Here is a 57671-nt window from a genome sequence, read left to right as displayed (position 1 = left end):
TAACAGCGATCTTCTATCCACATTTCGTTGGTAATTTCTTGATAACTAAAATCAACCAAATGATATGTGACAATTTTAGAAGGAAAATATAAAACCAGTGCAATCAAAAAAAGGAAAAATAAATAATGCACTAATTTATATATGACAGTTTGACGTTTTTGCATAAAGGTTCTTTTATCTTAATTTTATAGTTATAAAAAATGCGGAACAGTTGTTTAAAAGCCAATTATAGAATAAAAAAACCGCGCAATATTTTTATATCGAATCATAGTAACAAACAACACCTAAATCTGACCGTATAATTTCCATAAAGCCACCAGACAATATTTCAGATGTGTCGTGGAAAAAACTAGGTTTTTCTTTTAATATCAATTTACCATAAAACTTATTTTCAAAATATAAATCGCCATCATCAGTAATGGTAAAATGGTCATCAGGCTGAATAAAACTATCACAAGGACATTCCATTATATATTCCTTTGTATTAGACAGTCGACTACAACCATCAGTTCGCCAATAAAACTCTAATACCTCTTGATAACTTAAATCAAACAGATGATATTTAGTACATTTAATCGGCCAATATAAAATAAGTACAGCTAAGAAGAGAAAAAATAAACGTTGTTTTAATTTAGGTATGTTCAATTTGTCCATATTGTTTAGTAACTTATTCTCAATAAAAGAAAATTTATCACATATAAACATTTATAACCATATTTACTAATAAAATTACTTTTGTGTTGCGCTTGGTACTGCTAAACTAGCTAACATTTTTATTATATTTATATATAAATTATTTTTCAGGATAAATGTATGCGAACCAGTAAATATCTTCTATCTACATTAAAAGAAACGCCAGCAGATGCTGAAGTAATTAGTCATCAATTAATGCTACGTGCCGGTATGATCCGCAAAGTTGCTGCCGGATTGTACACATGGTTGCCCACTGGTTATCGCGTACTAAAAAAAGTGGAAAATATTGTTCGTGAAGAAATGAATAAAGCCGGTGCAATTGAAGTATTAATGCCAGTGGTACAACCTGCCGATATATGGCAAGAAAGTGGCCGCTGGGAACAATATGGCCCTGAATTATTACGTATTAAAGATCGTGGCGATCGTGATTTTGTCTTAGGGCCAACTCATGAAGAAGTGATCACTGACTTACTTCGTAATGAAGTAAGCTCTTATAAGCAATTACCGCTTAATGTATATCAAATTCAAACTAAATTCCGCGACGAAGTCCGCCCTCGTTTTGGTGTGATGCGTTCACGTGAATTTATTATGAAAGATGCATATTCGTTCCACACCTCGCAAGAGTCATTACAAGAGACGTACGATGATATGTATAAGGCATACAGTGCGGTATTTACTCGGGCTGGCTTAAATTTTAGAGCGGTACGTGCTGATACTGGCTCAATTGGTGGTAATTGGTCACATGAATTCCAAGTATTAGCGGATAGTGGCGAAGATGATATCGTCTTTTCAACGGAATCCGATTATGCCGCCAATATTGAAATGGCACAGGCTCAAGCACCAACTCAAACACGCCAAGCGCCAACGAAAGAGATGCAATTGATAGATACGCCTGATGCCAAAACAATTGATGAATTAGTTGCACAATTCAATATACCAGTTGAAAAAACCGTTAAAACGTTAATGGTTAAGGCAACTAAAGAGAGTGGTCACCAACTTGTGGCTCTATTAGTCCGTGGTGATCATACGTTAAACGAAATCAAAGCAGAAAAAATTGATATTGTGGCATCACCACTTGAGTTTGCAACTGAAGATGAAATTCGTGCCTTAGTCAATGCAGGACCTGGCTCTTTAGGGCCGGTCAAGCTCAGTATGCCAACTATAATTGACCGTGATGTCGCAGTAATGAGTGATTTTGCTGCAGGTGCTAATATTGACCATAAACATTACTTTAATATCAATTGGCAACGCGATGTTGCTCTACCTCGTATCGAAGATATTCGTAATGTGGTTGAAGGCGATATTAGTCCTGACGGCAAAGGCACATTGCAAATTAAACGAGGCATTGAAGTTGGGCATATCTTCCAACTTGGGACTAAATATTCAGAAGCCATGAAAGCAACTGTCCAAGGTGAAGATGGTCAAAATCATGTGATGATCATGGGTTGTTATGGTATTGGCGTTAGCCGAATTGTTGCTGCTGCGATTGAACAATGTCATGATGAACGCGGAATTATATGGCCTGAAGCGATTGCACCTTTTACTGTTGTTATTATTCCAATGAATATGCACAAATCAGAAAAAGTACAAGCAACGGCGGAAAAACTTTATGCTGATCTTCAAGCCGCTGGTATCGAAGTATTATTTGATGACCGAAAAGAGCGCCCAGGTGTTATGTTTGCTGATGCTGAATTAATTGGTATTCCACATACTATTGTTATTGGTGATCGTAACCTCGATAATGGTGATGTCGAATATAAACATCGTGCTGGTGGCGATAAAGAGTTGATAAAGGTTAACGATATCGTTGAATTTATCAAACGTCGTCAACAATAAATTTAACAATTAAATTAAAGTTTTACTAATGTATAGAACACAACAATTAATGGCTCACTATTATTTTAAACTGCGCAAAATAACGAACCTTTTCTTGTTGTGTTGTTTAGCTTTTATTATTAGCAGTTGCCAATCTAACATTAATTCCTCACCCTTTCCCAATAATTTTTATCAAGTTTCAAACGATATCTATCGTTCTGAACAACCTAATCTAAAACAGATAGTGCTACTCGATAAAATAGGCATTAAAACTATAATTAATCTGCGATTATGGCATAGTGATCGGGATAAAATTGCTAATACAGGGATTTCTGAGGTTTGGATTAATCTTCGAGCCGGCAATATTACCGATAAAAAAATAATCCAAATTCTTAAAACAATCAAAAACTCACCTAAACCAATATTGATTCATTGTTGGCATGGCAGTGACCGGACTGGTGTAGTTATTGCGATGTATCGCTTAGTCTTTCAAAATTGGAGTAAACGTCAAGTTATTGATGAATTAATGCAACCTGAATTTGGCCATCATTATAATATTTATCCTAATATACAAAACTATATTAAAAATGTTGATGTTGAACAAATTCGCCACGCGGTATTTGATTAACATCATTTTTTAAATTATTAAATCGAGTAAATTAAATAATATAATGGTAATAGCTCAAATTGATAAAAAATTCAAAGTGATATTGTCTTTTTTTTAAGCTAGAATACTAAACTATTAATCTTTTTATGAGTTAAAAGTATGTTAAAAAAAGCAATCGCATTGGTATTATCAACATCACTATTATTGCAAAATGCATCCATTGCCTATGCTGCAGATAATATTAAACTACCTGATATAGGAACAGCAGCCTCATCTACACTAAGTATCGGGCAAGAAAATGAGATGGGTGATTATTATATGCGTTTGTTACGTGGTAGTGCTCCTATCGCCAATGATCCTGTCTTAAATCAATATATTAATGATTTGGGTAAAAAATTGGTGTCTAAATCAGAATCAGTACAAACCCCCTTCCATTTTTATGTGATGAAAAGTAATGTGCTTAATGCCTTTGCTTTTTTTGGTGGAAATGTTGTTATTCATTCTAGATTAATAATGGATACCGACAATGAAAGCCAATTAGCTTCAGTTATGGCTCACGAAATTGGTCACGTTACGCAACGTCATTTAGCGCGTGCGATGGAGGCCCAAAATAAAAATAGCCCTTATGTGTGGGGGGGAGCATTAGGTTCGTTATTATTAACCCTAGCTAATCCAGAAGCTGGTATAGCGGGAATAACAACCACCATGGCAAGTTCAGCTCAAAGTATGATTAGTTTTACTCAATCAAACGAACAAGAAGCGGATAGAGTTGGGCTTAGAACATTAGCTAAAGCAGGATTTGATCCTTATGCTTCTTCCGAATTTTTACAAAAACTAGCGGATGAAAGTCGCTTTAGTAGTAAACCACCGGAAATTTTAATGACTCACCCATTACCTAATAGCCGCTTGTCAGATATCCGTAATCGATCACTGCAATATTCTAAAAAAAATATACCTTCTTCATTAAGCTATTATTTAGCCAAGGCAAGAATAGCAATATTTATGGGGAATAGTAATACCGCTAAACTGTTGATTAATGATTATCGTAAATTGAATAGTGATCAGGGTAAAAAAGCACTGAGCTATGCCATCGCACTAAATTATTACAATAATCAAGATACAGCACGGGCGAAAAATGAATTACAACCGTTATTAGATAATGACCCTGATAATATTTGGTATATTGATTTAATGACAGATATTGATTTAGATAGTAATGATAGTAGTACTGCGATTACTCGTCTGCAAACGGCATTAAAGCGATCACCGGATAGCACAGCCTTACAATTAAACTTAGCTAACGCTTATATAAAAGCTGGCAAATATCAGCAAGCCGTAAGTTTATTACATCGTTATACATTTGATCACAATGATGATACTAATGGTTGGGATCTATTGGTTACCGCTTATGGTGGATTAAAATCAAGAGCTCAAGAAATGAGTGCCACAGCAGAATTAATTGCGCTTAAAGGAAGATTTCCTGATGCAATTCAATTGTTAACTAATGCCAAAACACAAGCTAAAGGTAATCAAACATTAATTTCCAAAATTGATGCAAGAATTAATCAATTAAAACAATTACAAAAACGTTACGCAGTTTATAGCAGAAAATAATCTAAATATTACTCGGCTAATTGCTTAATTAGCATTAGCCGAGAAAACATGATAAAAATAACGGTAATTAATTGGTTAAATGATCAACATTATTATAAAACTTAACTGAAAATTCACCTTCTGGATTATCTTCAGTTTGTTTGTAGTTAACTAGACTAATACTAGTATTTAACACTCGAGGAAAATAATCTTGATCTCGATGTCGACGCCAATCTCCACCATTTAAAACACAAAGTAATATTCGTAACACCGTACCATGTGATACCACTAAAATATTACCTTTATCTTGTGGTGCATTTTTTACAATAACGTTTAATGCCTCTTTCATGCGAGAAAGTATATCAAGGTAGTTTTCACCTTGGTTAATAGAGGCATCAAAGTTCCCTGGATCGGTTAAATAAGTTGTAAATTCGGGGATTTCTTTTTTTAATAAAGGAACATGCTTTCCTTCCCAAATGCCAAAATCCATTTCTCGTAAATTATCAAGCTCAGTGCTAGGTATGACATTGTCATTTTCATGAATAATATAATCTCGAGTTTCCATAGCACGTTGTTGAGGGCTAGAATAAGCTTGTATAAATGGCGTATTTTTTAAATACTTTCCAGTTATTTTGGCCCCTAAAACACCATTTTCAGTCAAAGGCGAATTTTTCGAGCCTTGCATCTGATCTTTAATATTCCATTCGGTTTGTCCGTGTCTAATTAAATATAAATTAAGATCTTTCATTCTTATTAATTACCTTCTCATCTTATCATTGTTGATATTTATCATTTCTAATCTGGGTTAAGCAATTTTGCAATATTTCATCCATTGGCGCATGTAATTGCATCTCTTGCATAGTTTTAGGATGAATAAATTTTACATTAGCTGCATGTAAAAATAGTCTGTTAAGTTTGCTTTTAACTAATAATGCATCAAACTGGTTATCACCATAACGATCATCAAATGCAATCGGATGATTAACATATTGCGTATGTACCCGAATTTGATGAGTTCGTCCGGTTACTGGGCTAGCTTTTATTAAAGTTGCAAAACCAAAGCGTTCTTCTACTTTGAATCGTGTTTCCGATGGTTTGCCTTCGGCATCCACTTTAACTACACGTTCACCACTTTTAAGTACATTTTTTAATAATGGTGCTTGTACAACTTTACATTCAGAAGGCCAATTACCTTTCACTAAAGCTAAATAATTTTTTTGCATCTGTTTCAAACGCAGCTGTTCATGTAGTGCTTTTAATGCCGAGCGTTTTTTAGCAATAAGTAAAACACCGGATGTTTCACGATCGATACGATGCACTAATTCTAAAAATTTGGCTTCTGGTCTTAATGCTCTTAATCCTTCAATCACCCCAAAACTTAAGCCACTACCACCATGTACGGCAATTCCAGATGGTTTATTGATAGCTAAAATCACATCATCTTCATAAATAATTGATTTTTCTAAATCAGCAACTTTATTTAGTTTTTTGGAAATTTCAGGAACCGTTTTTTCTGAAACACGAATCGGTGGAATTCGAACTTCATCGCCGATGACCAATTTATATTCAGGTTTAATACGCTTTTTATTAACGCGCACTTCTCCTTTTCTAAGTATGCGATAAATCATACTTTTAGGTACACCTTTAAGGTAGGTGATTAAAAAGTTATCAATTCGCTGTGTCACATTTTCTTCGGTAATGGTGACAAATGAGACTTGTAATTTTGTTTGTTGAACATTTGAGTCCATAGGAAAAGCTTAATCCACCCTTAATTAATAAAAGTCGTTTAATATTATTTAAAAATAAACTACACTACAGGCTATAAGAATAAAATAGTTTAATTTTAATAATCTATAACATTGAGTTGATTATAGCGGAATATGGAGGAATAAAATAGTATGTTGTCTTTACTCAATCAATACTCTCGAGGTAGATATGCCTGGTTTTTATTATTTCTTTCCACCGCTATTTTTGAATTAACCGCCCTCTATTTTCAATATGGTTTAGGCCTAGCCCCTTGTACTTTATGTATTTATCAACGTTGTGCAATTTATGGAATTATGTTTGGTAGCCTAGTCGGTCTTCTTGCACCAAGTAAACTCATTTTTCGTTTAACCGGTATTTTCATCTGGTTAGTTAGCGCTATTAAAGGTTTCAATCTGGCAACCTTTCATGCTCATTTACAATTTGAACCGAATTTAACTGATACTTGTGCAATCAATGTCCAATTCCCGTCTTGGTTGCCTTTGAATAAATGGTTACCAAGTATGTTTAATGCTTATGGTTCTTGTTCAGAGAAAATTTGGTCATTTTTAACTATTGAAATGTCACAATGGATGATTATTATTTTTTCTGGTTATTTATTGGTCGGTTTAGTAATCCTCTTTAGTCAATTTTTTTCAACTAAAAAAAGGTCAATCTGGAGTAATTAGACTTTTTTCAACTAGCACTTTTTGTTGAGTTTGTTAGAATGTGTGGCAATTTAATTTTACAAATTATCACACATACATGCTTTTGGAATATCATCCCCCCATTGATCCTTGGTTAACTATTTTATATCAAGATGACCATATTGTTGTGGTTAATAAACAACCTGGTATTTTGTCTGTCTCAGGAAATAAACCGCAATTTATCGATAGTATTATTCATCGTTTACAACAAAAATATAGTTATGTTGAATCTGTGCATCGTCTAGACATGGCAACGAGTGGTATTATGGTTGCCGCTTTATCTAAATTAGCGGATCGAGAAATCAAAAAGCAGTTTAGAGAACGTATACCTAAAAAAACTTATATCGCCGTAGTTCATGGTCATCTTGAACATGACAGTGACCAAGTCGAATTACCGTTGATTTGTGATTGGCCTAATCGTCCAAGACAGATGGTAGATCATGATAATGGCAAATATGCATTAACGCATTACCAAGTTATTTGCCGTAATAATGATAATACCACGCGAGTGGCACTATTTCCTTTTACCGGACGATCTCATCAACTCAGAGTACACATGCAAGCAATTGGCCATCCCATTTTAGGCGATAAATTTTATGCTCATCCGGAAGCATTTTCGATGTCAAACCGGCTATTATTACATGCTCAACATCTCACCATAAACCACCCTAAAACAGGTGAAAGTATGACGTTTTGTTGTGACCCTGATTTTTAAAATTTAACTATATTATCAACTTTTAATATTCGATTTGCTAATTACGATATAAACCAAACTTGTTTTATCATGGAGCCAAAAAATGCAAAAAATTGTTTTAGCCACTAATAACCAAGGCAAAGTCAGTGAATTACAAACGCTTTTAGCCGATGCTGGATTTGCTGTTGTCGCCCAAAATACCTTCAATGTTCCTGATGTCGAAGAAACCGGTTTATCATTTATTGAAAATGCTATCTTGAAAGCAAGACATACCGCAAAAGTGACGCAATTACCGGCAATTGCGGATGATTCTGGTTTAGTTGTTGATGCACTTAACGGTCAACCGGGTATCTATTCGGCTCGTTATGCTGGAGAACATGGGAATGATAAAAGTAATAATGAAAAGTTATTGCTTGAATTAAAAGATGTGCCGAAAGAAAAAAGAACAGCATACTTTTATTGTGCACTCGCTTTTATGCAACATGAAAATGATCCAACACCAATCATCTGTCTAGGTAAATGGAATGGATTAATTTTAAATCAACCTCATGGCAATGGTGGTTTTGGTTATGATCCATTATTCTACATTCCTGAACTTAATTGCAGTGCGGCAGAACTAACTAAAGAACATAAAAGTCAAATTTCTCATCGTGGACAAGCTTTAAAACAGTTAATAGCTAAGATAAAAACCGACTATTAGCTAGATTATTGGTTCTTTGCCGACGGTTTCTTTTCATAAATTGCACATGTTGAATTAAACAGGATATACTAGGTGTACCAATTATTTTGGAGTTGATATTGTGATATTGTTTATTGTAAGTGGCCGCTCAGGTTCAGGAAAATCAATTGCATTACGTGCATTAGAAGACATGGGATTTTACTGTGTTGATAATATTCCTGTCGCTTTATTACCACAACTTGCAGAGTCATTAAAAAATAGCAATACACCGGTTGCAGTTAGTATAGATATTCGAAATTTACCGGCTAACTTCAATTTTAACCAAGATATATTTCAGCGGTTACCTTCCTCAGTTACGCCAGAAATAATCTTTTTTGATTGTAGCCGTAATACGCTAATCCAACGTTATAGCGAAACCAGACGAATACATCCGCTGAATAATCAAAAATATTCTTTAGAAGAAGCCATCGATCTTGAAGAAAAATATTTAGAACCATTAAAGTCACATGCCAGTTTGCTGATCAATACAGATAATCTTTCCGTTCATGAATTATCCAATATTCTTCGTTCTCGAATTTTAGGAAAAAAAGAACGGGAATTAACCATGATCTTTGAATCGTTTGGCTTCAAACATGGTTTACCTGTTGATGCTGATTTCGTGTTTGATGTCAGATTTTTACCTAATCCACACTGGGACATCACGTTAAGACCGTTGACAGGCCTAGATGTACCAGTAAAAGACTTTCTATTAAAACATAACGAAGTTACCAATTTCATCTATCAAACCGCTAATTATTTACAACAATGGTTACCGATGTTAGAAAAAAACAACCGTAGCTATTTAACTATTGCCATTGGTTGTACCGGTGGTCAGCACCGTTCAGTTTTTATTGCTGAACAACTAGCCGATTTTTTTAAAGCACAAAATAAACAAGTTCAAATTCGCCATCGAACACTTGAAAAAAAATAGCTACTGCGGTTTGACAAGATTAAGATTAGGTAATTTCTCAAAACGTTTTTTAAATTTTTCAAAAATATATTTAAGAGTTGGTTTATGTTTAGGTGGTAATGGTGTAATTAATTGACTAATTTTAACTAATTCAATATTGCTCGGCAAATTAGCTAATTTTTCCCGCAAAACATTAACTGTCTCAGGATATGGATGGCCAATAGCAATAGCATGACCATTTTTTTGCGCAATTTTCACTGCCAGATCAAACTGTTGACTAATGGCACTCTCTGTTTGCTGAAAATCTAAAAAAACATCACGCTCAACAACGGCGATGTTATAGTCACTTGCCGTGTTTTTTACTTGAGTTTTCCCTATCGTTTTACTATCTAGAAAAAACAATGCATGATGACGCAACGCTTTCATAACCTTATGCATCCCATCGAAATCGGATGTCATTAAGCTGCCCATATGATTATTCACCCCAATTGCATAAGGAACACTCGACACTGCTTCGTCCAATACTCTTTTAACTTCAGCTTCAGTCATATCAGGAAATAAAGTGTCTTTCTCTAAAGATTGTTTACCCATAGGCGCCATAGGTAAGTGAATAATCACCTCATTACCATGTTGATGAGCACGGGTTGCTATCTGTTTAGCATTAGGTGAATGAGGTAAAACCGCGATGGTAATATTGGGTGTAAATGAAATAATTTGCTCTTCATTGTGTTGACGATAACCAAAATCATCAATCACTACGGCAAGTTTTGCAGCAAACACACTGTTTACATTTAACCATAATATCCCTAGGTAAAATAGATGTTTAATCATTTTAACCAACCACTAGGATCTAGTGCTTTGCCATCTCGGCGAATTTCAAAATAAAGTCCAGAGGTATTTTGACCACCACTGGAGCCAACAATAGCAATTGGCTGATCGACTCGAACACTATCACCAACTTCAACTAAAACGCGTTGGTTGTAACCATACAAACTCATATCACCTTTACCATGCTCAAGTGCAACCACAAAACCATAACCTTGCAGCCAACTTGCCAGAATAACTCGTCCGTCGGTAATGGCCTTAACTTGCGATCCATCTTTGGCATTAATTACCAATCCCTTCCAACGAAGTTCACCTTGTAACGGTTCACCGAATTGATGAGCAATAGTGCCATTTATCGGCCAGCGGTATTGATGTTCTGGTTTGCCGATACCACTAATTCGAGCCATTAATGCTCGTTCATCTGCATTAAGTGTATAATTTTTATTTTTCTGTTTCTCTTGAATATTTCTTGCTTGTCTTGCTTCTTCTTCCGCTATTCGACGACTTTCTCTTTCTGCTTCAACAATTTTAGCCTGCAATTTTGCTTCATTTTCTTTAAGCTGGGCTAATTTTTGCTGATTCTTTTCCATTGATGATTCTAAAGAATTGATGGTTTTTTGCCGTTTTTGGTGATTTTTTTCTAACGCTATTTGCTCTTGTTTCTGCTTATTATGTAAGTTTTTCTGAGTGGCTTGTTTTTTTTGTAAAGCATCTTTCTTCTCATTGAGTTGTAATTGGGTTTCATGAAGCTGATTAATTTTTTGTTGTCTGGCTTCATTGATATAACGAAAATAAGTAATTAAGCGTTCATTACGCTCACTTTGTTCGCTAGCGAAGATCAACTTAAAATTGGTATTCTTTCCTAATTTAAATGCACTTTCTAACTGTCTGGATAACTCTTCTTGTTGTTGCTGCTGTTTAATGGTTAGCTCATCAATTTGCTTAATTAAACTAGCTATTTCCTTAGCAAGTTTTTTAAGAGTTAGACCTTTTTTTTCAATCGAGGTGAGTAAATTAGCAATTTCAGTTTCTTGATCTTTAAGATCATTAATCAATTGAGTTCGTTTTTTTGTTTGTTGTGCTAAACGCTTTTCTTGTTCTACAATTGAACGACGTAATGATTCTAATTTTTTATTATCATTAGCATACACCAAGGGCGTATTCATCAATCCAATAAAAAAAATAATCAATAATTTTTGATAAATAGACATGGCCTTTTTATTTATGATTTATTACCAAGCAAGTTAGATAACTTCACTATACCTAGAAATAAGTCAAGATGCAAAATGAAAACTCTCTTAGGTAACTTAATCAATATAAAGTAATTTGACATTTCACAAGCACCAATAAAAAGTATAAAATGTATCACTATTTAATTTGTAGAAAAAATTAATTCAACCACAAAGATAACATCATGCAAAAGTTTAATGTCAAAACCTTTCAGGGTTTAATACTTACGTTACAAGATTATTGGGCTAATCAAGGTTGTACAGTGATTCAGCCATTAGATATGGAAGTCGGTGCAGGAACTTCTCATCCAATGACCTGTTTAAGAGCACTTGGTCCGGAACCAATTAACGCCGCCTACGTTCAACCTTCTCGTCGCCCTACTGATGGTCGCTATGGTGAAAATCCTAATAGGTTACAGCATTATTACCAATTTCAAGTTATCTTAAAGCCATCACCGGACAACATCCAAGAGCTTTACTTAGGTTCATTAAAAGAACTTGGTCTTGATCCAACCGTTAATGATATCCGTTTTGTTGAAGATAATTGGGAAAATCCAACATTAGGTGCCTGGGGATTAGGTTGGGAAGTTTGGTTAAATGGTATGGAAGTCACCCAATTTACCTATTTCCAACAGGTTGGTGGACTTGAATGTAAACCCGTTACTGGTGAGATAACTTATGGTTTAGAACGCCTTGCTATGTATATTCAAGGTGTCGATAGCGTTTATGATCTAATCTGGAGTGATGGCGCCTTTGGTAAAACCACTTATGGTGATGTTTTCCATCAAAACGAAGTTGAACAATCCACCTATAATTTCGAATACGCTAATATTGATTTCTTATTTTATTGTTTTGAACAACATGAAAAAGAAGCCAAAATGTTACTCGAGTTAGAAAAACCACTACCACTACCGGCTTATGAACGTATTTTAAAAGCCGCTCACTGTTTTAATTTACTTGATGCCCGCAAAGCAATTTCGGTAACTGAGCGACAACGTTATATATTGCGTATCAGAACATTAACCAAAATGGTGGCTGAAGCATATTACGCGTCTCGTGAAGCCCTTGGCTTCCCAATGTGCCAAAATTCAAGTTCTAACCAAAATGCATCTAAGTAGGAATTGATATATTATGCAAAAAACATTTCTAGTAGAAATCGGTACTGAAGAGTTACCACCGAAATCACTTCGTACTTTGGCTGAAAGCTTTGCAGCTAATTTTATTGAACAACTTGATAATGCTAACTTGGAGCATGGTGAAGTGCTTTGGTATGCATCACCACGCCGTTTAGCTTTAAAAGTTTTAAATTTGAATGATACGCAACCAGATAGCCAAGTTGTAAAGCGTGGTCCAGCGGTAAGTGCGGCATTTGATGCAAACGGCAATCCAACTAAAGCAGCGGAAGGTTGGGCTCGAGGTTGTGGTATTGATGTCTCTCAAGCGGAGCGCATGCAAACAGATAAAGGCGAATGGTTATCTTATACTCACAATCAAAAAGGTCAGGCTGTCGTTAATTTATTATGTGATATGGTTAAAAACGCCTTAAGCAAACTGCCTATTCCTAAACCTATGCGTTGGGCTGCTCGCCAAGTTGAGTTTATTCGACCAAGTCATACAGTAACCATGTTATATGGCGATGAATTAGTTCCCGGTGTTATTTTGGATATTCAATCAGATCGAATCATTCGCGGACACCGCTTCATGGGCGAGCAAGAATTTACTATTGATAATGCTGACCAATATCCTGAAATTCTTGAACAGCGCGGTAAAGTTATCGCCGACTATAATAAACGAAAATCAATTATTAAACAGCAAGCTGAAACAGCCGCAGCCCAACTCAATGGTAAAGCAGATTTAACTGAAAGCTTACTTGAAGAAGTATCATCATTGGTTGAATGGCCAGTAGTATTGACAGCAAAATTTGAAGAGAGATTTTTGGAGGTTCCAGCTGAGTCATTAGTCTACACCATGAAAGGGGATCAAAAATATTTTCCTGTTTATGATAAACAAGGAAAACTATTACCAAACTTCATTTTTGTTGCCAATATTGAATCAAAAGATCCACAAGTGGTTATTTCGGGTAATGAAAAGGTGGTTCGTCCACGCTTAGCTGATGCCGAATTTTTTTATAAAACAGACTTAAAACAGCGTTTAGCTGATCGCCTTCCACGCCTTGAAACGGTTCTGTTCCAACAACAACTTGGTACAGTTAAAAATAAAGCGCTTCGTATAGAAGCCTTATCAGGCTTTGTTGCGGAAAAAATTGGCGCTGACATTGAACAAGCAAAACGAGCAGGAAAATTAACTAAATGCGATTTAGTTACCAATACGGTATTTGAATTTCCCGAAACACAAGGCATCATAGGTCGCTATATAGCGATTAAAGATGGTGAAACTATTGAAGTCGCCACCGCTATAGAAGAGCAATATAAACCGCGTTTTTCCGGTGATGAACTACCAAGTACCCCTGTTTCTAGTGCAGTATCTATTGCAGAAAAAATGGATACATTGGCCGGTATTTTTGGTATCGGTCAGCACCCTAAAGGTGATAAAGACCCATTTGCTCTTCGACGTGCAGCTATTGGCGTATTACGCATTATTGTTGAAAAAAAATTACCGCTTGATTTGGTTGAGCTAGCAAATTTTGCCGCATCATTATATGGTGATAAATTAACCAACAACAATGTCGTTGAAGACATTGTCAATTTTATGCAAGGTCGATTCCGAGCATGGTATCAAGAAAAAGGATTCGCGATAGATACCATTCAGGCTGTTTTGGCAATCAATCCAACCAAACCCGCAGATTTTGATACTCGTGTTAATGCGGTAACACATTTTAGAACGTTACCTGAAGCATCTTCGTTAGCCGAAGCAAATAAACGCGTATCAAATATTTTGTCTAAAACCGAAAACGCTATCCCTGAAAATATTAACGCTTCATTGCTTGAAGCTGGTGCTGAAGGCGAGCTAGCCATGCAAATAGCAATATTGACAGACAAGTTAGCACCTTACTTTTCTGAAGGTCGATATCAAGATGCCTTAATTGAATTATCATCACTTAAAGCGCCTATTGATACATTTTTTGAAAAAGTAATGGTCATGGTTGATGATGAAAAAATTAAACTAAACCGATTGGCTCTTTTAAAGAAATTACAAAATTTATTTTTGAAAGTTGCCGATATTTCTTTACTACAATCATAACTATTGAATTAAATCTCTATACCGTGGTAATACATGTATTACCACCCATAAGGAAAAACGATGAACTCACAAAATAATTTATCTTTTTTAGTTACTTTAGAACAAACAATTAACTTTATTCGTAATCGCTTTGTGGCAATTGCGATCTCTAGCGTAGTAATTTCATTAGCTAGTTCACTATTAACTTATCTTGTTTTTGATCCAGCAACCATTACAGCAAATATGATATATTATAGAAATGCATATGATATAGTTGGTACAATATTTGGAGTATTACTTCTTTTATTTATTGTATATCTCTTCATTTCATCAGTAATGATTGGCATTATTTATAATTTATCAGCTAGTGAGAAATTTGATCTAAAATTAGTATTACAACGACTATTACCAGCGTTTTTAAATCTTTTAGGTTTTGCCTGTATTTATACTATTATAACAATTGTTATAGCTATTGTGGTTTCTTTAATTTTTGGAATTATCGGTTTTATCTTACCATCACGAGCAGCCTCCCTTTTATTAATATTATCAGGTGCAACAATTGGATTATTTATAAGTGTCATCGCATATTACTTTTGTGCTTCATTAATCCGTCCAAATTCAAAAGGATTTTTTCAAAAATTTGCTGATTGCCATAAGTTAACGGCAACACAATGGAAAGCGCCTTTGTTAATGGTTTTAATTAGTTGGGTTATAAATGTGATACTATTTTTTATTAGTGCAATGCTAGGTGATAATATTGTTGTAATGATTATTTATTCAGTATTATCTACATTTCTTAGTTTCTTTGTATATAGCTTCTTCTTCCGCTTATACAGCGCTTCTAATGTGGTTGAACAACCGAATTTAGATAATAATAATCAAAACAACCAACAAGTTATCTCTTAGTTGGTTTTTTAATGTAGTATATAGTTTAGTTTAATCATATAAATCCCTATTAATAACAATTAGTAGGGATTACTCACTCCTCACCTATAAAATTTTACTATTATGACTCCAGCCATTAGATTGCTTAAAAAGCATAAAATTAAATTCAATATTCACCAATATCAACACGATAGCCATCAAAGTCATTATGGTCAAGAAGCAGCTAATAAACTTGGGGTAGAACTTAATATTATTGCTGGTCAAATATTTAAAACTTTAGTTGTAAGTATGAATGGTGATAATAAAACCTTAGCCGTTTGTGTATTACCTGTTGATTGTACATTAGATCTTAAACAAGCCGCTAAAACTCTAGCTTGTAAAAAAATTGAATTAGCCGATCCGCAGTTAGCACAAAAAAGGACCGGTTATATAGTTGGTGGCATAAGTCCTTTAGGGCAAAAACAAAAATTACCAACACTAATTGATAATAGTGCCGAACAATATGCAACCATAATGGTTTCTGGAGGCAAAAGAGGATTAGAAATCGAAATATCACCAGAAGATTTAGCCACTGAATTAAATGCTAAATTTGCTAAATTAACGGTTTAAATGGCGCTAAATGATTGTAGCGAAAATATTCATTAATAATTGAATAGCGAAAAACGAAGATTAAATTAGTGTTGGAATGCAAAACAATAAAGCCATAACTTATTGGTTATGGCCTTAGGAAATTCACTATAGAAAGCAACAAAAATTATTTGATAGCTTCTTTTAAGCTTTTACCAGAAACGAAAGCTGGTACTTTACTTGCCGCAATTTTAATTTCTTTACCTGTTTTTGGATTACGACCAGTACGAGCTTTACGAGCATTAACTTTGAATGTACCAAAACCAACTAATTGAACTGGCTCACCAGATTTTAATGATTCAGTAATAGCAGCTAGAGTTGCTTCTAAAGCAGTTTTAGCTGCAACTTTAGTAATATCAGCTTTACTAGCAATAGCATCTACAAGTTCTGTTTTATTCATGGAATATCCTTACATATTTATTTTATTGTTAAAGTTAACATTATAAACAAAGTTGAAAACTAACTCTGCTTCTGTAAACGTGATTTAGATTACGTAGCTATTAAATGTAGTCTATATTTGCTCAATGTTAAAGAAAAATTTAATAGAAATTAAAAAAATAACGCTTCAAGTGACTTAATCGCTCAAAAAAACGCCAATATTACTAGTTTCTGCTGACCGAATGTCCATTTTAAGACCTCGAATCAAATCAATGCTTTCATTATTTTCATCAATTAATAATCGATATATTTCCCATTGCAAATCAAATTCTTCAATTACACAAGGTAGAGATGATTGTTCATCTTCCGACAGCTCAATATTGTCTTTGGTCATTTCAAATTCCGCTACAGTAGTTGCGGAGATACTGCTAACTCTGGCTGTATGTTCCACTATTTCGCCACTGATAAAAGAGTGTAGAATCTCACTCAATGCCTGACAAGCATCAATAGCAGGGTAAACCATATATGGGCTATCATTATTGACAATTGGAATTAGTGATTCTAATTTCTCGAGTTGTAAATCAAAATTGATTTTTACATTTTCAACTAACAATGATTCCCAAATAAGATCAAGAATTTTTTTATATCCAACAGCTGACAGTTCATCTTGTTGCAAATTGCAATAGTAAATAAAATTTGGGTACATTCGTTCACATAAACAAACCATAAATAAACGCTGCTTCCAGACGGGCAACTTTGCTAGCCTTAATTGAACTGGATTTTTAATCATGAATGAAACCTTTTTGACTGTTTGTGTACTGCATCAACTAAATATTGCACATGCTCAATCGGAATATCTTGGTGGATACCGTGACCTAAATTAAAAATATGACCATTATAGTGACCAAATTCTGCCAAAACTGACTCTACGTTAGACGCAATAGTTTCTTGATTGGCATATAATATTGCCGGATCTAAATTACCTTGTATGGCAATCTTACCCTTTTGGTCTATTTGATTCAAATCCACTGTCCAATCTACACCGATTGCATCACTCCCTGAGTTGGAAATAGCATTAAGCCATAAACCGCCACCTTTGGTAAATAGCGTTACTGGAACATAAGTAGTAATATTCTGGCTTTTCTTACCACGTTTTAGTTGCGATATAATTAACTGCATATAATGCAAAGAAAAATTACGATAACTTTGGTGGCTGAGTGCTCCTCCCCAGGTATCAAAGATCATAATTGACTGCGCGCCAGCCGCTATTTGAGCATTTAAATATAGAGCCACACTGTTAGCTAATTTTTCTAACAACAAATGTAGTGCTTTAGGTTCGCAATAAAGTAGCTTTTTTATTTTAGTAAATGTTTTACTGCTTCCACCTTCAACCATATAAGTTGCTAGTGTCCAGGGACTTCCAGAAAAACCAATTAATGGCACTTTTCCATCTAACTCTTGCTTAGTTATGCGAATAGCATCCATTACGTATGTAAGCGATTGCTCTGGATCAGGTATTGGCAATTGTACTATATCGTTTAAACAAGAAATTGTTTTTTTAAATTTCGGTCCCTCGCCTGTTTCAAAATATAAACCAAGCCCCATTGCATCAGGAATAGTTAAAATATCGGAAAAAATAATAGCGGCATCGAGATCAAAGCGTCGTAATGGTTGTAACGTCGCTTCACAGGCAAGTTCTGGATTTTGGCACATGGTCATGAAATCACCCGCTTTAGCTCTAAGCTGCCGATATTCAGGTAAGTATCGACCGGCTTGACGCATCATCCAAATTGGCGTGTAATCTACAGGCAAACATTGTAAAGCTCGTAAATAACGGTCGTTTTTCAATTGGCTCATTTTTTAGCTCTATAAATTGTAATAGAAGGTAAAGTACATAAAACAATATTATGATCAGATAAAAATAGTTAATCTGACTGTTATTTGCGTTCTTGGTGCTGTGACAATATGCGTTGTGCGTAACGAATCAATGTTTCGGAAATATTTTGCATCACGCTACTTTCAGGCGCAAAACGATGCCAATACAGCATACGTCTTTGGAATAAACCTTCGGTCAAATTAACCAATTCGCCATTTTTTAACTCCTGCTCGACTTGTAGCATTGGAATCATACAGCAAGCAGAACCTTGTTTAGCTAATTGAACAAAAGCTTCAGATGAGCTGGTTATATGGCAAATAACACTGCCAGGGGTAAGATTAAAGTTCTCTTGCAAGAAGGCTTGATGCATATCGTCCAAATGGTCAAATGCTACCGCTGGGGCTTTTAACAACGATGAGCGGGTTACGCCATTAGGGAAGTATTTTTTAGCAAATTCCGGAGAAGCAACAAAAATATAGTCTAATGCACCTAATAAATCCGATAAACAACCTGGTAATGGATTAGGTTGAATACTAATGGCCGCAACAACGGTTCCTAATCGCAGTAGTTCTAAAGTATGCTCCTCATCTTTGACTTGAATATCAAAACGTAAAATATTTTTATCTAATACCGGTTTTAAAGCTGGTAAAAACCATGTAGCTAAAGAGTCAGCATTAATGGCAATGGATAATGACAGTGGTGTCGTATTTTGTTCATTATCGCCTAACCATTGTTGTTCCAACAATTCTACTTGATGCAATAATCCTAAAAGATGCTCCCCTTGTTTAGTTGCTTTAGGAGGAATCGTTCTCACCAAGAGTTGCTGACCAAAAAAGCTTTCCAATTGCTTGATACGTTGCGAAACCGCTGGTTGTGTAATACACAATTTATCAGCTGCTCGTTCAAATCCCCGTTCTTTTATCACTGCATCTAATGCTTGTAATGCTCTATAATCTGGACGCTTCATAATCTCTTTACTAATGACTTGATCTACGCTTGGTCATTCAAGCTATTTTAATTTTGCAAAAAAATTCAAATCGTTTTAAAACTTTATAGATTTTCTAAAATTACTAATGATTTTTGCTTTCCAATTGGTTACTATGCCATATCTTAAATAATTTTGCTTTTAAAATTTTATTTTTTTTGATCGAAATTGGATTTACACACGGTGATATCATGACACAAGATGAACTAAAAAAAGCAGTGGGTTGGTCTGCGCTAAAATTTGTTAAACCTGATTCATTAATTGGCGTAGGTACAGGATCTACTGCAGCACATTTCATTGATGCTTTAGCTACAATGAAGGATCAGATAAAAGGAACTGTCTCTAGTTCAGAAGCCTCTACCCAAAAATTGAAAAGCTATGGCATACCAGTATTAGACTGCAATGATGTTGATAGCTTAGATATTTATGTCGATGGAGCAGACGAAATTAATCATAATATGCAGATGATTAAGGGCGGAGGCGCCGCATTAACTCGAGAAAAAATTGTATCGGCTCTGGCAAAACAGTTTATCTGTATCGTTGATGAATCCAAAATGGTAGATGTGCTCGGCAAATTCCCTCTGCCCGTAGAAGTTATTCCGATGGCGCGCTCCTATGTTGCTCGTGAATTATTCAAACTTGGTGGCAAACCCATCTATCGGCAAGGTGTGGTTACCGACAATGGTAATGTTATTTTAGATGTTCATGACCTTGTCATTGCCAAACCAATGGAATTAGAAGATCGAATTAATAGTATCCCGGGTGTGGTCACAGTGGGATTGTTTGCCAATAAAGGAGCGGATATCGCCTTAGTCGGTACCAGTTCTGGCGTAAAAGAAGTAACAAAAAGATAGATTGCAGTTTTAATTTTGCATCATAAATTGATTTAAATATAAAAAATAGAGAGGAAGAGATGGTTGTTCAAGCGTTAACTAAAGATGAAAATAAGTTTCTATTACTTGAAGGTGTTCACCCTAGTGCGATTGAAACACTTAAATCGGCAGGCTTTAACAACATCGAATATCATAAAGGTGCACTATCCCGATCCGAACTCGAAGCGGCATTAAAAGATGCAAGATTTATTGGTATTCGTTCAAGAACACATTTGACCAAAGATATCATTGATGCCGCTCCAAAACTAGCGGGAATTGGCTGTTTCTGTATTGGTACGAATCAAGTTGAACTTGATGCAGCGACAGTTAAAGGAATCCCTGTTTTCAATGCGCCATTTTCCAATACCCGTTCGGTTGCTGAACTAGTGTTAGCCGAAGCAATCTTATTACTTCGTCGTGTGCCAGAAGCTAATGCCAAAGCTCATCAAGGTAAGTGGAACAAATTAGCTACCGGCTCTCATGAAGCACGTGGAAAAAACTTAGGTATCATTGGTTATGGTCACATTGGAAGTCAATTAAGTGTATTGGCTGAATCATTAGGCATGAATGTTTATTTTTACGATATCGAAACCAAATTACCTTTAGGCAATGCTAAACAAATTTCAACTATGAAAGAATTACTTGCTATGAGTGATATTGTCAGCATGCATGTTCCTGAAAATTCAACCACCATTAAAATGATTGGTAAATCAGAAATCGACATGATGAAATCAGGTTCAATATTGATAAATGCCTCTCGCGGTAGTGTGATTGATATCGAGGCCTTAACTCAAGCACTAGAAAACAATAAACTTAGTGGTGCAGCAATTGATGTTTTCCCTAGTGAACCGGCAACCAATAGTGACCCATTCGAATCACCACTGTGTAAATTCGACAATGTGATTATTACCCCACATATTGGTGGTTCAACCAGTGAAGCCCAAGAAAATATTGGCATTGAAGTTGCAACTAAATTAGCAAAATATTCAGACACAGGGGCAACCCTTTCGGCGGTTAATTTTCCGGAAGCCTCCTTACCGATTCCGGCGAAAGGCTCTAGTCGCTTTATCAATATTCACCACAACCAACCCGGCGTATTGACAGCAATAAATACACTATTTGCCGAACAAGGTTTAAATATTTCAGCTCAGTATTTACAAACTGATGCTAAAATTGGTTATGTGGTTATTGATATTGATAGAGTAGAACAAAATAAAGCGGAAGAGTTACTGGTGAAATTAAAAAATGTAGCCGGTACAATTCGAGCAAGATTACTGTTTTAATCTGTGTTAGCCAAGCGCTCGGGTGATAATATTCAAAGTAGTGTTAAGGGATAATAGCGTCCGAGCGCATAATAATGCCTTTTGAAACAATTTAAGCGTTTTAAGGCATTACGACTGGTTACTAGCAACCCCATCCTACATAAAATTATCAAAATTGGCGTTTAATTATCTGCTTTATCAGCCAATATTTAGCGCCACAAAACCTATTCCGCAAATTTTTAAGATCTTAAAAATGATTTATTTATCTAACGGTTTTACTTTTATAACTTTGATGCCTTTCTCAATTAGAGCGTCGTAATATTTATCATCTAAATTATTGTCGGTAATAATAGTATCAACTGATTCAATATCACAAACCACATTTGGGCTGCGCCTTCCGAATTTGGTTGAATCAACCAATAAAATTAATTTAGCGGCGGCTTTACTCATCGCCACACTGCCATGATAGCTCTCATTGAATGTCGTTACACCACCAACAACATCAACACCATCAGCCCCCATAAATAATTTATCAAAAGAATATGATTCAAAAGCAGCAATTGCGGATGCATTGTTACTATGAAACGAGGCTGATTTTCGACGAAAGGTACCACCAGTTAGAATAATGGTTTGATCATCATCATTAGCCACCAGTTCATTAACCATATGTAAACTATTGGTCATAATAGTTAAATTATTAAATTGAGCTAGCATGGGGATCATCTGCGCAACAGTACTACCGGCATCAAAAATAATTGAATCGCCTTCATGGATCAGTTTTGCGGCTTCTTGAGCAATCGCTTTTTTCGCTGCGGTATTAATGTAGGTTTTATGATCGATAGCTCGGTCACCAATTTCTCGATTTAACATCGCACCACCATAAGTCCGCAGGACTAATCCACTCTCATTAAGTTGCGTCAGATCTTTTCTTATTGTCGTTCCAGTAGTTCGAAAATGTGCCACTAATTCATCAACACTAACCTGTCCATGATTCTGTAAATATTCTAAAATTGCCGTCTGCCTTTGTTTAACTTTCATGCCGAGATTCCATTATTTTCACAGTAAATAAGATCATTTACTTTGCAAGATAGTATACTTCAATCTAAAAGAAAATACTTTTCAAAATAAATGTTATTTACTATTTGTTCGCAGTTAGTGCTGCAGACAATGCACTTTGCGAAGCAGGATCATTCGGATATACCGTTTCAGGAATAATTTCTTTTGCATTAAGCCCAAGTAATTGAGGAATAGCTTTAGGTAGAGCAAATACAGTGATACCTTTCATGCTAATTGAATCAATTACCGTTTGGTTTTCGTCTAAAGAAACAGCAATTAAAACTCGCGGCTTAAACCATTTGGTTTGGCTACGACCAACACCTAAATATCGTCCCTTTTTCATCGTCAGAAAAGCATGATTAAATCGGCGGATTTGCAACCAACTAAAAACGATTTGGATACACCATGCCATAAGCGCAAAAATTATTATCGTTGTGGTCATATTCATGGTTATCTCCAGTAATAGATTATGCTAAACAAACAATGCGAAAGTGCTATTTGACACTTCCGCACTATATTTAAATTAGAAGATGATGTTAATTAGAACATGACTTGTCCACCAGTAATGTTGATTGATTGCCCAGTACAATAAGACGCTTTATCACTCGCATAAAATAGCAATACATTAAGTACATCTTGATAATCACACCCCCGTTTAAGCGGCACTTTATCAATATAAACTTGCTCAACCTCACTTTCCGGTATACCTAATTTTTTAGCGTATTGAGGAATTAATGATTGGAACATTGGCGATTTCAAGAGATTACCTAACATTAATGAATTTACAGTAATACCATAATCAGCAAGATCTAGAGCAAGTGATTGAGTTAAACCAACACCACCAAATTTAGCTGCACTATAACCGGAATTATGTTTACTACCAACTTTGCCTGATTTGGAATTGATTTGAATAATTCGACCAGCTGTATTATGTTTGAGCATTAATTTAGCAAATTCACGAGCACATAAAAAATACCCGGTAAGATTAACGTCTACTGATAATTGAAAATCCTTTAAGGCAAAGTTAGTGATAGGCGCTGCTTTTGCTATACCTGCGCTATAAACCATTAAATCAGCTCGATTAAATGTATTATCGACATTTTGTGCAAGTTTAATCACACTCTCTTCATTAGTTGCATCAACACCAAATCCTTTAGCCGTACCGGCTCCATGTTTCTGGTTAATTTCATCAGCAACTTTAATTGCATTATCAATATTTAAATCGGCAACCGCTACATGATAACCAGCATCTGCAATACCTTTACATAAAAATTCCCCTAAAGTTTGTCCACCACCTATGATAACTGCAACTTTTTTCATTGTTTGTTCCTTAATTATTTAAAATTTTGATTTCATCACCCACAAAAAGTTGATTTGGAATATCACCTTTTACATGGATAGTTCCCGGTAATTCAGCCTGACTACTGCCATCAAACCTCAATGTGATATGCCCCAATTCACGAAAGTTGGTGTTAGCAACATCGCCAACGGAAGTAATGTGATAGGTATGTTTACCAATTTGCAAAACTTGACCTACTTGAAGATCCTGTTTTAAATCATCATGATTATGTATAAAACAGTAATCCGCCAAATCTGAAGGCGCTCCGTTTTTAAAAAGTATTAACATGCCATCAGCTAAGGCGTCTGGAGCAAACTCACCAATTTGATTAATTTTTGATTGATAGATAACATTCGACATTGTTAACCTTCTCTAATTTTTTAGTTAAGACGAAAACTTTAGTTTCGCTGTTGATTGAAGAGGGATGATACTCATCCCTAAATAGTTAAATACACTTTAATGGTAGATAAATAACGACACCGCCCAAGCAATTAGTACGGTTGGTGCACCAGTTAAAAATCGACTCACCAAAACAGAAGGAACACCTACCCGAACAGTATCTTGTTTCGCTTCTGCAAGAGATAAACCAACAGGAATAAAGTCACATGCCGCTTGCGCATTAATGGCAAACAATGCTGGTAATGCTAAATGAGGAGGAATATTTCCAAGTCCAATTTGGACACCAACTAATGTGCCGATAACTTGGGCGATAACAGCACCTGGTCCCAAGAATGGTGAAAGTAATGGGAAAGAACAGATGAGTGCTAATATTACTAAACCAAGAGGATTATCCGCTAATGGGACTAACCCATTAGCAATAAGGTCTCCTAATCCGGAAGCAATGATGATGCCAATTAAAGCTGACACAAAGGCCATGAAAGGTAGAATGGTTTTAAGAACCGTATCAATAGTATCCCGACCAGCCTGGAAGAAAACCGCCACACCAGACCCCATACCAATCCCAATTTTGGCTAATAAACCATCACTTTGTTCTGTGATTTTTTTACTACTGTCATAATCTTTAAATTCTGATGCTTTAGCATTTTGTTGAGATGGTTGCGTTGCCACTTCATTAACCACATCACCATTTTTTTCAATCACGGTGATATTGTTTGGTTTAACTGCTGAAACATAAATGTCTTCGACAATATATTGAGCAAGTGGTCCTGATTTACCGGTCGCGTGGATGTTGATGGTTGGGATTCGGTTTTTTGGATAAATACCACAACGTAGTGTTCCACCACAGTCAATCACCGCGACACCAATTTCCTCTTTAGGTGGCTCACCTTCTTTAAAACCGTCAATCGCTTGCCAACCAGTTAGTTCAACTAAAGTATCGACTATTGCCGGTCTTGTGCCTGCCGCAATATAAACTATTTTTTTACCGGCAATAATTGGCAGTTCTAATGGACCACCCCAACCTGCTTCACCTTTTTCAATACGAATATAATTAGCCATTTTATTTTCCTTTTATCGTGATAGATGAATTGTTATAAGTGAACTTTTCTATCTAATTTAATTCCCATTTTTCTTTCGAAAATGGCTGTACAAAAGTCAGTGATCCAACCTCTAAAGAAGTTAGTAATCAAACCGACAAGGAAATAACTAACAGCTAATGGACCCAGTGGTAAATTTAAGGTAGTTAACCCAGCGGCAACCCCTAGGTAAACAAAAAGTTCCCCTGGATTTACGTGAGGAAATAACCCATTCATTGAGTGGCAGCTATAGGAAGATGCAGCATAATAGCTAGGTTTGTAAAACTCTGGCATGAAGCGACCTAAGCTTAATGTCATTGGATTACAAAACACAAAAGTACCAATTAAAGGAAGGAATAAATAACGTGAAACTGGGTTACCAGCGCAAGCTTGTGCTAAACGTTCAATACGCTCTTGCCCGATAAATTTAATCACCGCATTCATAACAACTAATAATGAAATTAATAAAGGTAAAATCGAGGTGACCATCCCAACTAACACTTTACCGCCTTCTTGGAATAAACCGATAAACCATTCGGCTCCAAATGAAATTGTATCAATCATATTTTCTCCTATTGAGTTAAATTGCAAAAAAATATTAACAACTATGAAATTAAAAAAACTTTAACTAGATCACACTTTGAAACATTTTCTTTTATTTTGAAAGAAACTATTTAAAACGATAGGAAAAATGAGTTAAATAACCATTCATAGATTGTTGATATAGCAGTAATAGTTAAAAATAGCTCATTTTGATTGGACTTTAATAAAGAGTTGGCGTAATTTGGTTATAGTTAAGTAATCAATTAATTCACCTATAGGAGAATATTACATGGCTAAAAGTACTACTAAAAAAAGCACTACTACTTCAAAATCTGCAACAGCTTCAAAAGGTCTAACAGCAAAAAATGTAAGTTCTGCCAAAAAATTACAACAATCTGCAATTTTATTTCCAACTGATTTAGGACAAAAAGCTTCAAAAGATATTTCTGGCGCAATGAACTCTGTATTAGCAGATGTATTTGCTCTCTATTTAAAAACCAAAAACTTTCATTGGCATGTGAGTGGTCCTCACTTCCGTGACTACCATTTAATGTTAGATGATCACGGCGAAGAGCTATTTGCTATGACCGATCCAATTGCTGAACGTGTGCGTAAATTAGGTGGAACCACATTACGTTCAATTGGTCATATTTCAAAATTACAAAGCATTTCGGATAATGACGCTGATTTTGTTGAGCCATCTGATATGATCGCCGAGCTCTGCCAAGATAATATTAAACTGACTACTCGTATGCGTGTTGCTCATGATATCTGTGATAAATATAATGACTCAGCAACAGCAAGTTTAATCGAAGAGTGGATAGACCAAACAGAAAAACGAGCTTGGTTCTTATTTGAAACTAGTCGTAAATTAGACTCTTCAGGTCACTAAAACATTAAGTTATCTTAAATTTTCATACCGACTAAGAGACACATTCTTGTGTCTCTTTCTCTTTTCATTAAGGAGAATTACAAATGAGTAAAAAGATTGCTGTACTTGTTGGTAGTTTACGCAAGGATTCCTACAATTTAAAAGTGGCCAAAGTGCTTCAACAAATTGCACCTGAATCACTCTCACTCAACATTATTGAAATTGGTGATTTACCTTTTTATAACGAAGATATTGATGTTGATACACCACCACCATCTTATACTCGATTTCGCCAAGCAATTGCCAGTTGCGAAGGTGTGATTTTTGTTACACCGGAATATAATCGTGGATTACCGGCAGTTATTAAAAATGCACTTGATGTCGGTTCACGCCCTTATGGTAAAAGTGTTTGGTCAAAAAAAACCGCGGCGGTAGTTTCGGTATCACAAGGCGCTATTGGTGGTTTCGGTGCCAATCACCAGTTGCGACAATCACTGGTTTTTCTTGATATGCCAACTTTACAACAACCGGAAGCTTATGTCGGTAATATCACTGCTGCTTTTGATGAACATGGTAATATTAATGAAAAAACTCAGTCATTTCTTGCATTAATTATTGATAGTTATGCTAAATGGGTTGAAAAGCTAAGTTAATAGATTTATTTTAATATCCACAACCAATATAATTGATTGTGGATATTATTAAATTTATTTAAAACACATGCCAAACTTCTATCCTTCTAATGAACAAGAGTTGTTAAATCGTGCCAAATTAGCTGCTGGTTATAGCTTTGCTGAGATAGCGCAATATGTCAATATGCCTATTCCTGCTAACCTTAACAAACAAAAAGGCTGGGTAGGCAATCTTATTGAAACTTATCTAGGTGCGAATGCGGGAAGCAAAGCCGAGCGCGATTTTGCCAGTTTAGGTATCGAATTAAAAACCATTCCAATTAATAAACAAGGTAAACCATTAGAAACCACTTTTGTTAGTGTTATCCCGTTAATGGCTAATCATGGGGTGATTTGGGAAACGAGTCATGTTAAATACAAACTCAGCAAAGTACTTTGGATCCCAATTGAAGGGGAAAGAAGCATTCCTCTAGCCGAAAGAAAAGTAGGACACCCCATACTGTGGACGCCAACTTTTGAACAAGAGCAACAGCTTAAACAAGATTGGCAAGAATTGATGGATATGATTGCCCTTGGTCAAGTAGAAAAAATTACGGCACGCTATGGTACCTATTTACAAATCCGACCTAAAGCCGCCAATGGCAAAGCATTAACTGAAGCGATTGGTGAAAATGGCGAGATCATTTTAACTCGTCCAAGAGGCTTCTACCTGAAAAAATCATTTACTTTACAGATCCTACAAAATTCAATGACTCATTTTATTAATTAATAAATGATTATTCGATTCTCTAATCTTTAATTTTTTGATCTTACAAAATACCTCTTTTTTTCGTTAAAAAAAAACTTTTTCTTTTATTTTGCAATAAAATCAAACTCTCGTCACACTTTTTCACATTGGTGATTTACTTTGATCATTTGTGAATATAGATTCATTTGTACATTTGTGAAGCAACAAAAGAATTTGTGAAAGAGGTGTGATATGAACTTTATATTAGCAGGTCATGGCAACATTGCTGTAGAAATGAAAAATAGTATTGAAATGATAGTTGGCGAGTACCCAAACTTACATGCTATCACTTTTCAATTAGGTGACGGTATTGAGACGTTAAAAGACAAATATCTAAAAATCATTAATCCACCAACAGATCAACCATTCATCATTATCACTGATATTTTTTCCGGTAGCCCTTATAACGCAGCCGCAATATTGGCTATACAATTGGAAAATATTGAAGTTATCACTGGTTTATCTTTACCCCTTTGCTTAGCGTTATTACATCTTGATTATGCATCAATTAGCTTTGAAGAAGCTTTTGAACAACTTAATGACATCCAATCAGATTTCATCAAATCTTTCAAAAAAATATCTAAAGACATCGCTGAAGATGAGGAGTTTTAAATGATTATAAATTTAGTTCGTATTGATGACCGTTTAATCCATGGTCAAGTAACAACAGTTTGGACCAAAGAAGCAAAGGCGGAAAGAATCATTGTAGTGAGCGATGAAGTTGCTAACGACGAAATCCGTTCCACCTTAGTTAAACAAGCAGCCCCTCCAGGCATTAAAGTTTCTGTGGTGAGTATCGAAAAAGCAGCAGCTGTTTATCAAAACCCCAAATATGCAAATGATACCGTGTTTTATCTATTTACTAATCCAACCGATGTGGTGCGGTTAATTGAACATGGGGTACCAATTAAAAGTATCAATATTGGCGGTATGTCGTTTAAAACTGGCAAAAAACAAATTACTAAAGCCGTTTCAGTCGATGAAAACGACGTATCTGCATTTAGAAAAATGCAGCAAATGGGAGTTGAACTTTGTTTAAAAGTGGTAATTACCGATCCTAACGTCGATTTTATCAAGTTACTTGAACAAGAATTTCCCAATTAATTAATAGGAATAAACAAGGAGGCAAAACATGGAAATTTCATTATTTCAAATTGTATTAATATTTATCTTTGCTTGTATAGCCGGTATGGGAAGCGTACTTGATGAATTTCAAACTCACCGCCCACTAATCGCTTGTACGGTAATAGGTTTAATATTAGGTGATATAAAAACAGGTATTATTCTAGGCGGTACACTGGAATTAATAGCATTAGGATGGATGAATATTGGTGCCGCCCAATCACCTGATTCTGCACTAGCTAGCGTCATATCGACGATCTTAGTCGTAGTTGGTAAGCAAGATATTCAAACCGGAATCGCCATCGCCCTACCCGTTGCCGCAGCAGGACAAGTGTTAACGGTGTTTGCTAGAACCATCACCGTGGTCTTCCAACATGAAGCCGATAATGCAGCTGAAAAAGTTCAATTCAAAAAAATAGAACTTTTACACTACAGTGCGCTGTTTGTACAAGCATTACGCGTAGCGATACCGGCAACTTTAGTCGCCATTTATGTTGATGCAAATACCGTTAACTCCCTATTAAGCATGTTACCAGATATTGTTACTGGAGGCCTTGCCGTTGCTGGTGGATTTATTGTTGTCGTTGGTTATGCAATGGTATTAAACATGATGATGGTCAAATATTTAGCACCTTTCTTCTATTTGGGCTTTGTTCTTGGTGGTTATCTAAACTTTAGCTTACTGTCATTTGGTATTTTAGGCGTTATTTTTGCCATTCTTTATGTGCAATTAAATTCTAAATTTAATACCAGCAAAAATAATGAAAAAAACATTGTGTCAAATAATCATTCAATCATTGCTGATGATGAGTTAGATGATTAATAAATAAGGAATTTATTATGAAAGAAATATCAAATACTATTCAAAAGAAAGATATTATTAGCACCTTTATTCGATCTAATTTTCAACAAGCATCTTTTAATTATGAACGCATACATGCCTTAGCTTTTTGTGTTGATATGATTCCTACCATCAAACGAGTATATAAAACAAAAGAGGAGCAACGCGAAGCATTAAAAAGACATCTAACATTCTTTAATACAACTCCGGCAATGTGTGGGCCAGTTATCGGCGTCACCATGGCAATGGAAGAAGCTAAAGCCAATGGTGCTGATATCTCTGACGGTACCATTAATAGTCTGAAAGTAGGTCTGATGGGGCCGTTAGCGGGAGTGGGTGATCCATTAGTTTGGGGAACGTTACGGCCAATAACGGCGGCGCTAGGTGCATCATTATCACTGAGTGGCAATATCGCAGGCCCATTATTGTTTTTTGTCATATTCAATTTAATTCGACTGGCAATGAAATGGTATGGCTTAACTTATGGGTTATCAAAGGGAATCGGTATCGTCAAAGATCTCTCGGGTAATATTCTGCCAAAATTAACCGAAGGCGCAACTATTTTAGGCCTATTTATCATGGGCGTATTAGTCACCAAATGGACCTCGATAAATGTTCCACTTATTGTGTCACAAACGGCTGGCATCAATGGTGAAGAGGTCATTATGACAGTACAAGGCATCCTTAACGATCTGGTGCCAGGCCTGTTACCGCTAGCATTAACACTTTTAATGATGAAATTGTTAAGGAAAAAAGTAAGTCCAATAATCTTAATTTTTGCACTATTTGCAGTCGGCATTATTGGCTACGGCTTAGGTATTCTAGGCTGATACTAGGGAAAGAAGAAGATAAAAAATTGACCATCTCAAAATGAATAAAAAGGTTCAGAGTTATTTAATAATTTAGTCATAGTGCACTGCTTTATCCAAATAACCAGACTTTGAACCTTTCCATCAACCAATTTAACCAAATTTAAAAATAAGAGGAATATATGAGAACTCATGCGGTTAGACTATATGGCAAAAATGATTTGCGCTTAGCGTCATTTGAACTACCAGATATTACTGATGATGAAATTCTAGTGACCGTCATTGTTGATAGTATGTGTATGTCTTCATTGAAATTAGTTAATCAAGGTGAAAATCATAAAAAAACACCACCTGATTTAAAAAATAACCCAATTATCATTGGACATGAATGTTGCGGTGAAATTATAAAAGTTGGGAAAAAATGGCAGCATAAATTTAAACCAGGACAAAAATATGTCGTTCAAGCCAATTTGCAACTTGCGGATAGTCCTTACTGTGTCGGTTACTCCTATCCATATACCGGTGGTTGTGCAACTTACATGATAATTAACCATGATGTACTGAAACAAGACTGCTTAATCCTTTATGATGGACAAACCTATTTTGAAGGCGCGTTAATTGAACCGCTATCATGCATTATTGGTGCATTCAATGCTAATTTTCATTTAAAGCCAAATAGTTATGAACATATCATGGGAATAAAACCTAATGGTAATTTGATTATTTTAGGTGGTACTGGTCCGATGGGAATGTTGGCAATAGATTATGCATTAGGTGGCCCTGTCGCCCCAAAAAAAATTGTCGTAACTGGTCGCAGCAAAGAAAAAATAGCACATCTAAAAAGCCTTTATCAATCTCGTAATGGTATTGAATTAGAATTTGTGGATATTGCCAATATTGATGATCAAGTCTCATTATTAAAAAATAAATCCACAACCGGAAGTTTTGATGATGTTTTTGTTTTCTTACCTTCGCAAGAGTTGATTCAACTTGCCTCACAATTATTGGCGATTGACGGTTGCCTTAACTTTTTTGCCGGTCCACAAGATAAGAACTTTTCTGCTGAAATTAACTTCTACGATGTTCATTATAATTTTATCCATATCGTTGGTACTTCAGGCGGTAATACCAATGATATGCGCGAAGCAGTTAAACTTATTGAATCGGGAGCTGTCGATGTGGCAAAAATCGTATCGCACATTATGGGTATTGATCAAGCGAGTAAAGTCACGCAAATACAGGATCAAATTAAAGGTGGAAAAAAGTTGGTTTATACCCACAAAAAGTTTGATCTTAAAAATTTAGAATCACTAAATGAAGATGCGGATGATGTCGCTTTACATAAGATATTGTCTAAAAATCATGGCATTTGGTCAAAAGAGGCCGAAGATTATGTTTTAAACTATTTTCCTGATATAGATTCTTGATTTTTTGGTATACTCTATTCACTTCGAGTTGTCATACAAAAAGACTTCTTGGGGTGAATAAAAAACGGAGTATTTAATAACTAAAAAATAAGATAACGCAACTATGATTAATCAAAATTTTAGCAACGACGAGCTTGAACAACATAAGATGTTAATTAAGATTGCTCAGCTGTATTATGAAGAAAACAAAACACAGTCGGAAATAGCAAAAATCGTTAATATACACCGTTCAAGCATTAGCCGAATGTTAAAAACAATACGCGAGCTTGGCATTGTTTCGATTTCGATTAATTATAATTTGTTACCGGATATCGCGTTAGAAGAAAAAATTTGTAATAAATATCATTTAAAACAAGTTATTGTCGTTCCGGTTAATCTTGATATGGACAATGAAAGTAAAAATCAAATTGTTTGTAATGTCGCCTCAAATGTCCTACTGAAAAATATTACCAAAAATGATGTCATTGGTGTGTCTTGGGGACGGTCGATCAATTATATTGTTAATAGCGTAAAAAATGATAATGCTACCTTCGAAAACGTTACTATCGTGCCAATGATAGGTGGTCCTTCTGGCAAGATCGAAACTAAATACCATGTCAATAATATTGCTTATAAACTCTCAGATAAACTTAAAAGCAAAGCGATACTGATTGATTACCCAGCTATCGTTGATACTGCAAATTTAAAAAGCGAAATTGCCAAAACTCAGCATATGAAAGAACTCAATAATTGGTGGGATAAAATCACCATTGCTTTATTTAGTATTGGTTGTCCAGCGATATCAAAAAACTCAATTTGGTATGGTTTTTATGGTGAGCTTTTTCAAAAAATTACCAATAGAAAGATTGTCGGCGATATTTTGTCGCGATTTTACGATAAAAACGGTAAGGAATTACAAACCCCTTTTCATGATCAAATCATTGGTGTTACCTTAGAAAATCTCAAAAAAATTCCTTTAAAAATATGTGCGAGTGGTGATGCGGAAAAACTCAATAGTTTGATTGCCGCATTAAATGCAAATTATATCGATATATTAGTCGTCAGTGATGAAATGGCTAATCAATTAGTCATTTGATTACCTGAGTAAATGGCTATATAGGCAGCACACCACAAATTAAAGCGCTATTTCATTTTTTATAAATTACTTTTCAAATTTGTGACTCCATTAACAAATTCTAAGGTAGAAAAAAGAACCGATATTATTAAAGAAAATGGTAGTAAAATAACTAATAAATAATTTAATGTGTTAGTTTAGATTGCATTAGATAAAGATCTTAGTTAACAGAGTGTTACCTGTTTTGATTGTCAATTTACCTGCTTAATATCAAAATAGGTAACGCTCATATTTCGATTGATTCTAGCTAAAATAGACCTTAACTATAGTTAACTTTTTACCTATATCTGATTAACTCGCCAACCGTTAAGCTTGATATTATAAATGCATCAGGTCTAAAATTATTATAATCCACTAAGTTTGTTTTATAACTCCACCTCTTATTCTCAAAACCAGTAACACGGTGTAGCCCTTCTCATTTTTCACAAAAAACAGCAATAACTCAAACAAACATTAGCGATAAAAATAATTAATTAAAATATTAATCAAAATGCACCGAGGATATTTTTGAGAAAAAAATTGATTTAAAAGATGTCGTATAGCATTTTATCAATCTCGGCTTAGTTAATGGTTAGCTGGTTATTACTCAATAATTTAGAAACGAGGTAAAGACTTCTCAATTTTTTTATAAAAAACTACCACAACTCAAACAAACATTAGCGATAAAAATAATTAATTAGAATATTAGTCAGAAGTGCGCCGAGGATATTTTTGAGAAATAAAATTGATTTAAATGATGTCTGTATAGCATTTTATCAATCTTGGCTTACTTAATGGTTAGCTGGTTACTACTCAAAATTTAGAAACGTGGTAAAGATTTCTTAATTTTTTATAAAAAACTACCACAACTCAAACAAACATTAGCGATAAAAATAATTAATTAAAATATTAATCAAAATGCGCCGAGGATATTTTTTGCAAATAAAACTGATTTAAACGATTTCTGTATAGCATCTTGTCAATCTCGGCTTAGTTAATGGCTAGTTGGTTACTACTCAAAATTTAGTGACGCTTACTGACTCACAACTTTTTTACAATAACTGCCATAACTCAAACAAACATTAGTTGAAAAAGATCATATTAGCATCGGCAATTAAGATAAATAATTTGTTACTAATTGATTATCTGTATATTTCATTTGTTAAATTGTGATCCAAAACACAAAATGAAATGGCGTTTTATTTATAATGATCCAATATTTTATTATTATCTTTGGAGTGGAACTATGGCGCTTTTTCTAAATATTTTTGGTCAGCCAGCTATCATTATTGCATTAGTTGCTTTTATTGGTCTGATATTACAGAGAGCTAAAATTTCTAAAATTATTACCGGTACACTACTTTCATTTATTGGTTTTGTATTAATTAAGACTGGGGGAAAAATCTTAGGTGGTGTGTTAATTATGTTTAGTAACATGTTTACACACGCTTTTGGAATGCATGGGGTAGTACCTAGTAATGAAGCTATTACCGCGTTAACGATGGAATCACTTGGCACAAGTGCTGCTTTTATTCTCTTTTTTGCGATGATAATTAATCTCCTGTTGGCCAGATTTACCCGCTTTAAATCAATTTATCTATCCTTGCACCTAGTGCTATTTATGGCATTTTCATTCACCGCTGTTTTACAAGGGATGGGCTATAATGGCTATACCATTGTTGCTACTGGCGCAATTATTATTGGGCTTTATATGGCGGTATTTCCAACTTTACTCTCTAAATTTAGCCAGACAATAATAGGCAATAATAATTATTGTATTGCTCATGCAGGGACTATTTCATATTTAATAGGATCTTATTTAGGTAAATGGCTCGGAAATAAAAAAAATGATATTGAACAGATTAAAATCAATGACCGTTTTAGCTTTTTAAGGCAGTCTGATGTCGCGACATTTATTACTATGTTTGTCTTACTATGTTTATCTGGCGCGTTTTCTTCTGCTGATTATTTAAAAGATATTCTTAAAAATAATACATTCATTATTTTTGCGTTGGAACAATCTGCAATTTTTGCCGGTGGCCTGTACATTGCTAAAAAAGGGGTCGCTATTTTTACTGAAGAAATTATTCCTGCTTTTAAAGGATTTGCTCAAGTTGTTGCACCGGGTTGTGTGCCAGCGGTCGATCCGATGGTGTTATTTGATAAAGCACCAAATTGTGTATTAGTGGGCTTTATTGTTAGCTTCTTTACTGAAATAGCCTGCGTGATTGTTTTTCCTTTTATTGGTTTGCCAATTATTATTCCTGGAATAATGGCAAGTTTCATCACCGGTGGTACAGCGGCAATCTTTGGTAACTCAACTGGTGGCGCAAGAGGAGCGATTATTGCGGCTTTCGTTAACGGTTTACTTTTATGCGTATTACCTGCACTTGCACTACCTCTCTTTGCATTTTTAGGTGTTGAAGGTGTGACTTTTGCCGATCCTGATTTCACATCATTATCGTTAATCACCGAATTTATTGTTAAACTTTTTAGTTAAACAAAATAAAAAGTCCGTTGTAATACGGACTTTTTCTTGGCGATAGGTTTTTAGATCAAATCAAACATTAAAATTTTCGAATTTCTTTGATAATTATAAAGTTGTTTCTTTTTAATCGGTAGATCATCCACTTCAGCTGGATTGAAACCTTTTTCACGGAACCAATGGATACTACGAGTAGTAAGCACAAAGATTTTTTCTAATCCTAAATTATTGGCTCGTTCCGCAATTTTTTCTAACAATAAATCACCGCGTGATGAGTTACGATATTGTGGATGAATGGCTAAACAAGCCATTTCGCCCATCTTTTCTTCTGGATAAGGATAGAGTGCAGCACAACCAATGGTCATATGATCACGTTCAATAATAGTAAATTTATCGATTTCAATTTCTAACTGTTCTCTTGAGCGTTTGACTAAAATACCTTGTTCTTCAAGTGGTCGAATCAGCTCTAAAATTCCACCAATATCATTTATGGTTGCCAAGCGAATTTGTTCAGAATGTTCCATCGAAACTTGGGTACCGATACCGTCGCGCGAAAATAGTTCTTGTAAAATAGATCCATCCACTAAATAGCTGACCAAATGACTACGACGTACCCCATTACGACATGCTTTAGATGCTGCACGCAAAAAACGCGCCTCACTAGATAGATATTGGCCAGTTTGTTCTTTGTAATTAACATAATTATCAGCATCAACAGGGAAAAGATCAGTAATTACATGCTGTTGTTCATCAAGTACTCCCTGTTCAGCACAAAAACTTATTAATTTATCAGCTTTAAGACGAATGGCAACTTCGGCTGCAACATCTTCTGATGACAAGTTAAAGCTTTCGCCAGTCACCGATACACCCACCGGACCGAGTAATACAATCGAGCCACGGTCTAACTGTTCATCGATCGTTTCATTATTAATTCGTCGAATTTTTCCGGTATGACAATAATCAACACCATCGTCAACACCTAATGGTTGCGCTATAACAAAGTTACCACTGACCACATTAATATGGGCACCTTGCAATGGCGTATTATTTAAGCTCATTGATAAACTGGCGGTAATATTAAGTTGTAATAATCCAGTTATTTGTTTAACAATCTCTAGCGTTGAAGCATCAGTGATCCGGGTATTTTTATGATATTTTGGTTGGATATTATGGTTTTTTAACGACTCATCTATTTGGTTACGCGCACCATTAACAATCACCAATTTAATACCTAAACTATGTAACAAACCAATGTCACTAATGATACTTGCATAATTATTACTTTTTAACACTGCCCCAGTTAATAAAATAACGAAGGTTTTTCCTTGATGGGCATTAATATAAGGGACTGAATGCCTTAAACCGTCAACAAGTTCAGTTGTTCTCTCTTTCATCGCACTACCATCCAAAATGAATATTTATTCACAATTTTTGTATTTTTATTTATTTTTTATCTAATGGCAAGTACTTTTTGAAAAATTCAAAGATATAAAAATAGATAAAACTAATCTTTAGAAATAGTTTAATGAATAATTGATGGCAGAAAATGAACGAAGTTAATTTAGTGACTTTGCAGTTTTTCAATCATCTGATTGAGAATTATATTTTCGTCCTGATCAACATCGACAATATGATGCGCAGCATCATGATATAATGGTAAACGCTCAGCAAGCACTTTTTCCATCTCATCAGAAATGGATAAACCGGTTAATGATGGTCGTTGTGCGACATTAGGATCTTTCATCAAACGAGCTGCTAAGGTTGCCGCCGGAGCAGATAGAAAAATAACAATGCCATTTTGTTTCATAAACTGTCGATTTTGTTCGGCTAACACCATACCACCGCCAGTTGCGATCACGCGATTCGGCTTAGCTGTATCAATAAGGACTTGGCTTTCTCTAGCACGAAAACCTTCCCAACCCTCTTTTTCAACAATTTCAGCAACCGTTCTCTGCGTAGTTTCAAGTAAATGACAATCTGTATCAATAAAAGAAAATGATAACTTATTGGCTAACATTTTACCCATGGTTGTTTTGCCAGCTGCTCTTGCGCCAACTAAAAAAATTGTTTTCTTCATTTTGGGTCCTTCTTGATATACCGCTCTAAATCTAAGTTACCTATGCTAGTGATTCATTTTTATTTTTGCAATATTTTTTTACAGAATGATTTAATTACATGCTATCCATATGATTTAAAATAGAATAATAATAAGCAACACTGTAAATATATTGTTACAATTTACACAGCATTATTTAAAGATAATTTAGCATTGTGTCTAAAAATCAACACAACTTCTCTAAACCTCGAAAGTAAAGCTCTGTAGCAATAGATTGATGTAATCGCCATTGGATCACATCAAGTTCAGGATTAACCTTTTTAAACTCTTGATATGTCATGAAATAACGAATAGTGTTGCTACCAACACGGTCATTAATGCTATTGATAATCAATTGTATTTTTTCACTACGTAGATTTTTTAGTTCTTTCATCGCTGTGGCTACATTTTCAGGAATAGGTAAAGTATTGTTTTCCCAATTGCGCCATGTTTCCACATCGGTTTTACCAATATACTCACTTGCTTCTGAAACTTTTAGCATTAGAAAACGGCGAAATGCTTGTAATTCTAAATTAGTCATAAATTAAATACTCCTTTTCAATCACATTTTAAATTTACCAATCACACTTACTACCTATCACTCTTACTGCTTTTTTGTAGATTTAATAAATTTTTAGGATGAAGATTAACTACACATCCACCTCAATTTAATAAGATGGATGTTTTTAACTTTTATTTTCCAGCTAAAGCATCAATCACTGCTTGTTTTGCTCTATCGGAAAGATCTTTTCCTGTCCAAATTTTAAATTGAGCATTTGCTTGACCAATAAACATCTCACGTCCAGAAATCGACTCCCAACCGGCTTTTTCAGCCTCTTGTCTAAATTTCGTGTTATATGGGGTATACACAATATCATAAGCGATACCTTTACCTTTGAACCACGCTTGTTCATAAGGCGTTTGCTCTTCAAATTTACCTTGCATACCTAATGGTGTTGAGTTAACGATAATTTGTGCTTCAACTTTATCTCTATCTTCCCAAGCTACCGTTTTAAGATTAAATTCTTTCGCTAATGCTTCTGGTAAATCAGTGACAATATCGGTAACCGTTATATCGCTATATCCAAGATCATGTAAACCAACAACTGCCGCGCGAGCTGCGCCACCCGCACCTAGTATTAATACTTTTTTATATTCAGCGGGTACTTTCTTTTGCATTAATGGTTGCATAAAACCAATAATATCAGTGTTATCACCACAAAGTTTATCACCATCCCAATAAACTAAATTGGCAGCACCAGCTTTTTTAACATGCTCGCTGACTTCATCTAAATAAGGAATAATGGCTTGTTTGTGTGGAATGGTAACGCATAAACCACGAATATGGAGTAATCGTACTGACTTAAAAAGTGTTTCAATCTCTTCAGGAGGTGTTGGAAAAGGCACAAGTACAGCAGGAATACCATAATCTTGAAATGATGTTGTATGAATAAGTGGGCTCATACTATGCCCCAAAGGATAACCGATAATGCCATAGATGCTATATGGCGTAAACTGACTCATACTATCTCCTTGAAAGTAAGAAAATTAAGGCTAATAGATAAAATCTATACTATTAATAAATTGTTATTATAAGATTAAATCATTATATATTGAACAAAAACAATGCATATTATGCGATAATTATTTCGCCATAATAACCAATATAGGTTTATTAATCTTTTTTCAATTAAAAACTTATTTTCAAGCTTACTTAATATAATGCTTGAGAAATTGCCATTAAAAGCGTATACTTCGCTACCTCATTATTATGGGTGTAGTGTGAGAGGTTAGACTGCTTCTCAAATAGAACTGCAGCAAACTAAAAGCCTGACGAGGTTAATTCCATTAACATATTACGCCCAAGGCTTAAGCATAGAAATTTCGGAGAATTATTGACATGTCACGAGTATGCCAAGTAACAGGAAAAGGTCCTTTAGTAGGAAATAATCGTTCTCATGCGATGAATGCTACTAAACGTCGTTTTCTACCAAACCTTCAAACTCACCGTTTTTGGATTGAGAGTGAAAAACGTTTTGTAAAATTACGTGTATCAGCTAAAGGTATGCGTACTATCGATAAAAAGGGTATTGATGCAGTTTTAGCTGAACTTCGTGCCCGTGGTGAAAAGTACTAATAAGGAAACCATATCATGGCTAAAGGTGTACGTGAAAAAATTAGATTAGTTTCTTCTGCTGGTACCGGTCATTTTTATACCACTAGCAAAAACAAAAGAACCATGCCTGAAAAAATGGAGATCAAAAAATACGATCCTGTTGTTCGTCAGCATGTTGTTTATAAAGAAGCTAAAATTAAATAATTTTACTTATAAATAAAAAACCCAGCTTAGGCTGGGTTTTTTTATCGTTATAATAAATTATCTCCTACCGTCCATATAAAAAGTACTTCGATTATCTACTGACTAAAAATATTTCCAGCTCATCAACACTCCACTTCAAAATAGACTACTATTAATTGATCGCAAAAGTTTCGGTCAAATTCGGTCAAAATCAGAGATGATTTTACCCACCGATTTTGACCGATTGTTTTTGTTTCTGGTGATAATAAGGATAAATTTAAGCAAATATTGCACTATTTAATATGCTAAATGTGCCCTTTATCACATTTTATTATTAACGAAACAAAACAGATAACAAAACAGATTCCATACACAAAATGGTAATTTTTACAAAGTTAAAATGACAAGGCAGTTAAGGAGATATTATGTTAATACTAGAACGGCAACAAATGATCATTCAATTACTCAGTCAACACACTAGTTTGACAGTAAATGATATGGCAAAACTCTGTTCCGTATCTAAAGAAACACTACGTAGAGATTTAAGAGCTTTAGAGGAAAAGGACTTAATACGTCGCAGCCATGGCGGCGCAGTTCTCGCCTCTACTCTCTCTAGTGAACCTATAGTGCCTTCCATATTGAGTAATAATCGCTCTTTCCGCCAACGGATTTTAGTTAATACAGAGGTAAAAACCCGCATCGCTCGAAAAGCACTACAGTTTGTGAATAATGCAGATCGTATTGCTTTAGATAGTAGTTCTTCTTGCTGGTTTTTAGCTCGACAACTACCAAATGTTGATATGACTGTCATCACTCATTCAATAAATGTTGTTCAAACATTAGCAGCTAAAAGCCAAATTCAAATTTTTGTTTTAGGTGGTGCCTATTTTGCCAAAAACGAAGATATGGTTGGCTCATTAACCGAAAAAATGTTGGCAGAATTTACTATAGATACCTTATTTATTTCTTGCGATGGCTTAGATTTTGATAATGGTTTAAGTGACAACAATGAATATCATGCTCATTTGAAGAAACAGATGATTTTAACAGCAAGAAAAGTCATTGTATTAGCGGATTCAACCAAATTTAATCAAAACGCCTTCGCCAAAATATGTAACTTAGGCGATATTGATGTACTCATTACCGATAAAACTATCGATAAACTACTACAAAAAGAGATGGATTGGCACAGTGTTGAGGTGGTATTAGCTTAATTAAATATCTCTTCTTAACTAGATAAAAATGATGGTTCTAGTAATAAGGAGAATAATTATGCAGTATAAAATTTCCCCATCACTGATGTGTATGGATTTAATTAATATAAAAGAGCAATTAACATTTTTTAATCAACATGCCGACTTTCTGCATGTTGATATCATGGATGGCCATTTTGTTAAAAATATCACACTTTCTGCTTTTTTCATTGAACAGATAAAACCTCACACATCCATACCAATCGATGTCCATTTGATGGTAGAACACCCTACGGATTTTATTGAGCAAATGGCAAATGCAGGTGCCGATTTTATTTGTCCGCATGCGGAAACAATTAATACTAATGCGTTTAGGGTGATTAATCATATTCACCAATTAAATAAAAAAGCAGGCGTTGTCATCAATCCGGCAACACCTATTGAGTACATATCAGAATATATTCATCTACTTGATAAGATCACCATAATGACTGTGGATCCAGGTTATGCTGGACAACCATTTATTCCTGAAATGCTACAAAAAATAAAAAAACTTGCTGAATTAAAAAAACGTAATAGTTACAAATTTCTCATTGAGGTTGACGGTTCTTGTAATGCCAATACTTATTATCAACTGCTCTCATCTGGAGCTGAAGTATTGATTATGGGGAGCTCAGGGCTATTTAAAAAAAATCTCTCTTTAGATGAGGCATGGAAAAAAATGACAGTTGATATCAATAACGCTATCCAAACTATCAAATAGTAAAAGGACAATTAAATGAAAGGAAAAGTTTGTGTTTTCGGATCTTTTAATCTTGATATAACAGCATTTTTAGATCGTTTTCCTATGCCCGGTGAATCACTCGTCGCTAAATCAAGTAAGATTTCAGCAGGAGGAAAAGGGGCTAATCAAGCAACAGCAGCATTGAAAGCAGGAGCAAACGTACATTATATAGGGAAAATTGGTGAAGATGATTTTGGTTATTTTGCTCATCGTCATCTTAAAGAAGTTGGGTTTAATGCTGTAACCATTTTAAGTTCAAATGAACGAGCTACGGGTAATGCATTAATTTATGTTGCAGGAGAAAGTGCCGAAAATATGATTTCTGTCGATCCAGGTACCAATATGATTGTAACTGAAGAAGAAATTAAAAAATGTGAACCTGCAATAAAGTGTGCTGATGTGGTATTAGTCCAACTTGAAAACAACATTGCTGCGATTGAACAAGTTATTAATATCGCCAAAAATAACAACGCATTTACTATTTTAAATCCAGCACCATTTCAACCGGTAAGTGATGAATTATTATCAAAAGTTGATTTATTAACTCCAAATGAAACAGAAACTTATCTTCTTACCGGGCAAAAAATTACCGATAAGGAAAGTGCTAAGCGTGCTGCCGATTACCTACATCAAAAAGGCGTTAAAAAAATCATCATCACGATGGGAGCAAAAGGTTCGCTACTTTCCGATCAGACTACTAAAACTTGGATCCCTTGCTTTCCAGCAAATCCTGTTGATACCACTGGTGCTGGAGATGCTTTCAACGGCGCCCTAGCCGCTCAAATTGCTAATGGACAAAATATTAAACAAGCTGCGTTATTTAGCTCAGCTTTTGCAGCAGTGAGTGTCGAATACATTGGCGCCGCCTGTATGACGACCTACCAACAGGCAATTGAACGTATGCACAAACTTAGTGGTAATTAATAAATTATGACTAATTATTTCTGAATATTAAGGTTTTATTATGAATACGACAAATAAATCATCTACTTTAGATAGTAGTAGTTATTTAACAAAAACACCATGGGCAAAATTTATTTTAGTTTGTTGTTTATTTGCACTCTGGGGAATGGCAGTTAATTTAAATGATATTCTAATTGCACAGTTTAAAAAAGGGTTTGATCTTACTGATACCCAAACCGCTTTAGTACAATCGGTATTCTTTTTAGGATACTTTTTTATCGCCTTACCAGCAGCCGCGATAATAAAAAAATTCTCTTATAAATTAGCGATTGTGATTGGTTTAATGTTATATGCGACTGGATGCTTTTTATTTATACCAGCAGCCTCATCAATGACCTATTATGCATTTCTTGGTTGCTTAGGCATTATCGCTTGTGGTTTGTCATTTCTTGAATCATCTTGTAATACTTATTCAAGTTTATTAGGACCAATAGAAACATCAACGCAGCGCATTAATTTCTCGCAAATTTTTAATTCAGTAGGTGTTATCTTAGGTGTCCTAATTGGACAACAATTAGTGTTTGGAAAAAATGATCCTAGCCATGCTGAATTGTTGCAAATGACACCAGAAGCGGCAGATGAAGCAAGGCATCAAATGGTTGGACAGGTAGTTACCCCCTATTTAATTATCGGTTCAATATTAGTTTTAATTGCGTTGCTATTTATTTTTGTCAAATTTCCTGCCTGTAAAGCTAGTTCGATAGAAAACCAAGAAAATGAAAATTTAATTCATTCTTTAAAACGACTTTTTGCTATTCCTCGTTTTACTTTAGGTATCATTTCTCAGTTTTTATATGTCGGTGCGCAAGTCGGCGTCTGGAGTTTTACTATTCGCTTCGTCCAACAAGTGGAAACCGGCACGTCAGAACATAATGCGACTTATTGGTTACTAATCTCGCTACTTTTCTATGCATTAGGCAAAGTGGTATCTACATTTTTAATGAAAAAAATAACTCCAGCTAAATTATTAAGCATATTTGCTCTGCTAGCGGTGTTCTTATTAGCAATCGCAATAATGAGCTCGGGTATCATCGCTATCGCAACATTAACTACTATTAGTTTTTGTATGGCGCCTGGATGGCCAACTAATTTCGGATTAACCATTAAAGGAATGGGTAAAGATACGCAAACTGCCGGATCTATTGTCGTCATGTCAATTATTGGTGGTGCCGTTATTCCTCTCATTATGGGGATTATTTCTGATGTTAATCATGGAAACATGCAAATCGCATTTATCGCGCCGTTATGCTGTTTTATCTACGTCGCATTTTATGGTTACTATTGTTCAAGAAAAGGTATCTAATATGAATAATTTAATTACAGGTATTGCTCATTTAGGTTTAAAAGTTAGTGATATTGATAAATCGTCAGCTTTCTATCAAACCTTAGGATTTAGTGTTACAGAAAAATTTGCAAAAAAAGGCGAAAATGGTGAAGTACATGTAGCGTTTTTAACTTCTCCAAAACTTACTTTAGAACTTTATCAATTGCCAGATTCTATTGATAATAACTTATCTCAATCTCGCAATGGTATTGAGCATTTTGCACTGGAAGTAAATGATATTGACAAAATGCTTAATAAAATAAAAGCCCTCGGTTACGAAATTAATGAAGGGCCGGTTTATGAGAAAAGAGAGTATTGTGAAGTAAGCTTCTTTCTTATTAGTGGTCCTGATGGTGAGCGAATTGAATTTGATATGACAAGATATTTCTAATCATTATCGCAATAAATAATGAGAGAATTATCAATAAAAAAACTACCGGTAAATACAGGTAGTTTTTTATTTGAACAAATACACTAAGACAAGATAACCGTAGAATTATTTTAAATATTGTTGTTCATATGCTCTGGCTTTTTTATCATCAAAAATATGTTCCCAACGAGCTATAACAATCGCAGCTAACGCATTACCAACAACATTAACCACCGTTCTACCCATATCTAAAATACGTTCAACGCCCATAATATAACCGATACCTTCAATAGGGATACCAACGCTACCAAGTGTTGCAGATAACACTAAAATTGAAGCACCTGGTACACCTGCGATACCTTTTGAGGCAATCATCAACGTGATAACGATAATAATTTGATCTAAGATACTTAAATCCATTCCAAACAGTTGTGCTAGGAAAATAACCGTAATACTTTGATATAGTGTTGAACCATCAAGATTAAATGAATATCCAGTCGGGATAACAAAACTAGTAATGGCTTTGGGCGCCCCATAAGCTTCCATCTTTTCAATGATCTTCGGTAAGGCTGTTTCAGAACTTGCTGTTGAAAACGCAATAACTAGTTCTTCTTTTAATATTTTTAATAAGGTAAAAATATTAAATCGACACAATTTACAAACCAGACCTAATACGACAATGGTAAATATGATCATTGCAGAATAGACAGTTACAATTAATTTTAATAATGGTAGTAAAGAAGAAAAACCATATTTAGCAACAGTTACCGTAATTAATGCAAATACACCAATTGGCGCATAACGCATAATCATATTGGTCACTTTAAACATAGTATCTGATACTACTTTTAAGAAGAATACAAACGGTTCACGTTGCTTATCTGGTAAAGACATTAAACCTAAACCAAAAAATACACAAAAGAAAATAACTGGTAAAACGGCACCATCTGTCATCGCTTTAAATATATTGGCAGGTATCATATCTAAAATCATAACAATCAAGCCATGAGGTTTACCGCTCAACTCTTCGGCAGCTTTAGTATATTTACTAATATCAGTGGTAGCTAAATTTGAAGAGTCAATTCCTGCACCTGGTGCGAAAACATTACCCCATAAAAGACCTAATAAAATAGCAATCGTTGTAATAATTTCGAAATAAAGGATGGTTTTAAATCCTAATGTCCCTAACCGTTTAGAACCACCAATTCCAGCAATACCTAACGTTAGCGTACTAAGTATAATTGGTAGAACAATCATCTTAATTAAGCGAATAAAAATATCGCCTGCTGGTTGGAAAATATTAACAATTGAAAATTGGTAATATGAATGTAAAGCATGATTAGGATCAGCAAGTTCATACAAAAAAGCACCTGCCACTATACCTAAAATCAAGGCAATTAAAATTTGCCAAGCTAGATTAGTTACAATTTTTTTTATTGAGAAAGACATGTAATTCTATTCCTTTTCACGGTTCTCGAAAACAAAAAAGGATTAGTCTGTGTAGCTAATCCTTTTTATAATTAAAATTACTCTTCGGATTCTTGAGCGGAATCATCACTGCCGTTAACCTCTTGGGACAATTCCGATTCATCATCATCTTCTGTTTCAGCGATTCGTTGTAATCCGACAACTTTTTCGTTTTCGGCTGTTCGAATCAGGGTTACCCCTTGAGTATTTCGACCAACAATGCCGACTTCCGATACACGAGTACGGACTAAAGTACCAGCATCGGTAATCAACATGATTTGGTCAGTTTCCTCAACTTGTACTGCACCAACTACAGCACCATTGCGCTCACTCACTTTAATGGAGATTACCCCTTTAGTTGCGCGTGATTTAGTTGGATATAACTCTTGTTCGGTACGTTTACCGTAACCGTTTTGAGTTGCAGTTAAAATTGCGCCATTTCCTCGAGGAACAATAAGTGATACGACTTTATCATCACCTTCTAGTTTAATACCTCGAACCCCTGTCGCAGTTCGTCCCATGCAGCGAACTTTATTTGCTGGGAATCGAACAACTTTACCATTAGCTGAGAACAACATAATGTCTTCTGTATTAGAGATTTGCGAGACCTCTTCATCACTTTCAGTCTCATCAACAACATCATCATTCAGTTCTTCGTCATCAACGGTATCAGACGTTTCATTACTGGTTAAATCAACGCCAATAAGCTCATCATCATCACGTAGGTTAATAGCAATTATGCCACCACTTCGCGGACGACTAAATTCAATTAGTGAAGTTTTCTTAACCGTACCTTGAGCTGTTGCCATAAATACGCAATGTTCATCATCGAACTCACGAACCGGTAAAATTGCCGTAATACGCTCATCAGCCTCAAGTGGTAATAAGTTAATAATTGGACGACCTCGAGAACCTCGGCTAGCTTCTGGTAATTGATACACTTTCATCCAATATAATCGACCACGGCTAGAGAAACAAAGGATAGTATCGTGAGTATTAGCAACTAATAACTTCTCAACAAAATCTTCTTCTTTAATCTTTGTTGCCGATTTGCCTTTACCACCTCGACGTTGCGCTTCATAATCAGAAAGTGGTTGATATTTGACATAGCCTTGATGAGAAAGTGTAACCACCACATCTTCCTGAGCAATCAAGTCTTCAATATTGATATCTGCGCTACTTGCAGTAATTTCTGTTCTTCTTGCATCTTGGAACTGATCGCGAACCGCTTCAAGTTCTTCACGAATAACTTCCATTAATCGTTCTGGGCTTGCAAGAATATGTAATAAACCACTAATTTGAACTAATAACTCTTTATATTCATCAAGAATTTTTTCATGTTCAAGACCAGTTAAGCGATGTAAACGAAGATCTAAGATAGCTTGAGCTTGAGCTTCAGAAAGGTAATAATGACCATCTCGAATACCAAACTCTGGTGCTAAATCTTCAGGACGAGCGGCATCATCACCCGCTTTTTCAAGCATTGCAGCGACATTACCAAGTTGCCAAGCTTGCGATAATAATTTTGCTTTAGCTTCAGAAGGTGTCGCGGCAGCCCGGATTAATTCAATCACAGGGTCGATATTAGCTAATGCGATAGCTAAACCTTCCAATACATGCGCTCGTTCACGCGCCTTACGAAGTTCATAAATAGTTCGACGCGTTACCACTTCACGACGGTGAAGAACAAACGCTTCGATCATTTCTCGTAAGTTTAATAGTTTAGGTTGGCCTTTATGTAAGGCTACCATATTAATGCCAAAAGAGACTTGTAGTTGAGTTAATGAGAAAAGATTATTTAAAACAACTTCACCAACGGCATCACGTTTAATTTCAATTACGATACGCATACCATCTTTATCTGATTCATCGCGCAACGCAGAAATGCCTTCAATTTTTTTATCTTTAACTAACTCAGCAATCTTCTCAATTAGCTTTTTCTTATTAACTTGATATGGAATTTCATTAACAATAATCGTTTCACGGCCACTATGGTCATCAACTTCAATCGTCGCTTTAGAACGAATGTAAATGATACCACGGCCAGTACGATACGCATTTTCGATACCTTTGCGACCATTAATTAAGGCCGCGGTAGGGAAGTCAGGGCCATGAATATACTCCATTAAACCATCAACAGAGATATTTTCATCTTCAATAAATGCTAAACAACCATTAATCACTTCTGCTAGATTATGCGGAGGAATATTGGTTGCCATACCTACAGCAATACCAGATGATCCATTAATTAATAAATTAGGAATACGCGTTGGCAGCACGTCAGGAATCATTTCTGATCCATCATAGTTTGGCGAGAAGTCTACTGTTTCTTTATCTAAATCCGTCAACAATGCCCCAGCAAATTTTTGCATACGAATTTCGGTATAACGCATTGCCGCAGCAGAGTCGCCGTCAACAGAACCAAAGTTACCTTGGCCATCAACAAGCATATAACGTAATGAGAATGGTTGAGCCATACGAACAATAGTGTCATAAACTGCGGAATCACCATGTGGATGATATTTACCGATGACATCACCAACAACACGAGCAGATTTTCGGTAAGGTTTATTCCAATCGTATCCAGCTTCATGCATAGCAAATAAAACCCGTCTATGTACAGGTTTTAATCCGTCACGGACATCAGGTAAAGCACGCCCGACTATAACAGACATTGCATAATCAAGATAAGAGGATTTTAATTCATCTTCAATATTGACGGGGGTTATTTCTTTCGCTAGTTCGGTCATAACACCAAGTTCTCTTATTAATTCAAATCGTAAAATAGCCTATAATTATAGCATAAAAATCGCTATTAATGCAGAACTAAACTGTTTTTATTTCAACTTATTCTGCATGAATAAACAATGTATTTTCAATTAATTGGCATAAGCAGTTTAAAATCATTGCATGCATTTCGTAAGCCACCACTTTTTTGAAAGATGGAACTCTAATTTCAATATCACTCTGCCCAAGTAAACCTATTACTTCACCGCCATCAAATGCGGTTAATGCGACAATTTTCATATCTTTAATTACCGCTTCTTGGACTGCACGAATAATTGAACGACTATTACCTTCACAACTGGATATAATCAAAATATCACCTTGTTGTCCTAAGGCTTGAATTTGGCGCGCATATACCTCTTCATGATTGGCTATCGCACTTAACAAAACATTGTCAGAAACTAAAGCTATAGCAGGAATACTTGGCCTTTCAATATCAACACTAGTAATTAACCGTGAAGTAAAGCTTTGCACATTGGCAGCCGCAGCGCCATTACCACACCCCATAATTTTATTACCATTTAGTAAGCCACCAACAATAATATTAGCGGCTTTTTCAATTGCAGAGCCTAGCGATTCCGCCATAACTATTTGAGTTTGAATACTTTCAGTAAAATAATTTTTTATTAAATCTTGCACGTTTTTCACCTAACAATTAAAACGCATTAATTATCCATTTTTGATTTTTTCCGGTTATGGCAAAAACATCAAATCTAAACTCTGTATCTTCAATATTTAAATTGTTCTCTAACATCCAAAGTTGTGCTGCTTGTTTAATTTTGATCTGTTTTTGGGATGATATGGTCATCTCTGCTTCACCAAAATTAGCATTTTTACGGTACCTAACTTCAACAAATACTAAGCTGGTTTTGTCACGCATAATTAGATCAATTTCACCGACTTGATATTGGCTATTTTGCGCGATTAACAAAAGGCCTTGCTGAGTCAAAAATTGGCAAGCAATCTGTTCATAATGCTTGCCAATATTTTTGCTATTCGCTTTGTTGTTTAGACGCTTCAGATGCCTCTGTTGTCTCGGTTGGTTCAGAGGTTTCAGATGTTTCATAAACATATTGCTGCCAAGAAAGTGCTCGAGTGACTTCGCATTGACTACTTGTTGACATTTTACCAGTCAAACCATCTAAAAAGTTAAATTGGTAAGAATCAATTTGATTAAAACGATTCGCTAATCGCCAAGCATCAATGCCCATAGCGTATAATCGGGTTAAAGAATAATCCTGCTTAATATTTTCTGGTATATTTGATGATTGCGTTTCGGTTAAATCAACAATCAAAGGAATATCTGCATATTCAGTTTGATTCAATTCATAATTAAAGTCATTAGAAGTACTGACTACATGACTTTTAGAACTTGAATAAAATGCGACAGCGGAAGATCCATTACCAATACTTTGGTCAGTACCCAAATCAAGTAGCGGCTTAATTAAGGTTAATTCGTCATATGATGCATAAACATAAATCGCGTCAAAACCAGTATAACTTGATGATGTTGTCGCACTTCCATCCTCAAAAGAGATTGGGCGACCAGTCAATTTTATTCCACTGTTATGATTCATATTATTTTTTAAAGTATCAACACTTCCAACATATTGAACATAAGCTTGTGATGAACCGTCAGCAATTTGCGACCATTGCTTAGCAAAGCTTTTAGCAACTCGTCGACCCAAATCATTTTCTGTTACAATTAAGAGTGGTTTTCGTTTATTTTGAGAATAAATATGTTCAGCAGCATCTCTTGCTTCATCTTCAGGTGAAAGGGTAAAGAAACACATCTTATTAGAGGGAATTCTACCATCATCAACTTTGTTCAATGCAAGAACAGGAATTGCTGGTGCCAACTGCTTTATTTTAGCTACATTTTCTTTCAATAGTGGACCAACAATTAAATCAATATTTTGCTCTTTCACTTGTTGTATCAAACTATCCATTGGTGAAATTGATGTATCTAAGAGGATGATATCTTGTTGTGGCTCTTCAGGATAAAATTTAGTTGCCTCAACATAGCCTTGACGAATCGTATTACCAAATATTTTAGAAGGTCCATTAAATGGTAATAATAATGCCACTTTTTTGGTTTTTACATTATCAACTGGTAGCGTCTGTTGACCTGTATACATTGAAACTAGTTGTTGCGCAGGATGATTTGGATACTTTGATGCCCAATCTAAAATAGCTATTTTTAGTTGATTTTCTTGGTAACTATTTCTTGCATTAACGACTTTAGACGTATCCCCTTCTTGAATCTCTATTTTTTTATTATTACTTAGGTATACATAACTTAGATCAATCCAACCTTTTAATGTTACTTCATCTTCAAGGACAGAAATTTTATTTATTTGACTTCCAGATAATTTGCTAAAGAAATTCCAAGTATTATTTAATACTTGTTTTTTTTGTGTCTCTGATGCAAATTTTTGTAAAAATAAATAGTCATGCGCTTGTTGATCAATATTTCTAGCTTGGCGATCTAAAACTAATTTGATTAAGTAATAACGATAAGACTGAGAATCATTTAACTGATCAGCAGATAACTGATTAAGATTAAATGGCAGCCCTTTTCTAATAGCGATTTCGCCTTGTGACAACAATTGGTCTTTTTGTTGTTCAGGACTGAGGTTAGCCGGTAGTTGAGATAATAAACTGTTTGCTTGGGAAAGTTTATTCTCATTTATCAATGCACGGACAGTTAATAATTGCCAATCAATTTTTTTACTTCCCGAGCTAGCTTCAGCTTGCGACAAATAATAATTGGAATCTTTAGTTTCATCAAAATTAGCACTTTTTGATAATGTAAGATTACATGCGTTTAAAAACGAAAATAATACTAACATTACAATAGTATAAAAGGATTGTTTTATTTTCATACCCATTCTCTTATCAATTTTCATCCCCAAATTCGTTGAACGTGAACAGTCACTTCTTCACGATCGTGATAAAGCTGTTTCGCCTGAATTTGTACATTAATTTGATTCTTTTTTAGTTCTTCTATTAATAATTGTAAATTTTGCTTTACTTCTTCATAACGTTTCTTCATTGGTAACTTGAGATTAAAGATTGTCTCTCGGCACCAACCATTAATCAGCCAATTGGCCATTAATTCTGTTACTTTAGCTGGTTTTTCAACCATATCACATACCAACCAATAAATATTATGCTTTTTAGGTATAAATTTGAAGCCATCTTCACGATAATGTTTAACTTGCCCTGTTTCCATTAGTTTTTCATTCATCGGACCGTTATCTATAGCATATACCATCATGCTTCTTTTTACTAATTGATAAGTCCATCCTCCTGGGCACGCGCCCAAATCAACAGCGTTTAAACCACCTTTTAGTCGTTCATCCCACTCCTCATAAGGAATAAAAATATGAAAAGCTTCTTCCAATTTTAACGTTGAACGGCTTGGCGCATCGGCAGGAAATTTTAATCTAGGTATTCCCATATAAAAAGGCGAATTATTTTGACTTAAGGAATAGCCTACATAACAACTATTATTACTAATAAATAATAGATGAATTACTGGTCGTGAGGCATTTTGAACTTTTAGAAGGATACGTTTATTGCGTAAAGCTTGGCGAAGAGGAACAGTAAATTTTCGACAAAATCCCGCTAATTGCTTACCTTCATTGGTGTCAGCTACTTCTACTCGCAAATCACCAGCTTTGTCAACAATACACGATAAAGCATCAATTATTGGTGTAATACGGTCTTCGGTTGGTAAATCAGTCAATACTTGCCCTGCAACAAACATTTGTCTGGCAAAAATAAGTGTTCGAAAAGGAATTTCTTTAATCAATAATTGAGCATCACCATCTTGATAGCATTCAAATATCACATAACCACTGTTTTCTTTGACTTTGGCAAATCCAAATATCTGTTTTTGTGTTGCTCTATCCATTATTTCAGCGGCACACTCTTTTTCGAATCCTGGTCGGCAATACAAAATTATTTTATTTAGTTTTTGCATATCGTATTTTTTCGTTTTCCCCAATTAAGACAAAAATTATCATATTAATCTGATTGGACATTATCTGTATACAAAGGCGCTTCACCTTTGGGACGAGTTTTGAATCGTCGATGCAACCACATATATTGTTCTAGCGCTTGCAAAATCTCTTGTTCAATAGCTTTGTTCATAAACGTAGCGGCTTGCACATCATCATCAATAGGATAACCTTTAAGCTCAGGAGTGACATAAACAGTGTAATGACCATTTTTCTCACGTTTGGGGGTGAAAGGTATAATTGCCGGTTGACCTAGTTTAACCAAAATTCGTGTTCCGATTGTGGTTGCGGCTTTTTCTACCGCAAAAAGCGGTGCAAATACACTATTTTTAGGACCATAATCGTGATCAGGTGCATACCATAACAATTCACCATTTTTTAAAGCTCTGATCATGCCTTTGGTATTATAGCGATCTAACATATATTTGTTTGATTTTAGGCGTCCTTTTAATTGCACATAATCCATAACTGGATTATCGTTTGGTCGGTAAACGCCAACACCCGGATGGCTCATACCTAAAATACGCGCACCTAACTCTAAGGTTAAAAAATGAATTCCGATTAATAAAACACCCTGTCCTGATTGTTGTATCTGAGTGATATGTGAATCACCCACGATTGAAGAGTGTTTGGCCAGTCTTTTATCTGACCAAAACCAAGCCATACCCGTTTCAAATATCGCCAGTCCGGTTGAAATAAAATTATCTCGTAAAATTTTATCGCGTTCTTGATCGGTTTTTTCCGGAAAGCATAATTTTAGATTTTGTCGTGCGGTTTCCTTACGTTTACCAATTAATTTCATAGAAAGTAATCCCAAACCTTTTCCTAATTGATAAATCATTGGATATGGTAACAAAACGATGAGATATAAAATACTAATAGCAAACCACGTTAACCAGTAACGAGGATGCAACAGTCGTTTTGTAAAATTAGGATGAATTTCTTGATTTTGGTTCATATTAAGATTAAATAACGATTTAAACGAAGTTGATTATTATATACCAATCTTGGGTTAAGCGGCAGAAAAATAAATTAAGCATGATGGAAAACCTTTTAACCACTAAATTTTTTAAAATAATGTTAGTTCAAAAAGAATAGGGATTAATTAACTAATCCCTTTTCTTTAATTTTTACCCATTGTTAAAGTAAAATAACGTGCTTATAAGACCATTCATTAAATTTTAAATTGCCACCGGTGCCTTAATAGCAGGATAAGGGTCATAACCAACAATTTCAAAATCTTCAAATTCATAATCAAAAATCGTCGGCGGTTTTCGTTTAATAACCAGTTTAGGTAATGGCCTCGGATCACGACTTAATTGTAAATGTGTTTGTTCCATATGATTAGCATAAAGATGTGTGTCGCCGCCAGTCCAAACAAAATCCCCCACTTGTAAGTCACACTGCTGAGCCATCATATGGACAAGTAGTGAATAACTAGCAATGTTAAATGGTAACCCTAAAAAGACATCGCATGAACGTTGGTAAAGTTGACAAGAAAGCTTACCTTGAGCAACATAAAACTGAAAAAAAGCATGACATGGCGCCAATGCCATCTGATCTAGCTCACCAACATTCCATGCCGAAACTATCATTCGCCTAGAGTCAGGATCATTTTTAATCTGTGCAATTAATTGAGAGATTTGATCTATTTGACGACCATCAGCAGCGCCCCAAGCACGCCATTGTTTACCATAGACCGGACCAAGATCACCATTTTCATCAGCCCATTCATTCCATATGGTTACTTTATTATCTTTTAAATAATTAATGTTGGTATCACCCTTGAGAAACCAAAGCAATTCATAGATGATGGAGCGTATATGGCATTTTTTTGTTGTCACTAATGGAAAACCATCTTGCAAGTTAAACCGCATTTGATGACCAAAAATCGACAAAGTACCAGTTCCAGTTCGATCTGATTTAGGTGTTCCTTCATCTAAAATTTTTTGCATTAGTGCTAAATATTGTTTCATTTTGAGATAGCCTTATTGTTAAATCTATATGCATATAAAAGGATTAAGACACCACCAATAATCATTGGTAGACAAAGGATTTGTCCCATGCTGATAAAATTCAGAAATAATCCTAATTGTTCATCTGGTTGTCTAAAGAACTCTATGATGAATCTAAATATTCCATAGCAAACTAAAAACAGCCCGGACACAGTGCCGGTTGGACGAGCTTTACGAATAAAAAGATTTAATATAATAAATAATACGATGCCTTCAAATACCATTTCATAGAGTTGCGAAGGATGCCTTGGCAAAATGCCATTTAGCTGGCTATACAATGAAAACCATTCTGGATGTGATTGAACAAACATAAAATCAGCATGGGTTGAAGTTGGGAATAACATACCGATTGAAGAGTTAGTTACTCGCCCCCAAAGTTCACCATTAATGAAATTACCAAATCGACCAAACATTAGGCCAATCGGAACTAACGGCGCCACAAAATCACCCACTTGCATAAATGTTTTATTAGTCTTTTTAGCAAATATAGCAATCACACAAATCGCACCAATTAAACCACCATGAAAAGACATACCGCCTTCCCAGACTCTGAATAAAATAGCCGGATCGTCAATGAACATATCAAAGTTATAAAATAATATATACCCCAGTCGCCCGCCTATAAAGAGACCTAAAAACCCCCAAAATAATAGATTTTCAACTTGTTGTGATGTCCAATTACTATTAGGCTTATTTGCGCGACGCTTAGCTAGATATAAGGCACCAAGTACACCAAATAAATACATTGCACCATACCAATGCAAGGAAATCGGTCCGATTGAGAAAGCAATTGGATCGAAATTAGGAAATTGTAAAAATTGATTCATTTTTTAGCACGCTGTTTATTTTTTCGTTTGTGAGCAAAAAAGTTAGACCTTTTTTTCTTAGAAAGATTTGTAACAGACTCTTCTATTTCAGATTGTATAGTAAATACAGGCAAAGCGAACTCTTTCATCGCTTTTCGATAAACATCACGCTTAAAAGCAATGACCTGCCTTATAGGATACCAATAGCTTACCCATTTCCAATCATCAAATTCTGGAGTCGGTGACATATTTAGGTTTATTACTGAGGTATCAGAAATTAACTCAATTAAAAACCACTTTTGTTTTTGACCGATACATACTGGTTGATTATCCCATCGAATCATTCGTTTAGGTAGTTTATATCTTAACCAACCATTGGTAACCGACAAAATTTTTACATCTTTTGGTTGTAACCCCACTTCTTCATTAAGTTCACGAAACATTGCCTGTTCTGGCGTTTCATTTAATTTTATTCCGCCCTGAGGAAATTGCCAAGAATTCTGCCCATAACGCCGAGCCCAAAGCACTTGACCACACCTGTTACAAATAACGATTCCTACATTTGGACGGTAGCCATCATTATCGATCACTGACTACCTCAAAAATTTATTTTTTTATATAGTTGAATTGTTTCATACATGCAACAATAAATAAATAGCAAAATGAGATTAATCGGTAAATCTAATATTATAAAGGTGATTTTTTAGATAATTTAATAATGGTAATAATATTAATTATCGCAAATGTAACTTCAATCGCTAAGCTACCTAAAGATCCTATCCATAGACTATAAATAATCCATAAAGCACTACTTAACAAGATAAGTAATCGCATCTTTTGTTGTTCAAATCGAAATAGTGCAATAGTGACTAATGTAGTACCAATAACCGAAAAATAATGGATGAATTGCTTCCAATCAGGCGTAGTAAAAAAGTAAAATAGCCACATTAACGCAATAAAGAACAACATAGCTAAATAATTTTTAGTATAGGTAGAAGTCACATTCCTAAAAATATTAACAATATTTAGTATAGCGGCAGGATAAGATTCAGGACCTAATAAATAAAAATGCAGCGTCATAATGATGTTAACAATAGTTAATTGCCAACGGAAAGCATTATCATTACGTTGTAAAAAGGCACTAACACCGACAAGATAACCTAATATACCAATTAGTTGCGGAACTGTTGTGTATTTTTCAATAAAATCTGAACCAAAAAATTGATATAAGAAGTTTAAGCTATCCACTGTTTGCTCCCTAGACAAATGGATCTGAATAATAGATTGTTCATGAATATGCTTTAACAAATCCTAGAATGCAAAAAAGCCCAGCATCACTGCTGGGCTCGTATATTTAAAAGTCTGGCGGCACCCTACTCTCACATGGGTAATACCCACACTACCATCGGCACTACGGCGTTTCACTTCTGAGTTCGGCATGGGGTCAGGTGGGACCACCGCGCT

Annotated in this window: 61 protein-coding genes and 1 rRNA gene (1 of these 62 running past the window's edge); 30 read left to right on the top strand and 32 right to left on the bottom strand. The window is 35.1% G+C overall.

The features are described 5' to 3' along the window. Together DKK79_RS12940 and DKK79_RS12935 are read right to left on the bottom strand one after the other, a co-directional pair. Positions 1 to 164 carry the beginning of a hypothetical protein gene (locus tag DKK79_RS12940; RefSeq protein ID WP_110424431.1) on the bottom strand. Its footprint begins 262 nt before the window's first position, so 164 of the gene's 426 nt are visible here — the first part of the coding sequence; it begins with the start codon at positions 162 to 164; the stop codon falls past the left edge of the window. Positions 165 to 255: 91 nt separating this feature from the next. Next, the gene (locus DKK79_RS12935; RefSeq protein ID WP_146212031.1) at positions 256 to 654 is read right to left on the bottom strand and encodes a hypothetical protein; all 399 of its coding nucleotides are present in this window, start codon (positions 652 to 654) and stop codon (positions 256 to 258) included. A 159-nt stretch (positions 655 to 813) separates the two neighbouring features. On the opposite strand from DKK79_RS12935, the gene proS reads away from it, so the two are divergent. From proS to bepA, 3 genes are all read left to right on the top strand, one after another. Then, positions 814 to 2529 (top strand): proline--tRNA ligase, encoded by a 1716-nt coding sequence (proS, locus tag DKK79_RS12930; RefSeq protein WP_110424429.1) that lies wholly within the window; start codon positions 814 to 816, stop codon positions 2527 to 2529. A gap of 28 nt (positions 2530 to 2557) precedes the next feature. Beyond that, the gene (locus DKK79_RS12925) at positions 2558 to 3136 is read left to right on the top strand and encodes a dual specificity protein phosphatase family protein (protein ID WP_110424428.1); all 579 of its coding nucleotides are present in this window, start codon (positions 2558 to 2560) and stop codon (positions 3134 to 3136) included. 138 nt (positions 3137 to 3274) lie between these two features. After that, positions 3275 to 4729, top strand: coding sequence for a beta-barrel assembly-enhancing protease (gene bepA / locus DKK79_RS12920; protein ID WP_110424427.1), 1455 nt, complete (start codon positions 3275 to 3277; stop codon positions 4727 to 4729). A 67-nt stretch (positions 4730 to 4796) separates the two neighbouring features. Here bepA and DKK79_RS12915 read toward each other — a convergent pair whose 3' ends face one another. Both DKK79_RS12915 and rluC read right to left on the bottom strand, forming a co-directional pair. Next, positions 4797 to 5456, bottom strand: coding sequence for a histidine phosphatase family protein (locus tag DKK79_RS12915; RefSeq protein ID WP_110424426.1), 660 nt, complete (start codon positions 5454 to 5456; stop codon positions 4797 to 4799). A 25-nt stretch (positions 5457 to 5481) separates the two neighbouring features. Further along, a complete protein-coding gene (gene rluC / locus DKK79_RS12910; RefSeq protein WP_110424425.1) occupies positions 5482 to 6456 on the bottom strand; it encodes a 23S rRNA pseudouridine(955/2504/2580) synthase RluC in 975 nt (324 codons plus the stop codon). Positions 6457 to 6606: 150 nt separating this feature from the next. Here rluC and dsbB point away from each other — a divergent pair, with 150 nt between their 5' ends. The 4 genes from dsbB to rapZ all read left to right on the top strand — a co-directional run bounded on the left by dsbB (position 6607) and on the right by rapZ (position 9501). Further along, positions 6607 to 7140, top strand: a complete 534-nt coding sequence (dsbB, locus tag DKK79_RS12905) for a disulfide bond formation protein DsbB (RefSeq protein ID WP_110424424.1) — start codon at positions 6607 to 6609, stop codon at positions 7138 to 7140. Positions 7141 to 7216: 76 nt separating this feature from the next. After that, the gene (gene rluA, locus DKK79_RS12900) at positions 7217 to 7873 is read left to right on the top strand and encodes a bifunctional tRNA pseudouridine(32) synthase/23S rRNA pseudouridine(746) synthase RluA (protein ID WP_110424423.1); all 657 of its coding nucleotides are present in this window, start codon (positions 7217 to 7219) and stop codon (positions 7871 to 7873) included. An 82-nt stretch (positions 7874 to 7955) separates the two neighbouring features. Next, positions 7956 to 8552, top strand: coding sequence for an XTP/dITP diphosphatase (locus tag DKK79_RS12895; protein ID WP_034883825.1), 597 nt, complete (start codon positions 7956 to 7958; stop codon positions 8550 to 8552). A 100-nt stretch (positions 8553 to 8652) separates the two neighbouring features. Continuing rightward, on the top strand, positions 8653 to 9501 hold the full coding sequence (gene rapZ, locus DKK79_RS12890; protein ID WP_110424422.1) for an RNase adapter RapZ: 849 nt from the start codon (positions 8653 to 8655) through the stop codon (positions 9499 to 9501). Here the strand turns inward: rapZ and DKK79_RS12885 are convergent, their stop codons facing one another. Continuing rightward, positions 9502 to 10311, bottom strand: coding sequence for a divergent polysaccharide deacetylase family protein (locus DKK79_RS12885; RefSeq protein WP_110424421.1), 810 nt, complete (start codon positions 10309 to 10311; stop codon positions 9502 to 9504). Next, positions 10308 to 11471 (bottom strand): murein hydrolase activator EnvC, encoded by a 1164-nt coding sequence (envC, locus tag DKK79_RS12880; protein WP_220019282.1) that lies wholly within the window; start codon positions 11469 to 11471, stop codon positions 10308 to 10310. Before envC ends, DKK79_RS12885 begins: the two co-directional genes overlap by 4 nt. A 248-nt stretch (positions 11472 to 11719) precedes the next feature. Here envC and glyQ point away from each other — a divergent pair, with 248 nt between their 5' ends. The 4 genes from glyQ (at position 11720) to ybaK (ending at position 16208) form a co-directional block, all read left to right on the top strand. Next, the gene (gene glyQ, locus DKK79_RS12875; RefSeq protein WP_034883827.1) at positions 11720 to 12652 is read left to right on the top strand and encodes a glycine--tRNA ligase subunit alpha; all 933 of its coding nucleotides are present in this window, start codon (positions 11720 to 11722) and stop codon (positions 12650 to 12652) included. A gap of 10 nt (positions 12653 to 12662) precedes the next feature. Beyond that, positions 12663 to 14735 carry a glycine--tRNA ligase subunit beta gene (gene glyS / locus DKK79_RS12870; protein WP_110424419.1) on the top strand — a complete coding sequence of 691 codons (2073 nt, stop codon included), beginning with the start codon at positions 12663 to 12665 and terminating at the stop codon, positions 14733 to 14735. A gap of 60 nt (positions 14736 to 14795) precedes the next feature. After that, the gene (locus DKK79_RS12865) at positions 14796 to 15620 is read left to right on the top strand and encodes a hypothetical protein (protein WP_110424418.1); all 825 of its coding nucleotides are present in this window, start codon (positions 14796 to 14798) and stop codon (positions 15618 to 15620) included. A gap of 102 nt (positions 15621 to 15722) precedes the next feature. Beyond that, positions 15723 to 16208, top strand: coding sequence for a Cys-tRNA(Pro) deacylase (ybaK, locus tag DKK79_RS12860; protein ID WP_110424417.1), 486 nt, complete (start codon positions 15723 to 15725; stop codon positions 16206 to 16208). Between the two features lie 145 nt (positions 16209 to 16353). Here ybaK and DKK79_RS12855 read toward each other — a convergent pair whose 3' ends face one another. From DKK79_RS12855 to DKK79_RS12840, 4 genes are all read right to left on the bottom strand, one after another. Further along, positions 16354 to 16626: an HU family DNA-binding protein gene (locus DKK79_RS12855; RefSeq protein WP_034883831.1), complete on the bottom strand. Its 273-nt coding sequence runs from the start codon at positions 16624 to 16626 to the stop codon at positions 16354 to 16356. A gap of 174 nt (positions 16627 to 16800) precedes the next feature. After that, positions 16801 to 17394: a YjaG family protein gene (locus tag DKK79_RS12850; RefSeq protein WP_034883833.1), complete on the bottom strand. Its 594-nt coding sequence runs from the start codon at positions 17392 to 17394 to the stop codon at positions 16801 to 16803. After that, the gene (hemE, locus tag DKK79_RS12845; RefSeq protein WP_034883836.1) at positions 17391 to 18461 is read right to left on the bottom strand and encodes a uroporphyrinogen decarboxylase; all 1071 of its coding nucleotides are present in this window, start codon (positions 18459 to 18461) and stop codon (positions 17391 to 17393) included. The genes DKK79_RS12850 and hemE overlap by 4 nt, the downstream gene beginning before the upstream one ends. 80 nt (positions 18462 to 18541) lie before the next feature. Continuing rightward, positions 18542 to 19447, bottom strand: coding sequence for a LysR family transcriptional regulator ArgP (locus DKK79_RS12840; RefSeq protein ID WP_034883838.1), 906 nt, complete (start codon positions 19445 to 19447; stop codon positions 18542 to 18544). A gap of 209 nt (positions 19448 to 19656) precedes the next feature. On the opposite strand from DKK79_RS12840, the gene rpiA reads away from it, so the two are divergent. After that, a complete protein-coding gene (gene rpiA, locus DKK79_RS12835; RefSeq protein WP_034883840.1) occupies positions 19657 to 20319 on the top strand; it encodes a ribose-5-phosphate isomerase RpiA in 663 nt (220 codons plus the stop codon). A 59-nt stretch (positions 20320 to 20378) separates the two neighbouring features. Next, the gene (gene serA, locus DKK79_RS12830; protein WP_034883841.1) at positions 20379 to 21620 is read left to right on the top strand and encodes a phosphoglycerate dehydrogenase; all 1242 of its coding nucleotides are present in this window, start codon (positions 20379 to 20381) and stop codon (positions 21618 to 21620) included. 237 nt (positions 21621 to 21857) lie between these two features. Here the strand turns inward: serA and srlR are convergent, their stop codons facing one another. From srlR to srlA, 6 genes are all read right to left on the bottom strand, one after another. Beyond that, positions 21858 to 22637: a glucitol operon DNA-binding transcriptional repressor SrlR gene (gene srlR, locus DKK79_RS12825; RefSeq protein ID WP_034883842.1), complete on the bottom strand. Its 780-nt coding sequence runs from the start codon at positions 22635 to 22637 to the stop codon at positions 21858 to 21860. Positions 22638 to 22737: 100 nt separating this feature from the next. After that, positions 22738 to 23103, bottom strand: coding sequence for a transcriptional regulator GutM (locus DKK79_RS12820; RefSeq protein WP_110424416.1), 366 nt, complete (start codon positions 23101 to 23103; stop codon positions 22738 to 22740). Between the two features lie 92 nt (positions 23104 to 23195). Beyond that, on the bottom strand, positions 23196 to 23975 hold the full coding sequence (srlD, locus tag DKK79_RS12815; protein WP_034883843.1) for a sorbitol-6-phosphate dehydrogenase: 780 nt from the start codon (positions 23973 to 23975) through the stop codon (positions 23196 to 23198). Positions 23976 to 23985: 10 nt separating this feature from the next. After that, a complete protein-coding gene (gene srlB, locus DKK79_RS12810) occupies positions 23986 to 24354 on the bottom strand; it encodes a PTS glucitol/sorbitol transporter subunit IIA (RefSeq protein ID WP_034883844.1) in 369 nt (122 codons plus the stop codon). Between the two features lie 96 nt (positions 24355 to 24450). Then, entirely contained in the window at positions 24451 to 25452 is a 1002-nt protein-coding gene (gene srlE / locus DKK79_RS12805; RefSeq protein ID WP_034883845.1) for a PTS glucitol/sorbitol transporter subunit IIB, read from the bottom strand. A 32-nt stretch (positions 25453 to 25484) separates the two neighbouring features. Next, positions 25485 to 26033, bottom strand: coding sequence for a PTS glucitol/sorbitol transporter subunit IIC (srlA, locus tag DKK79_RS12800; protein WP_034883846.1), 549 nt, complete (start codon positions 26031 to 26033; stop codon positions 25485 to 25487). A 268-nt stretch (positions 26034 to 26301) separates the two neighbouring features. On the opposite strand from srlA, the gene DKK79_RS12795 reads away from it, so the two are divergent. The 10 genes from DKK79_RS12795 to DKK79_RS12750 all read left to right on the top strand — a co-directional run bounded on the left by DKK79_RS12795 (position 26302) and on the right by DKK79_RS12750 (position 36094). Then, entirely contained in the window at positions 26302 to 26904 is a 603-nt protein-coding gene (locus DKK79_RS12795; protein WP_110424415.1) for a Dps family protein, read from the top strand. An 83-nt stretch (positions 26905 to 26987) separates the two neighbouring features. Continuing rightward, positions 26988 to 27536 (top strand): NADPH-dependent FMN reductase, encoded by a 549-nt coding sequence (locus DKK79_RS12790; protein ID WP_110424414.1) that lies wholly within the window; start codon positions 26988 to 26990, stop codon positions 27534 to 27536. 67 nt (positions 27537 to 27603) lie between these two features. Further along, positions 27604 to 28284: a DNA mismatch repair endonuclease MutH gene (mutH, locus tag DKK79_RS12785; RefSeq protein WP_110424413.1), complete on the top strand. Its 681-nt coding sequence runs from the start codon at positions 27604 to 27606 to the stop codon at positions 28282 to 28284. Positions 28285 to 28494: 210 nt separating this feature from the next. Then, the gene (locus tag DKK79_RS12780; RefSeq protein ID WP_110424412.1) at positions 28495 to 28914 is read left to right on the top strand and encodes a PTS sugar transporter subunit IIA; all 420 of its coding nucleotides are present in this window, start codon (positions 28495 to 28497) and stop codon (positions 28912 to 28914) included. Further along, positions 28915 to 29406: a mannose/fructose/sorbose PTS transporter subunit IIB gene (locus DKK79_RS12775; protein ID WP_034883852.1), complete on the top strand. Its 492-nt coding sequence runs from the start codon at positions 28915 to 28917 to the stop codon at positions 29404 to 29406. Positions 29407 to 29434: 28 nt separating this feature from the next. After that, positions 29435 to 30247, top strand: a complete 813-nt coding sequence (locus DKK79_RS12770) for a PTS mannose/fructose/sorbose transporter subunit IIC (protein ID WP_110424411.1) — start codon at positions 29435 to 29437, stop codon at positions 30245 to 30247. Positions 30248 to 30264: 17 nt separating this feature from the next. Then, the gene (locus DKK79_RS12765) at positions 30265 to 31095 is read left to right on the top strand and encodes a mannose/fructose/sorbose PTS transporter subunit IID (protein ID WP_110424410.1); all 831 of its coding nucleotides are present in this window, start codon (positions 30265 to 30267) and stop codon (positions 31093 to 31095) included. 161 nt (positions 31096 to 31256) lie between these two features. Then, the gene (locus DKK79_RS12760) at positions 31257 to 32501 is read left to right on the top strand and encodes a zinc-binding dehydrogenase (protein ID WP_110424409.1); all 1245 of its coding nucleotides are present in this window, start codon (positions 31257 to 31259) and stop codon (positions 32499 to 32501) included. A gap of 103 nt (positions 32502 to 32604) precedes the next feature. After that, on the top strand, positions 32605 to 33576 hold the full coding sequence (locus tag DKK79_RS12755) for a sugar-binding transcriptional regulator (RefSeq protein ID WP_110424408.1): 972 nt from the start codon (positions 32605 to 32607) through the stop codon (positions 33574 to 33576). 1264 nt (positions 33577 to 34840) lie between these two features. Next, positions 34841 to 36094 (top strand): PTS ascorbate transporter subunit IIC, encoded by a 1254-nt coding sequence (locus DKK79_RS12750; RefSeq protein ID WP_110424407.1) that lies wholly within the window; start codon positions 34841 to 34843, stop codon positions 36092 to 36094. Between the two features lie 50 nt (positions 36095 to 36144). Here DKK79_RS12750 and argA read toward each other — a convergent pair whose 3' ends face one another. The 4 genes from argA to aroE all read right to left on the bottom strand — a co-directional run bounded on the left by argA (position 36145) and on the right by aroE (position 39698). After that, complete coding sequence (argA, locus tag DKK79_RS12745) at positions 36145 to 37473, bottom strand: amino-acid N-acetyltransferase (RefSeq protein ID WP_110424406.1); 1329 nt, start codon at positions 37471 to 37473, stop codon at positions 36145 to 36147. A gap of 167 nt (positions 37474 to 37640) precedes the next feature. After that, the gene (aroL, locus tag DKK79_RS12740; RefSeq protein ID WP_034884340.1) at positions 37641 to 38156 is read right to left on the bottom strand and encodes a shikimate kinase AroL; all 516 of its coding nucleotides are present in this window, start codon (positions 38154 to 38156) and stop codon (positions 37641 to 37643) included. Positions 38157 to 38361: 205 nt separating this feature from the next. Next, positions 38362 to 38715: an Aca2/YdiL-like domain-containing protein gene (locus DKK79_RS12735; RefSeq protein ID WP_110424405.1), complete on the bottom strand. Its 354-nt coding sequence runs from the start codon at positions 38713 to 38715 to the stop codon at positions 38362 to 38364. A 152-nt stretch (positions 38716 to 38867) separates the two neighbouring features. Further along, a complete protein-coding gene (gene aroE / locus DKK79_RS12730; RefSeq protein ID WP_110424404.1) occupies positions 38868 to 39698 on the bottom strand; it encodes a shikimate dehydrogenase in 831 nt (276 codons plus the stop codon). A 376-nt stretch (positions 39699 to 40074) separates the two neighbouring features. Between aroE and rpmB the strand changes: the two genes are divergently transcribed. The 7 genes from rpmB to DKK79_RS12695 all read left to right on the top strand — a co-directional run bounded on the left by rpmB (position 40075) and on the right by DKK79_RS12695 (position 45128). Then, positions 40075 to 40311, top strand: coding sequence for a 50S ribosomal protein L28 (rpmB, locus tag DKK79_RS12725; protein WP_034884345.1), 237 nt, complete (start codon positions 40075 to 40077; stop codon positions 40309 to 40311). 15 nt (positions 40312 to 40326) lie between these two features. After that, a complete protein-coding gene (gene rpmG / locus DKK79_RS12720) occupies positions 40327 to 40494 on the top strand; it encodes a 50S ribosomal protein L33 (protein WP_034884348.1) in 168 nt (55 codons plus the stop codon). 404 nt (positions 40495 to 40898) lie between these two features. Next, positions 40899 to 41687 carry a DeoR/GlpR family DNA-binding transcription regulator gene (locus tag DKK79_RS12715; protein WP_110424403.1) on the top strand — a complete coding sequence of 263 codons (789 nt, stop codon included), beginning with the start codon at positions 40899 to 40901 and terminating at the stop codon, positions 41685 to 41687. 58 nt (positions 41688 to 41745) lie between these two features. Continuing rightward, positions 41746 to 42429, top strand: coding sequence for a D-allulose 6-phosphate 3-epimerase (alsE, locus tag DKK79_RS12710; RefSeq protein ID WP_110424402.1), 684 nt, complete (start codon positions 41746 to 41748; stop codon positions 42427 to 42429). Between the two features lie 15 nt (positions 42430 to 42444). Further along, positions 42445 to 43374, top strand: coding sequence for a ribokinase (locus DKK79_RS12705; protein WP_110424401.1), 930 nt, complete (start codon positions 42445 to 42447; stop codon positions 43372 to 43374). Between the two features lie 40 nt (positions 43375 to 43414). Beyond that, positions 43415 to 44716, top strand: coding sequence for an L-fucose:H+ symporter permease (gene fucP, locus DKK79_RS12700; RefSeq protein ID WP_110424400.1), 1302 nt, complete (start codon positions 43415 to 43417; stop codon positions 44714 to 44716). Position 44717: 1 nt separating this feature from the next. Next, a complete protein-coding gene (locus DKK79_RS12695; RefSeq protein ID WP_181415323.1) occupies positions 44718 to 45128 on the top strand; it encodes a VOC family protein in 411 nt (136 codons plus the stop codon). Positions 45129 to 45233: 105 nt separating this feature from the next. Here DKK79_RS12695 and gltP read toward each other — a convergent pair whose 3' ends face one another. The 12 genes from gltP to rrf form a co-directional block, all read right to left on the bottom strand. After that, on the bottom strand, positions 45234 to 46544 hold the full coding sequence (gene gltP, locus DKK79_RS12690) for a glutamate/aspartate:proton symporter GltP (RefSeq protein ID WP_110424473.1): 1311 nt from the start codon (positions 46542 to 46544) through the stop codon (positions 45234 to 45236). 89 nt (positions 46545 to 46633) lie between these two features. Beyond that, positions 46634 to 49324, bottom strand: a complete 2691-nt coding sequence (gene gyrA / locus DKK79_RS12685; RefSeq protein ID WP_034884297.1) for a DNA topoisomerase (ATP-hydrolyzing) subunit A — start codon at positions 49322 to 49324, stop codon at positions 46634 to 46636. A 97-nt stretch (positions 49325 to 49421) separates the two neighbouring features. After that, positions 49422 to 50000 (bottom strand): SIS domain-containing protein, encoded by a 579-nt coding sequence (locus tag DKK79_RS12680; protein WP_034884295.1) that lies wholly within the window; start codon positions 49998 to 50000, stop codon positions 49422 to 49424. A 16-nt stretch (positions 50001 to 50016) separates the two neighbouring features. Next, entirely contained in the window at positions 50017 to 50427 is a 411-nt protein-coding gene (locus DKK79_RS12675) for a YraN family protein (protein WP_110424472.1), read from the bottom strand. Next, positions 50354 to 52246 carry a penicillin-binding protein activator gene (locus DKK79_RS12670; protein ID WP_181415322.1) on the bottom strand — a complete coding sequence of 631 codons (1893 nt, stop codon included), beginning with the start codon at positions 52244 to 52246 and terminating at the stop codon, positions 50354 to 50356. The genes DKK79_RS12675 and DKK79_RS12670 overlap by 74 nt, the downstream gene beginning before the upstream one ends. Before the next feature lie 20 nt (positions 52247 to 52266). Next, positions 52267 to 53349 (bottom strand): 23S rRNA (cytidine(2498)-2'-O)-methyltransferase RlmM, encoded by a 1083-nt coding sequence (gene rlmM, locus DKK79_RS12665; protein WP_110424397.1) that lies wholly within the window; start codon positions 53347 to 53349, stop codon positions 52267 to 52269. 44 nt (positions 53350 to 53393) lie between these two features. Continuing rightward, the gene (lpxL, locus tag DKK79_RS12660) at positions 53394 to 54344 is read right to left on the bottom strand and encodes an LpxL/LpxP family Kdo(2)-lipid IV(A) lauroyl/palmitoleoyl acyltransferase (RefSeq protein WP_110424396.1); all 951 of its coding nucleotides are present in this window, start codon (positions 54342 to 54344) and stop codon (positions 53394 to 53396) included. Positions 54345 to 54567: 223 nt separating this feature from the next. Next, complete coding sequence (gene thyA / locus DKK79_RS12655) at positions 54568 to 55362, bottom strand: thymidylate synthase (RefSeq protein WP_034884289.1); 795 nt, start codon at positions 55360 to 55362, stop codon at positions 54568 to 54570. After that, entirely contained in the window at positions 55359 to 56228 is an 870-nt protein-coding gene (gene lgt, locus DKK79_RS12650; protein WP_110424395.1) for a prolipoprotein diacylglyceryl transferase, read from the bottom strand. Before lgt ends, thyA begins: the two co-directional genes overlap by 4 nt. Next, the gene (gene rppH / locus DKK79_RS12645) at positions 56225 to 56797 is read right to left on the bottom strand and encodes an RNA pyrophosphohydrolase (protein ID WP_110424394.1); all 573 of its coding nucleotides are present in this window, start codon (positions 56795 to 56797) and stop codon (positions 56225 to 56227) included. The genes lgt and rppH overlap by 4 nt, the downstream gene beginning before the upstream one ends. Before the next feature lie 97 nt (positions 56798 to 56894). Next, entirely contained in the window at positions 56895 to 57455 is a 561-nt protein-coding gene (locus DKK79_RS12640) for a YgjV family protein (RefSeq protein ID WP_181415321.1), read from the bottom strand. A 112-nt stretch (positions 57456 to 57567) separates the two neighbouring features. Continuing rightward, a 5S ribosomal RNA gene (gene rrf / locus DKK79_RS12635) occupies positions 57568 to 57671 on the bottom strand; the annotation flags it as partial.

The organism is Gilliamella apicola, assembly GCF_003202915.1.
GTDB classification, from domain to species: domain Bacteria; phylum Pseudomonadota; class Gammaproteobacteria; order Enterobacterales; family Orbaceae; genus Gilliamella; species Gilliamella apicola_Q.
The sequence above is the reverse complement of the archived record's forward strand: the minus strand, read 5'-3'. Positions and strand labels throughout refer to the sequence as shown.

Excerpts from the sequence above, each read along its gene's own strand:
- DKK79_RS12935 (WP_146212031.1), bottom strand. The coding sequence starts at position 654 with ATGGACAAATTGAACATACCTAAATTAAAACAACGTTTATTTTTTCTC.
- proS (WP_110424429.1), top strand. The coding sequence starts at position 814 with ATGCGAACCAGTAAATATCTTCTATCTACATTAAAAGAAACGCCAGCA.
- DKK79_RS12925 (WP_110424428.1), top strand. The coding sequence starts at position 2,558 with ATGTATAGAACACAACAATTAATGGCTCACTATTATTTTAAACTGCGC.
- bepA (WP_110424427.1), top strand. The coding sequence starts at position 3,275 with ATGTTAAAAAAAGCAATCGCATTGGTATTATCAACATCACTATTATTG.
- DKK79_RS12915 (WP_110424426.1), bottom strand. The coding sequence starts at position 5,456 with ATGAAAGATCTTAATTTATATTTAATTAGACACGGACAAACCGAATGG.
- rluC (WP_110424425.1), bottom strand. The coding sequence starts at position 6,456 with ATGGACTCAAATGTTCAACAAACAAAATTACAAGTCTCATTTGTCACC.
- dsbB (WP_110424424.1), top strand. The coding sequence starts at position 6,607 with ATGTTGTCTTTACTCAATCAATACTCTCGAGGTAGATATGCCTGGTTT.
- rluA (WP_110424423.1), top strand. The coding sequence starts at position 7,217 with ATGCTTTTGGAATATCATCCCCCCATTGATCCTTGGTTAACTATTTTA.
- DKK79_RS12895 (WP_034883825.1), top strand. The coding sequence starts at position 7,956 with ATGCAAAAAATTGTTTTAGCCACTAATAACCAAGGCAAAGTCAGTGAA.
- DKK79_RS12885 (WP_110424421.1), bottom strand. The coding sequence starts at position 10,311 with ATGATTAAACATCTATTTTACCTAGGGATATTATGGTTAAATGTAAAC.
- envC (WP_220019282.1), bottom strand. The coding sequence starts at position 11,471 with ATGAATACGCCCTTGGTGTATGCTAATGATAATAAAAAATTAGAATCA.
- glyQ (WP_034883827.1), top strand. The coding sequence starts at position 11,720 with ATGCAAAAGTTTAATGTCAAAACCTTTCAGGGTTTAATACTTACGTTA.
- DKK79_RS12865 (WP_110424418.1), top strand. The coding sequence starts at position 14,796 with ATGAACTCACAAAATAATTTATCTTTTTTAGTTACTTTAGAACAAACA.
- ybaK (WP_110424417.1), top strand. The coding sequence starts at position 15,723 with ATGACTCCAGCCATTAGATTGCTTAAAAAGCATAAAATTAAATTCAAT.
- DKK79_RS12855 (WP_034883831.1), bottom strand. The coding sequence starts at position 16,626 with ATGAATAAAACAGAACTTGTAGATGCTATTGCTAGTAAAGCTGATATT.
- DKK79_RS12850 (WP_034883833.1), bottom strand. The coding sequence starts at position 17,394 with ATGATTAAAAATCCAGTTCAATTAAGGCTAGCAAAGTTGCCCGTCTGG.
- hemE (WP_034883836.1), bottom strand. The coding sequence starts at position 18,461 with ATGAGCCAATTGAAAAACGACCGTTATTTACGAGCTTTACAATGTTTG.
- DKK79_RS12840 (WP_034883838.1), bottom strand. The coding sequence starts at position 19,447 with ATGAAGCGTCCAGATTATAGAGCATTACAAGCATTAGATGCAGTGATA.
- rpiA (WP_034883840.1), top strand. The coding sequence starts at position 19,657 with ATGACACAAGATGAACTAAAAAAAGCAGTGGGTTGGTCTGCGCTAAAA.
- serA (WP_034883841.1), top strand. The coding sequence starts at position 20,379 with ATGGTTGTTCAAGCGTTAACTAAAGATGAAAATAAGTTTCTATTACTT.
- srlR (WP_034883842.1), bottom strand. The coding sequence starts at position 22,637 with ATGAAAGTTAAACAAAGGCAGACGGCAATTTTAGAATATTTACAGAAT.
- DKK79_RS12820 (WP_110424416.1), bottom strand. The coding sequence starts at position 23,103 with ATGAATATGACCACAACGATAATAATTTTTGCGCTTATGGCATGGTGT.
- srlD (WP_034883843.1), bottom strand. The coding sequence starts at position 23,975 with ATGAAAAAAGTTGCAGTTATCATAGGTGGTGGACAAACTTTAGGGGAA.
- srlB (WP_034883844.1), bottom strand. The coding sequence starts at position 24,354 with ATGTCGAATGTTATCTATCAATCAAAAATTAATCAAATTGGTGAGTTT.
- srlE (WP_034883845.1), bottom strand. The coding sequence starts at position 25,452 with ATGGCTAATTATATTCGTATTGAAAAAGGTGAAGCAGGTTGGGGTGGT.
- srlA (WP_034883846.1), bottom strand. The coding sequence starts at position 26,033 with ATGATTGATACAATTTCATTTGGAGCCGAATGGTTTATCGGTTTATTC.
- DKK79_RS12795 (WP_110424415.1), top strand. The coding sequence starts at position 26,302 with ATGGCTAAAAGTACTACTAAAAAAAGCACTACTACTTCAAAATCTGCA.
- DKK79_RS12790 (WP_110424414.1), top strand. The coding sequence starts at position 26,988 with ATGAGTAAAAAGATTGCTGTACTTGTTGGTAGTTTACGCAAGGATTCC.
- mutH (WP_110424413.1), top strand. The coding sequence starts at position 27,604 with ATGCCAAACTTCTATCCTTCTAATGAACAAGAGTTGTTAAATCGTGCC.
- DKK79_RS12780 (WP_110424412.1), top strand. The coding sequence starts at position 28,495 with ATGAACTTTATATTAGCAGGTCATGGCAACATTGCTGTAGAAATGAAA.
- DKK79_RS12775 (WP_034883852.1), top strand. The coding sequence starts at position 28,915 with ATGATTATAAATTTAGTTCGTATTGATGACCGTTTAATCCATGGTCAA.
- DKK79_RS12770 (WP_110424411.1), top strand. The coding sequence starts at position 29,435 with ATGGAAATTTCATTATTTCAAATTGTATTAATATTTATCTTTGCTTGT.
- DKK79_RS12765 (WP_110424410.1), top strand. The coding sequence starts at position 30,265 with ATGAAAGAAATATCAAATACTATTCAAAAGAAAGATATTATTAGCACC.
- DKK79_RS12760 (WP_110424409.1), top strand. The coding sequence starts at position 31,257 with ATGAGAACTCATGCGGTTAGACTATATGGCAAAAATGATTTGCGCTTA.
- DKK79_RS12755 (WP_110424408.1), top strand. The coding sequence starts at position 32,605 with ATGATTAATCAAAATTTTAGCAACGACGAGCTTGAACAACATAAGATG.
- DKK79_RS12750 (WP_110424407.1), top strand. The coding sequence starts at position 34,841 with ATGGCGCTTTTTCTAAATATTTTTGGTCAGCCAGCTATCATTATTGCA.
- argA (WP_110424406.1), bottom strand. The coding sequence starts at position 37,473 with ATGAAAGAGAGAACAACTGAACTTGTTGACGGTTTAAGGCATTCAGTC.
- aroL (WP_034884340.1), bottom strand. The coding sequence starts at position 38,156 with ATGAAGAAAACAATTTTTTTAGTTGGCGCAAGAGCAGCTGGCAAAACA.
- DKK79_RS12735 (WP_110424405.1), bottom strand. The coding sequence starts at position 38,715 with ATGACTAATTTAGAATTACAAGCATTTCGCCGTTTTCTAATGCTAAAA.
- aroE (WP_110424404.1), bottom strand. The coding sequence starts at position 39,698 with ATGAGTCAGTTTACGCCATATAGCATCTATGGCATTATCGGTTATCCT.
- rpmB (WP_034884345.1), top strand. The coding sequence starts at position 40,075 with ATGTCACGAGTATGCCAAGTAACAGGAAAAGGTCCTTTAGTAGGAAAT.
- rpmG (WP_034884348.1), top strand. The coding sequence starts at position 40,327 with ATGGCTAAAGGTGTACGTGAAAAAATTAGATTAGTTTCTTCTGCTGGT.
- DKK79_RS12715 (WP_110424403.1), top strand. The coding sequence starts at position 40,899 with ATGTTAATACTAGAACGGCAACAAATGATCATTCAATTACTCAGTCAA.
- alsE (WP_110424402.1), top strand. The coding sequence starts at position 41,746 with ATGCAGTATAAAATTTCCCCATCACTGATGTGTATGGATTTAATTAAT.
- DKK79_RS12705 (WP_110424401.1), top strand. The coding sequence starts at position 42,445 with ATGAAAGGAAAAGTTTGTGTTTTCGGATCTTTTAATCTTGATATAACA.
- fucP (WP_110424400.1), top strand. The coding sequence starts at position 43,415 with ATGAATACGACAAATAAATCATCTACTTTAGATAGTAGTAGTTATTTA.
- DKK79_RS12695 (WP_181415323.1), top strand. The coding sequence starts at position 44,718 with ATGAATAATTTAATTACAGGTATTGCTCATTTAGGTTTAAAAGTTAGT.
- gyrA (WP_034884297.1), bottom strand. The coding sequence starts at position 49,324 with ATGACCGAACTAGCGAAAGAAATAACCCCCGTCAATATTGAAGATGAA.
- DKK79_RS12675 (WP_110424472.1), bottom strand. The coding sequence starts at position 50,427 with ATGAAACATCTGAAACCTCTGAACCAACCGAGACAACAGAGGCATCTG.
- DKK79_RS12670 (WP_181415322.1), bottom strand. The coding sequence starts at position 52,246 with ATGAAAATAAAACAATCCTTTTATACTATTGTAATGTTAGTATTATTT.
- rlmM (WP_110424397.1), bottom strand. The coding sequence starts at position 53,349 with ATGCAAAAACTAAATAAAATAATTTTGTATTGCCGACCAGGATTCGAA.
- lpxL (WP_110424396.1), bottom strand. The coding sequence starts at position 54,344 with ATGAACCAAAATCAAGAAATTCATCCTAATTTTACAAAACGACTGTTG.
- thyA (WP_034884289.1), bottom strand. The coding sequence starts at position 55,362 with ATGAAACAATATTTAGCACTAATGCAAAAAATTTTAGATGAAGGAACA.
- lgt (WP_110424395.1), bottom strand. The coding sequence starts at position 56,228 with ATGAATCAATTTTTACAATTTCCTAATTTCGATCCAATTGCTTTCTCA.